The 40,773-nt window shown below is 75.5% G+C and carries 40 protein-coding genes and 2 pseudogenes; 23 read left to right on the top strand and 19 right to left on the bottom strand.

All coding sequences use genetic code 11. From position 1 onward, the window contains the following. The first annotated feature begins 158 nt into the window (after positions 1 to 158). Positions 159 to 1,208, top strand: a complete 1,050-nt coding sequence (locus tag ACRYR9_RS10835; RefSeq protein WP_432495398.1) for an ABC transporter substrate-binding protein — start codon at positions 159 to 161, stop codon at positions 1,206 to 1,208. Between the two features lie 62 nt (positions 1,209 to 1,270). On the opposite strand, the gene ACRYR9_RS10830 is transcribed toward ACRYR9_RS10835, so the two are convergent. The 3 genes from ACRYR9_RS10830 to betT are packed head-to-tail and all read right to left on the bottom strand — an operon-like array spanning position 1,271 to position 6,527. Then, entirely contained in the window at positions 1,271 to 2,857 is a 1,587-nt protein-coding gene (locus ACRYR9_RS10830) for a GMC family oxidoreductase (protein WP_432495400.1), read from the bottom strand. 28 nt (positions 2,858 to 2,885) lie between these two features. Next, positions 2,886 to 4,355: an aldehyde dehydrogenase family protein gene (locus ACRYR9_RS10825; RefSeq protein ID WP_432495402.1), complete on the bottom strand. Its 1,470-nt coding sequence runs from the start codon at positions 4,353 to 4,355 to the stop codon at positions 2,886 to 2,888. Positions 4,356 to 4,382: 27 nt separating this feature from the next. Beyond that, entirely contained in the window at positions 4,383 to 6,527 is a 2,145-nt protein-coding gene (gene betT / locus ACRYR9_RS10820) for a choline BCCT transporter BetT (protein ID WP_432495404.1), read from the bottom strand. A 244-nt stretch (positions 6,528 to 6,771) separates the two neighbouring features. On the opposite strand from betT, the gene treZ reads away from it, so the two are divergent. The 4 genes from treZ to ACRYR9_RS10800 all read left to right on the top strand — a co-directional run bounded on the left by treZ (position 6,772) and on the right by ACRYR9_RS10800 (position 10,419). Beyond that, complete coding sequence (gene treZ, locus ACRYR9_RS10815) at positions 6,772 to 8,529, top strand: malto-oligosyltrehalose trehalohydrolase (protein ID WP_432495474.1); 1,758 nt, start codon at positions 6,772 to 6,774, stop codon at positions 8,527 to 8,529. Further along, the gene (locus ACRYR9_RS10810) at positions 8,526 to 9,191 is read left to right on the top strand and encodes an NUDIX hydrolase N-terminal domain-containing protein (RefSeq protein WP_432495406.1); all 666 of its coding nucleotides are present in this window, start codon (positions 8,526 to 8,528) and stop codon (positions 9,189 to 9,191) included. Before treZ ends, ACRYR9_RS10810 begins: the two co-directional genes overlap by 4 nt. 96 nt (positions 9,192 to 9,287) lie before the next feature. Then, positions 9,288 to 9,842, top strand: coding sequence for a hypothetical protein (locus ACRYR9_RS10805; protein WP_432495408.1), 555 nt, complete (start codon positions 9,288 to 9,290; stop codon positions 9,840 to 9,842). Between the two features lies 1 nt (position 9,843). After that, positions 9,844 to 10,419, top strand: coding sequence for an OmpA family protein (locus ACRYR9_RS10800; protein ID WP_432495410.1), 576 nt, complete (start codon positions 9,844 to 9,846; stop codon positions 10,417 to 10,419). Between the two features lie 15 nt (positions 10,420 to 10,434). On the opposite strand, the gene zapE is transcribed toward ACRYR9_RS10800, so the two are convergent. Continuing rightward, positions 10,435 to 11,520 (bottom strand): cell division protein ZapE, encoded by a 1,086-nt coding sequence (zapE, locus tag ACRYR9_RS10795; protein WP_432495412.1) that lies wholly within the window; start codon positions 11,518 to 11,520, stop codon positions 10,435 to 10,437. A gap of 156 nt (positions 11,521 to 11,676) precedes the next feature. On the opposite strand from zapE, the gene ACRYR9_RS10790 reads away from it, so the two are divergent. The 3 genes and pseudogenes from ACRYR9_RS10790 to ribA all read left to right on the top strand — a co-directional run. Beyond that, positions 11,677 to 12,582 carry a sulfurtransferase gene (locus tag ACRYR9_RS10790; RefSeq protein ID WP_432495414.1) on the top strand — a complete coding sequence of 302 codons (906 nt, stop codon included), beginning with the start codon at positions 11,677 to 11,679 and terminating at the stop codon, positions 12,580 to 12,582. 41 nt (positions 12,583 to 12,623) lie between these two features. Then, positions 12,624 to 13,037, top strand: a complete 414-nt coding sequence (locus tag ACRYR9_RS10785) for a SufE family protein (protein ID WP_432495476.1) — start codon at positions 12,624 to 12,626, stop codon at positions 13,035 to 13,037. A 146-nt stretch (positions 13,038 to 13,183) separates the two neighbouring features. Beyond that, positions 13,184 to 13,783, top strand: a pseudogene (ribA, locus tag ACRYR9_RS10780) (GTP cyclohydrolase II); the annotation flags it as partial. 6 nt (positions 13,784 to 13,789) lie between these two features. On the opposite strand, the gene ACRYR9_RS10775 reads toward ribA, so the two are convergent. The 4 genes from ACRYR9_RS10775 to ACRYR9_RS10760 are packed head-to-tail and all read right to left on the bottom strand — an operon-like array spanning position 13,790 to position 16,924. Further along, complete coding sequence (locus ACRYR9_RS10775; protein WP_432495416.1) at positions 13,790 to 14,080, bottom strand: hypothetical protein; 291 nt, start codon at positions 14,078 to 14,080, stop codon at positions 13,790 to 13,792. Positions 14,081 to 14,139: 59 nt separating this feature from the next. Then, positions 14,140 to 15,312 (bottom strand): AAA family ATPase, encoded by a 1,173-nt coding sequence (locus ACRYR9_RS10770; protein ID WP_432495418.1) that lies wholly within the window; start codon positions 15,310 to 15,312, stop codon positions 14,140 to 14,142. Continuing rightward, a complete protein-coding gene (locus ACRYR9_RS10765; RefSeq protein WP_432495420.1) occupies positions 15,312 to 16,511 on the bottom strand; it encodes an alpha/beta hydrolase in 1,200 nt (399 codons plus the stop codon). The genes ACRYR9_RS10770 and ACRYR9_RS10765 overlap by 1 nt, the downstream gene beginning before the upstream one ends. Continuing rightward, positions 16,508 to 16,924 (bottom strand): DoxX family protein, encoded by a 417-nt coding sequence (locus tag ACRYR9_RS10760; protein WP_432495422.1) that lies wholly within the window; start codon positions 16,922 to 16,924, stop codon positions 16,508 to 16,510. Before ACRYR9_RS10760 ends, ACRYR9_RS10765 begins: the two co-directional genes overlap by 4 nt. Before the next feature lie 60 nt (positions 16,925 to 16,984). On the opposite strand from ACRYR9_RS10760, the gene ACRYR9_RS10755 reads away from it, so the two are divergent. From ACRYR9_RS10755 to ACRYR9_RS10745, 3 genes are all read left to right on the top strand, one after another. Further along, positions 16,985 to 17,539, top strand: coding sequence for a hypothetical protein (locus ACRYR9_RS10755; protein WP_432495424.1), 555 nt, complete (start codon positions 16,985 to 16,987; stop codon positions 17,537 to 17,539). Positions 17,540 to 17,576: 37 nt separating this feature from the next. Beyond that, a complete protein-coding gene (gene msrB, locus ACRYR9_RS10750; protein WP_432495426.1) occupies positions 17,577 to 18,008 on the top strand; it encodes a peptide-methionine (R)-S-oxide reductase MsrB in 432 nt (143 codons plus the stop codon). A gap of 64 nt (positions 18,009 to 18,072) precedes the next feature. Beyond that, positions 18,073 to 18,444 (top strand): hypothetical protein, encoded by a 372-nt coding sequence (locus ACRYR9_RS10745; protein WP_432495428.1) that lies wholly within the window; start codon positions 18,073 to 18,075, stop codon positions 18,442 to 18,444. Between the two features lie 85 nt (positions 18,445 to 18,529). On the opposite strand, the gene hemQ is transcribed toward ACRYR9_RS10745, so the two are convergent. The 3 genes from hemQ to hemE are packed head-to-tail and all read right to left on the bottom strand — an operon-like array spanning position 18,530 to position 21,890. Beyond that, on the bottom strand, positions 18,530 to 19,258 hold the full coding sequence (gene hemQ, locus ACRYR9_RS10740) for a hydrogen peroxide-dependent heme synthase (RefSeq protein ID WP_432495430.1): 729 nt from the start codon (positions 19,256 to 19,258) through the stop codon (positions 18,530 to 18,532). 56 nt (positions 19,259 to 19,314) lie between these two features. Continuing rightward, a complete protein-coding gene (hemG, locus tag ACRYR9_RS10735; RefSeq protein WP_432495432.1) occupies positions 19,315 to 20,721 on the bottom strand; it encodes a protoporphyrinogen oxidase in 1,407 nt (468 codons plus the stop codon). Then, a complete protein-coding gene (gene hemE, locus ACRYR9_RS10730) occupies positions 20,718 to 21,890 on the bottom strand; it encodes a uroporphyrinogen decarboxylase (protein ID WP_432495434.1) in 1,173 nt (390 codons plus the stop codon). Before hemE ends, hemG begins: the two co-directional genes overlap by 4 nt. A gap of 65 nt (positions 21,891 to 21,955) precedes the next feature. On the opposite strand from hemE, the gene ACRYR9_RS10725 reads away from it, so the two are divergent. The 5 genes from ACRYR9_RS10725 (at position 21,956) to ACRYR9_RS10705 (ending at position 26,295) form a co-directional block, all read left to right on the top strand. After that, positions 21,956 to 22,588 (top strand): DUF3000 domain-containing protein, encoded by a 633-nt coding sequence (locus ACRYR9_RS10725; RefSeq protein ID WP_432495436.1) that lies wholly within the window; start codon positions 21,956 to 21,958, stop codon positions 22,586 to 22,588. 127 nt (positions 22,589 to 22,715) lie between these two features. Beyond that, complete coding sequence (locus ACRYR9_RS10720) at positions 22,716 to 23,318, top strand: response regulator transcription factor (protein WP_432495438.1); 603 nt, start codon at positions 22,716 to 22,718, stop codon at positions 23,316 to 23,318. A gap of 58 nt (positions 23,319 to 23,376) precedes the next feature. Then, on the top strand, positions 23,377 to 24,729 hold the full coding sequence (locus tag ACRYR9_RS10715) for an HRDC domain-containing protein (protein ID WP_432495440.1): 1,353 nt from the start codon (positions 23,377 to 23,379) through the stop codon (positions 24,727 to 24,729). 127 nt (positions 24,730 to 24,856) lie between these two features. Next, a complete protein-coding gene (locus tag ACRYR9_RS10710) occupies positions 24,857 to 25,312 on the top strand; it encodes an ATP-binding protein (protein WP_432495442.1) in 456 nt (151 codons plus the stop codon). A gap of 110 nt (positions 25,313 to 25,422) precedes the next feature. Continuing rightward, on the top strand, positions 25,423 to 26,295 hold the full coding sequence (locus ACRYR9_RS10705) for a hypothetical protein (RefSeq protein WP_432495444.1): 873 nt from the start codon (positions 25,423 to 25,425) through the stop codon (positions 26,293 to 26,295). Between the two features lie 33 nt (positions 26,296 to 26,328). Here ACRYR9_RS10705 and dxs read toward each other — a convergent pair whose 3' ends face one another. The 4 genes from dxs to ACRYR9_RS10685 form a co-directional block, all read right to left on the bottom strand. Further along, positions 26,329 to 28,248 carry a 1-deoxy-D-xylulose-5-phosphate synthase gene (dxs, locus tag ACRYR9_RS10700; protein ID WP_432495446.1) on the bottom strand — a complete coding sequence of 640 codons (1,920 nt, stop codon included), beginning with the start codon at positions 28,246 to 28,248 and terminating at the stop codon, positions 26,329 to 26,331. A 188-nt stretch (positions 28,249 to 28,436) separates the two neighbouring features. Then, positions 28,437 to 28,817 (bottom strand): hypothetical protein, encoded by a 381-nt coding sequence (locus ACRYR9_RS10695; protein ID WP_432495448.1) that lies wholly within the window; start codon positions 28,815 to 28,817, stop codon positions 28,437 to 28,439. A 45-nt stretch (positions 28,818 to 28,862) separates the two neighbouring features. Continuing rightward, positions 28,863 to 29,933, bottom strand: a complete 1,071-nt coding sequence (locus ACRYR9_RS10690) for an NAD(P)-dependent alcohol dehydrogenase (RefSeq protein ID WP_432495450.1) — start codon at positions 29,931 to 29,933, stop codon at positions 28,863 to 28,865. Positions 29,934 to 29,994: 61 nt separating this feature from the next. Next, positions 29,995 to 30,987, bottom strand: a complete 993-nt coding sequence (locus ACRYR9_RS10685) for a LacI family DNA-binding transcriptional regulator (RefSeq protein WP_432495452.1) — start codon at positions 30,985 to 30,987, stop codon at positions 29,995 to 29,997. 251 nt (positions 30,988 to 31,238) lie between these two features. Here ACRYR9_RS10685 and ACRYR9_RS10680 point away from each other — a divergent pair, with 251 nt between their 5' ends. The 5 genes from ACRYR9_RS10680 to ACRYR9_RS10660 all read left to right on the top strand — a co-directional run bounded on the left by ACRYR9_RS10680 (position 31,239) and on the right by ACRYR9_RS10660 (position 36,908). After that, positions 31,239 to 32,537 carry an ABC transporter substrate-binding protein gene (locus tag ACRYR9_RS10680; RefSeq protein ID WP_432495454.1) on the top strand — a complete coding sequence of 433 codons (1,299 nt, stop codon included), beginning with the start codon at positions 31,239 to 31,241 and terminating at the stop codon, positions 32,535 to 32,537. Beyond that, positions 32,537 to 33,469, top strand: a complete 933-nt coding sequence (locus tag ACRYR9_RS10675; RefSeq protein WP_432495456.1) for a carbohydrate ABC transporter permease — start codon at positions 32,537 to 32,539, stop codon at positions 33,467 to 33,469. Before ACRYR9_RS10680 ends, ACRYR9_RS10675 begins: the two co-directional genes overlap by 1 nt. Continuing rightward, on the top strand, positions 33,469 to 34,365 hold the full coding sequence (locus ACRYR9_RS10670; protein ID WP_432495458.1) for a carbohydrate ABC transporter permease: 897 nt from the start codon (positions 33,469 to 33,471) through the stop codon (positions 34,363 to 34,365). Before ACRYR9_RS10675 ends, ACRYR9_RS10670 begins: the two co-directional genes overlap by 1 nt. Before the next feature lie 44 nt (positions 34,366 to 34,409). Then, positions 34,410 to 36,467: a beta-galactosidase gene (locus ACRYR9_RS10665; protein WP_432495460.1), complete on the top strand. Its 2,058-nt coding sequence runs from the start codon at positions 34,410 to 34,412 to the stop codon at positions 36,465 to 36,467. 192 nt (positions 36,468 to 36,659) lie between these two features. After that, positions 36,660 to 36,908 carry a hypothetical protein gene (locus ACRYR9_RS10660; RefSeq protein WP_432495462.1) on the top strand — a complete coding sequence of 83 codons (249 nt, stop codon included), beginning with the start codon at positions 36,660 to 36,662 and terminating at the stop codon, positions 36,906 to 36,908. A gap of 195 nt (positions 36,909 to 37,103) precedes the next feature. Here the strand turns inward: ACRYR9_RS10660 and ACRYR9_RS10655 are convergent, their stop codons facing one another. Both ACRYR9_RS10655 and ACRYR9_RS10650 read right to left on the bottom strand, forming a co-directional pair. Continuing rightward, positions 37,104 to 37,583, bottom strand: coding sequence for a GNAT family N-acetyltransferase (locus ACRYR9_RS10655; protein WP_432495464.1), 480 nt, complete (start codon positions 37,581 to 37,583; stop codon positions 37,104 to 37,106). A gap of 89 nt (positions 37,584 to 37,672) precedes the next feature. Further along, positions 37,673 to 39,043, bottom strand: coding sequence for an RNA polymerase sigma factor (locus tag ACRYR9_RS10650; RefSeq protein ID WP_432495466.1), 1,371 nt, complete (start codon positions 39,041 to 39,043; stop codon positions 37,673 to 37,675). A 133-nt stretch (positions 39,044 to 39,176) separates the two neighbouring features. Here ACRYR9_RS10650 and ACRYR9_RS10645 point away from each other — a divergent pair, with 133 nt between their 5' ends. Together ACRYR9_RS10645 and ACRYR9_RS10640 are read left to right on the top strand one after the other, a co-directional pair. Further along, entirely contained in the window at positions 39,177 to 39,644 is a 468-nt protein-coding gene (locus ACRYR9_RS10645) for an acyl-CoA thioesterase (protein WP_432495468.1), read from the top strand. A gap of 193 nt (positions 39,645 to 39,837) precedes the next feature. Continuing rightward, a complete protein-coding gene (locus ACRYR9_RS10640) occupies positions 39,838 to 40,095 on the top strand; it encodes a hypothetical protein (RefSeq protein ID WP_432495470.1) in 258 nt (85 codons plus the stop codon). A 156-nt stretch (positions 40,096 to 40,251) separates the two neighbouring features. On the opposite strand, the gene ACRYR9_RS10635 is transcribed toward ACRYR9_RS10640, so the two are convergent. Beyond that, positions 40,252 to 40,503 (bottom strand): hypothetical protein, encoded by a 252-nt coding sequence (locus tag ACRYR9_RS10635; protein ID WP_432495472.1) that lies wholly within the window; start codon positions 40,501 to 40,503, stop codon positions 40,252 to 40,254. A gap of 74 nt (positions 40,504 to 40,577) precedes the next feature. Then, a pseudogene (locus ACRYR9_RS10630) lies at positions 40,578 to 40,773 on the bottom strand (hypothetical protein); the annotation flags it as partial.

Raw genomic sequence — 40,773 nt, 5'->3', positions numbered from 1 at the left:
CCCCCCCCCCCCCCCCCCCCCCCCCCCCCCCCCCCCCCCCCCCCCCCCCCCCCCCCCCCCCCCCCCCCCCCCCCCCCCCCCCCCCCCCCCCCCCCCCCCCCCGCGTCCACGGCGAGGGCGCCGCGGACGGCAGGTGTGGTGAGGCTATCCTTCCTCGCGTGTCCGCACAGGTCCCCCTCAGCCACCCATCGCGCCGCACCGTCGCCGCCGGCGGTGCCGCGTCCCTCCTCGCCCTGCTGACCGGCTGCGGTGCGGGGAGCAGCAGCTCCCCGGCACCGGCTGCGAGCGCGACCGCCGACGTCGCCCAGGGCGGGTCCGCGTTCCGCACGGCCGACAGCGCGACGGCCGCCCTGGGTTCCGGTGCGCCGGACGGGGAGTTCCCGCGCACGCTCACCCACGCCGCCGGCAGCACGACGATCGAGCGGCGCCCGCAGCGCGTGGTCGTGCTGGACACCGGCGAGCTGGACGCCGTGCTGTCCCTCGGGGTGACGCCGGTGGGGATGGGCACCACCGCCGGGCAGACCGGGCTGCCCTCCCACCTCGCCGAGCAGGTCGACGGGCGGGTCGAGACCGTGGGGCCGCTCGACCAGATCGACCTCGAGGCCGTGGCGGCTCTGCGGCCGGACCTGGTGCTGGGCAGCGCGTTGCGGGTCCAGGAGCTGTACCCGCAGCTGTCGCAGATCGCCCCCACCGTCCTCAGCCACCGCCCGGGGTTCCCGTGGAAGGAGAACCTCCTGCTGGCCGGCGACGCCCTGGGGGTGCGCGGCGAGGCCGAGGCGCTCCTGACGGACTACCAGGAGCGCGCGGACGCGCTGCGGGCGGAACTGGGGGCCACCCCGCCGACGATCTCGCTGGTGCGGTTCATGCCCGGGCGCATCCGGCTGTACGGGGACCTGTCGTTCATCGGCGTCGTGCTGGGCGACGTGGGCCTGCCCCGCCCGGCGGAGCAGGACGTGGACGACCTGGCGGTGGAGGTCTCCGCGGAGACCATCACGCGCGCCGACGGGGACCGGTTGTTCTACACCAGCTACGGGCCGGTGGACGCCACCGAGGAGGCCGCCGTGCTCTCCGGACCCCTGTGGAGCACGATCCCGGCCGTGGCGCAGGGCCGCGCGCAGCGCGTCGACGACGAGACGTGGTTCCTGGGGCTGGGGTACAGCGGCGCGGTACGGGTCCTGGACGACCTGGCCCGGCACCTCACCGCCTGAGCCCCCCGGGTCGCCGGGGGGGGCGTGCCGGGGTGCGGCGTGGCCGCGCCCCGGCACCCGCGTCAGCGCGCGTCCTCCCTGAGCATGTCGGCGCACTTCTCACCGATCGCCATGGTGGTGATGTTGGGGTTGACCGCGCCGAGGAACGGCATGATCGAGCCGTCGGCGACGCGCAGGCCCCGCACGCCCTTGACCCGCAGCCGCGGGTCCACCACGGCCATGCGGTCGTCCTCGGCCCCCATCCGGGCGGTGCACGCCGGGTGGTAGACGGTGTTGTGCGTCTTCTTGACGTAGTCGGCGATCTCGTCGTCGGTCACCACGTCCTTGCCCGGGGCGAGTTCGGCCCCCGCCCACGGCGCCATGGGCTCCTGCTCCACGATGCGCCGGGCCAGGCGGATCCCCTCGGTCATGACCCGCAGGTCGTGGCCCTCGGGGTCGGTGAAGTAGCGGGGGTCGACCCGCGCCCGGTCGCGGAAGTCGCGCGAGCGCAGCTTCACGGTGCCGCGCGACTTCCCCTGGGTGACGTTCGGGGTGAGGCAGAAGCCGTTGTCGGTGGTGGGGTAGCCCCAGCGCACGGTGTTGAGGTCGAACGGCACCGACCCGTAGTGCATCATCAGGTCCGGCACGTCCAGGCCGTCGACCGTGGTGGCGAACAGCCCGATCTCCCACCACTGCGTGGAGGCGGTGACCATGGGCTGCAGCGCGTCCCAGAACACCAGGCCCTCGACGTGGTCGTCGAGGTTCTCCCCCACGCCCGGGGAGTCGACGAGGACGTCGAGGCCGAACTCCCGCAGCTGCTCGCCCTGGCCGATGCCGGAGAGCATGAGCAGCTTGGGGGTGTCGATGGCGCCGGCGGAGACGATCACCTCGCGGCGGGCGCGGACGGTGCCGTGGTGGATGAGGTCCGGGGCCATGTACTCCACGCCGGTGGCGCGGTGGGCGCCGTCGGCGTCCGGCTCGACGACGACCTTCTCCACCCAGTACCCGGTGCGCACCTCCAGGTTGGGGCGCTGCCCCAGGATCGGGTGCAGGTAGGCGTGCGAGCTGGACATGCGGGTGCCGTCCTCGCCGGCGTTGATCTGGAACCAGCCGGCGCCGTTGAGGACGGTGGGGCCCTCGTTGAACCGCACGGTCGGCAGCCCCGCCGCGGCGGCGGCCTCCAGCAGCGCGACGCCGGCCGGGTCCACCGGGGGCACGGTGCGCAGCCGCACCGGGCCGCTGCGGCCGTGGTGGTCACCGGGGCCGTCGTTGTTCTCCAGGCGCTGCACCAGGGGCAGGACGTCCTTCGCGCCCCAGCCGGTGCAGCCCATGGCCTCCCAGGCGTCCAGGCCCTCGGCGGGCGGGTGGAACGCGATGCAGGAGTTGTGCGAGGAGCACCCGCCGAGGACCTTGGCGCGGGCGTGGCGCAGGAAGCTGTTGCCGTTCTCCTGCGGCTCGACGGGGTAGTCCCAGTCGTAGCCGGAGTCCAGCAGGTGCATCCAGTCGGCCAGCTTGAGGATGTTCTCGTCGCCGACGTCGCTGGGGCCGGCCTCCAGCAGGCACACCGTCACCGACGGGTCCTCCGACAGGCGTGCGGCGACCACGCAGCCCGCGGTGCCACCTCCCGCGATGACGTAGTCGAACTCCTCGACCGGGGTCGTCGTGCTCACCGTTCTCCCTCTCCTCCGGCCGACACCGTCAGCCCTTGAACCAGTCGGCCGCGGCCGGCTTCGTGTTGCGCCACACGTGCTGCGTCTCGCGGTACTCCGCCAGCCCGGCCGGGCCGAGCTCGCGGCCGTTGCCGGACATCCGCATCCCGCCCCACTCCGCCTGCGGGACGTAGGGGCCGAAGTCGTTGATCCAGACGGTGCCGTGCCGCAGGGCGCGCGCGACGCGCTCCCCGCGCTCGTCGTCGCCGGTCTGCACCCCGCCGGCCAGGCCGTAGGCGGTGTCGTTGCCCAGTTCCACGGCCTCGGCCTCGGTGCGGAAGCGCTCGACGGTCATGATCGGGCCGAAGGTCTCCTCCTGCACCAGGCGCATCGAACGGTCGCAGCCGTCGAAGATCGTGGGCTCGTAGAAGAAGCCGCGGGCCAGGCCCGGGTCGGAGGGGCGGCGCCCACCGGTGACGAGCCGGGCGCCCTCCTGCAGCCCGAGGCGCACGTAACCCTCGACCTTGTCCCGGTGCACCGCCGAGACCAGCGGCCCGGACTCGGTGCCCTCGTCCAGCCCGTTGCCCAGGCGCACGCGCCGGGCGCGCTCGGCGACGCGGGCCACGAGCTCGTCGGCGATCGACTCCTCCACGATGAGCCGGGTGCCCGCGGAGCAGACCTGGCCGGCGTGCAGGAACACCCCGGTCAGGACGGTGTCGGCGGCGCGCTCGAGGTCGACGTCGGCGAAGACGAGCTGGGGGTTCTTGCCCCCCAGCTCGACCGTCGTGCGCTTGACCGTCTGCGCGGTCGAGCGCAGGATCGCGCGGCCGGTCTCCAGCCCGCCGGTGAAGGAGACCAGGTCGACGGCCGGGTGCTCGGTCAGGACCGGCCCGACCGCGGAACCCGCCCCCAGCACGAGGTTGACGACCCCGTCGGGCACGCCCGCCTCGGCCAGCAGCCGCACCAGGTGCACCGTGGTCAGCGGGGTGACCTCGCTGGGCTTGAGGACGACGGTGTTCCCCGCGGCCAGCGCGGGGGCGACCTTCCAGGACATCTGCAGCAGCGGGTAGTTCCACGGCGCGATGAGGGTGCACACGCCGACCGGGTGGTGCACGACGCGGCTGACGACGTCGTCGCGGCCCACGTCCACGGTGCGGTCGACCTCGACGAGGACCTGCTCGGCGTAGTAGCGGAACACCGCCGCCACGTCGTCGACGTCGATGCGGCTCTCCACCAGCGTCTTGCCGGTGTCCAGGGTCTCGGTGCGGGCGATCTCCTCGCGGTCGCGCTCGAGCAGGTCCGCCACGCGGCGCAGCAGCGCCGAGCGCTCCTCGGCACCGGCGCGCGGCCACGGGCCGGTGTCGAAGGCGCGGCGGGCCGCGAGGACGGCGGCCTCCGCATCGACGGCCGAGGCCTCGTCGACGCTCGTGAAGGCTTCGCCGTCGTAGGGGTTGACGACCTCGCGGCGCCCGCCCTCGGCGGCCGGGCGCCAGGTGGAGTCGATGAACAGCTCGGGCACGGTGGCTCCTCCGGGTCTGCGGGACGGTCAGTTCGCCTGGCGGGTGGAGTCCTGCTGCAGCCGCAGCCACTCCACGTGGCGCTCGTACTGGTCGAGCACGTCGTCGATCAGCTGCGAGTGCGTGTAGCCCATCACGTCGTAGCCCTGCCCGCCCTCGGCGAGGTGCACCTCGAGGCGGGAGTAGGCCTGCTCGCGCTCGTCGCCGGGGCGGCGCCGGTCGTCGCGGGCGAAGACGGGCACGGGCAGCTCGGCCCGGTGGACCCGGTAGCAGAAGGGCTGCACCTGGCCCAGGTCCGCGGCCAGCTGCGCGTAGCGGTCGCCGAACGCGTCGGTGGTCCAGCCGACCTCCGCGTCCACCCCGCGCTCGCGCATCTCGCCGGCGACCTCCCGCAGCGCGGGCACGACGACCTCGTCGAGGTGCTGCTGGGCGGCGTCGCTCGAGGGGTACCCCATCGCCCGGCCCAGGCGCAGGCGCCAGGTGTCGCCGTCGCGGCGCTCGGGCACGCCGGGGCTGCGGCCGGACAGCCGGCCCGGCAGGCTGGAGGCCCGGCTGGCGTCCCGCAGGCCCTCCACGCGCAGCGCCTTGTACAGCCCCACCATGACCAGCAGCATCACGAAGGTGAACGGCAGCCCCATGACGACGGTGGCGCTCTGCAGGGCGGTGACGCCGCCGACCAGCAGCATCCCCACCGTGAGCAGGCCGGTGGCCAGGGCCCAGAAGACGCGCAGCCCGGTGCCGGCGTCGGTGTTCGGCGTCGGCAGCCTGGACGACAGGTTCGCCATCACCAGGGCGCCGGAGTCGGCGGACGTCACGTAGAACAGCAGGCCGATGACGGTCGCCAGGCCGGCCACGAACGTGAACGCCGGGTACTCCATGAGCAGCGTGTAGAACCCCCGCTCCGGCGTGTTCACGGTCAGCTCGCCGAAGTCGGAACCGCCCCGGCGCACCGCGTCGATGGCGCTGTTGCCGAAGATCGAGACCCACATGACGATGTAGGCGAACGGGATGGTCAGGCTGCCCAGCACGAACTGGCGGATGGTGCGCCCACGGGAGATTCGGGCCAGGAACATGCCCACGAACGCCGCCCAGGCGGCCCACCAGGCCCAGAAGAACAGCGTCCAGCCGTTCATCCAGTCCTGCGGGTTCGTCCAGGCGAAGGTCTCCATCGTCAGCGACCCGAACCCGCTGGCGAAGTCGCCGACGTTCATGACCAGGCCGTTGAGGAGCAGGGTGGTGTTCCCGGCGATGAGCACGAAGAGCACGAGACCGGCGGCGAGGAGCACGTTGAGCTGGGAGAGCAGCTTGATCCCCCGGTCCACACCGGTGATGGCGGAGATCGTGGCCAGCACGACCGCGAGGGCGATCAACCCGATCTGGGCGGCCGGGCCCTCGGGGACGCCGAACAGGACGAACAGGCCGAAGTTCAGCTGGACGACGGCGATGCCCAGCGACGTCGCGACCCCGAAGATCGTGCCGAGCATGGCGGCGATGTCGACGCCGTGACCGAGGGCGCCGTGCACGCGCCGGCCGAACACCGGGTACAGCGCCGAGCGGATCGCCAGCGGCAGGTTCATCCGGTAGGAGAAGTACCCCAGGGCCATGCCCATGAGCGCGTACATGCCCCAGCCGGAGATGCCGTAGTGGAACATCGTCCAGACGGTCGCCTCGCGCGCGGCGGCCACCGTGCCGCCCTGGCCGACCGGCGACTGCAGGAACTGCGTCACCGGCTCGGCGACCGCGAAGAACATCAGGTCGGTGCCGATGCCCGCGGCGAACAGCATCGAGACCCAGGCGAAGGTGCTGAACTGCGGGGAGGAGTGCTCCGGGCCGAGCTTGGTGCGCCCGTACCGCGACAGCGCCAGGACCACGACGAAGACGAGCACGACCGTGGCGAACAGGACGTAGTACCAGCCGAACCACTGCCCCACCCAGCCCACGGCGGTGGAGATCGCCGCTGAGGCGGACTCGGGGGCCAGGAGGATCCAGCCCGCCAGCGCCAGCACGGCGATCGCCGCTCCCCAGAAGACCGGCGCCTGCACGTGGGCCTCCCGCCCCGCCGGGGCCGCCCCGGCGCCGCCGGGTGGCCGCGCCGCGGTGGTCCCGCCGGGGGTGGTGCTGCCGGGGGTGGTGCTGTCGGGGCTGCTGCCGGGACTGGTGCCGGGTGTGCTCACGGGTCCTCCTGCTCGTGCCGGTGCCGCGGGTGCGGCACCGCGGCGGCACCGGGGCGGGGCCCGGGCGGGGCGGCGGTCGACGGTGCGGTCGCGGTGCGGTGCGGCTGTCCAGCGGGGTGGTCGACGCCGGACGACGGCACACCTTAGGTGCGGGCCAACGGTTGCTGTCAAACGCGTCAGCACCGCTCCGGAGGCACGGGTCGCCGGGTCGGGCACCGTCCGCCAGGGTGGGACCATGGTGCGGATGCAGCGGTTCGGGGTGTGGGCGCCGACGGCGCAGCGGGTGGATCTGGTGGTCGGCACGGGCGGATCGGCCATGCGGCAGGCGATGCAGCGCAGCGCCTCGCCGCGGGAGGGCTGGTGGAGCGCCGAGGTCGACGGCGCCGGGCACGGCACCCGCTACGCGTTCTCCCTCGACGGCGGCGACGCGCGCCCCGACCCGCGCTCGGGCTGGCAGCCCGAGGGGGTGCACGCGGCCAGCGCCGTGGTCGACCCCGCCACCTTCACCTGGACGGACGACGGCTGGGCCGGTCGTGACGCGCGCGGTGCGGTGTTCTACGAGCTGCACGTGGGCACCTTCACGCCGGAGGGCACCTTCGCCGCGGCGGCCGCGAAGCTGGACCACCTCGTCGAGCTCGGCGTCCAGGTCGTGGAGGTGCTGCCGGTCTCGGCGTGGGACGGGCCGTGGAACTGGGGCTACGACGGCGTCGCCCCCTACGCGGTGCAGCACGAGTACGGCGGTCCGGAGGGGTTCGCCGCGTTCGTGGACGCCTGCCACGGCAAGGGGCTGGCCGTCGCGCTGGACTGCGTCTACAACCACCTCGGGCCCAGCGGCAACTACCTGGCCGAGTTCGGCCCGTACTTCACCGACAAGCACGACACCCCGTGGGGCGCGGCGGTCAACCTCGACGACACCGGCTCGCAGGAGGTGCGCCGCTGGATCTGCGACAACGCGCTGCGCTGGTTCCGCGACTTCCACGTCGACGCGCTGCGCCTGGACGCCGTGCACGCCCTCGTCGACGACTCCCCGACGCACGTGCTCGCACAGCTGGCCGACGAGGTCGCGCAGCTCTCGGACGAGCTGGGCAGGCCGCTGTCCCTGGTGGCCGAGTCCGACCTCAACGACGCGACGATGGTGACCCCCACCGCCGAGGGCGGCACCGGCATGAGCGCCCAGTGGGACGACGACGTGCACCACGCCCTGCACGCGCTGCTGACCGGCGAGCGCCAGGGCTACTACGCCGACTTCGGCTCCCCGGAGGTGCTGAAGACCACGTTCGAGGAGGCGTTCTTCCACGCGGAGCGCTTCTCCAGCTTCCGCGGCGAGGTGTGGGGCAAGAGGGTCGACCGGGACCGCGTGCCCGGCACGGCGTTCCTGGGGTACCTGCAGACCCACGACCAGGTCGGCAACCGCGCCGTCGGCGAGCGCATCGGGCACCTGCTGGGCGAGGCGCGCCTGGCGGCCGGGGCGGCGCTGTACCTGCTGGGGCCGTTCACCCCGATGATCTTCATGGGCGAGGAGTGGAACGCCTCCACGCCGTGGCAGTTCTTCACCTCCTTCCCCGACCCCGAGCTGGGCGAGGCGGTCAGCCGGGGGCGGCGCTCGGAGTTCGGCGAGCACGGCTGGAGCGCGGAGGACGTGCCCGACCCGCAGGACCCGGCGACGAGGGAGCGCTCGGTGCTGCGCTGGGACGAGCTGGGGCGGGAGCAGCACGCGCGGGTGCTGGAGTGGTACCGCACGCTGACGCGCCTGCGCCGCGAGGTCCCCGAGCTGCACGACGCGGACCTGCGGCGGGTGCGCGTGGACGCGGCGGCCGGCTCGCTGGTCCTGCACCGCGGGCCGTACCGGGTGGTCGTGTCGCTGGGCGGGGGCGACGACGTGGAGGTCGGGGGCAGCCCGGTGGAGGTGCTCGCCGCGTTCCCGGCCGGTCCGGCACCGGAGCTGCTCGCCCAGGGCGTGCGCTTCGCCGGTGAGGGCGTGGCCGTGGTGCGGGTGGCGTGAGCGGCGCCGCCGGGGGCGGCGCGCGGGCGGAGGAGGTGCGGCGGGCCGCGGTGCGGCTCGCCGCCCTGGCCCAGGACGGCCTGGTCTACTCCGTCGCCGACGCCACCAAGGACTACGACACGGCCCGCTACCGGCAGATCGCCGAGCTGGCGGCGGGCCTGCTGGCGGCGGTGTCGGACACGCCCGTGGCCGACCTGCGCCTCGTGCTGGGCCGGGACGCCGGGTACGCCACCCCGAAGGTCGACGTGCGCGCCGGCGTGGTCGACGAGCGGGAGCGGCTGCTGATGCTGCGCGAGCGCAGCGACGGGCTGTGGTCGCTGCCCGGGGGCTGGGTGGACCCCGGCGACCGGCCCGGTGAGGCCGCGGCGCGCGAGGTGCTGGAGGAGACCGGGTACCCGGTGGAGCCGGTGAAGCTCGTGGCGGTGTGGGAGCGCGACGTGCGCGGCAAGCAGCCGCCGCTGCCGGTGTCGGTGTTCCACCTGTTCTTCCTGTGCCGGCTCGTGGGCGAGCCGGTGGCCGCGCAGGACCTGGAGACCCTCGAGGTCGGCTGGTTCGGCCTGGACGAGCTGCCGGAGCTGTCGGGCTCGCGGGTCACGCGCGAGGAGCTCGAGCGGGTCCTGGTGCACCACCGCGACCCGTCGCTGCCCACGGAGTGGGACTGAGGGCAGGGCCGAGGACCGTGCCGAGCGGGCGGTCGGGGGGTCGCTCACCCGACCGGCGCTGACTCGTCCGCCCGCGTCCGCCTACCATCGGGGCCCGTGCGCGCCGACACCTCCCCCTCGCTCCTGCTGACCGCGGCCGCGGCCGTCGCGCTGGCCGGTTGCAGCGGCGGGGGCGACGACCCCTCCGAGGCGCAGCCCCGACCCACCGCGGCCACCGGTTCCGCGGACGCGGTCGCCACCGCTCCCGCGGGCCTGCCCGCGGATCCCGTCGCCACCGTGCCGTCGACCCTGCCCGGCGTCACCCTCGAGGTGTACCGGCTCGCCCGCCACGGGGACGCGGTGTCGCTGACGATGGCGGTGCGCAACACGGGCACCGAGCCTCGGTCGGTGTACGGGGCCTTCCGCGACGAGGTCACCGCCACCGACCTCAGCGGGACCAGCCTGTTCGACCCGGTGGGGCTGAAGCGGTACCTGGTGTTCCAGGACGCGGCGGGTGAGTGCCTGTGCAGCGACGTGCCCGTGGCCGAGCTGCAGCCGCAGCAGTCGTACTGGGTGAGCGCCGAGTTCCCCGCACCGCCCGCCGACGTCTCGACGGTCGCGGTGGAGACGCCCTCCGGGAGCCTGCCGGCCGTGCCCCTCACGCGGGCCTGACGTGACCCTCGCGACGGCGGTGGCGGCGCTGCTCCTCGGCACCGCGGTGGTCCAGCCCGCGACGACCGCCGCCCCGGTCGTGCAGGAGTGGGCGGGCGACCCCGATCGACGGGCGGCGGCGCGCGTGGTCGCGGTGCCGGAACGCGTGGTCGCGGTGGAGGCCGGGGTGCGCGACGTGGCGCCGCGCGTCGTCGACGTCGTCCGGCCCGTCGCCGGGGGGACCTCCATCACGCTGGGCACCGACGTGCTGTTCGCGTTCGGTTCCGCGCGGTTGCCTCCCGGGGCCGGCGACCTGCTGGCCGGCGTGGTGGCCCGGCTGCGGCAGGTGGAACCCGCCGCGGTCCTCGTCGAGGGGCACACCGACGGCATCGGCGACGCCGGCGCCAACCAGGTGCTCTCCGAGCAGCGTGCGGCCGCGGTCGCCGCCGCGCTGGCAGCCGACGCGGGCGGGGTGCGGGTGGAGCAGCGCGGCGCCGGCGAGACGCAGCCGCTGCGCCCGGAGACCACCCCCGCCGGCGACGACGACCCGGCGGCGCGCGCGGCGAACCGCCGGGTGACCATCACCCTCGTCCGGTGACGCCCCGGGGGCGGCTCAGGCGAGCGCGGCGCCGTCGCGGGCCAGGGCGGACAGGCGCGAGACGGCGCGCAGGTACTTCTTGCGGTAGCCGCCGTGCAGGAGCTCGTCGGTGAAGACCGCGTCGAAGGGGACGCCGGAGGCGACGACGGGGATGTCGCGGTCGTAGAGGCGGTCGGCGAGCACCACCAGGCGCAGGCCCACCATCTGGTCCGAGACGGTGCCGACCCGGCGCAGGCAGACCGCGGCGGTGTCGCGCACCATCGCGCCGTAGCGGCTGGGGTGCACCCGGGCCAGGTGCGCGAGCACGGCGTCGAAGTCGTCCAGGGTGGCGCCGGGCGTGGCGGCGGCCACGCGCTCGACGGCCGCGTCGTCCAGGGGGGCGGGGGCGGCGGGCAGGCCGCGGTGGCGGTAGTCCTCGCCGTCCACGCGCTGCACGGCGAACTGCCCCGCCAGGGCCTGGATCTCGCGCTGGAAGTCCTGGGCGGCGAAGCGCCCCTCGCCCAGCGCGCCGGGCAGCGTGTTGGAGGTGGCGGCGAGCTTGACGTCGCGGTCGACCAGCTCGCGCATCAGCCGGGACATCAGGACCGTGTCGCCGGGGTCGTCCAGCTCGAACTCGTCGATGCACACCAGGTCGTGCGGGGCCAGGGCGTCGACGGCCTGGCGGAAGCCCAGGGCGCCGACGAGGTTGGTGTACTCCACGAAGGTGCCGTAGGCCGCGGTGCGGCCGCCCTCGGTGACGACCTGGTGGTACAGCGAGGACAGCAGGTGGGTCTTGCCGACTCCGAACCCGCCGTCGAGGTAGACGCCGGGTGCGCCCTGCGGGGCGCTGCGCCGCTTGAACAGCCCGGCCAGCCCGCCGCGCGCCCCGCCGCCGCCGGCCAGGACCCGCTCGCCGAAGCCGCTCATCGCGGCCACGGCCTCGGCCTGGGTGGGCTGGTCGGGGGCGGGCACGTAGCTGGCGAAGCGCACACCGGAGAAGCGCGGCGGCGGCACCAGCTCCGCGACGAGCTGCTGCGGCGGGACCCGGGGGTCGCGCTCGGCCAGGGAGCCCGCCGCGCTGCGCTCCTGGGGCTGCACGGGCGTCTCCTCGGCTCGGCTCACCCGGGCAAGGGTAGTGAGCCGGGCGGCGGCCGGCGTCCGGGGCGTCTGGCAGGATCGCGACGCGGCGGGAACGCGACCGCGCAGCGCGCTGTTGGTGCTGCTGCGGGCGCGCACGCCCGCCGGACGCGAGACGCCCCCACCGCACGGAGGACGACAGTGGCCCTGCCCCACGACGGCGACGAGAAGCTCGCCGCCTACGCCCACCCCGAGAAGCTCGTGACGACCGCCTGGCTGGCCGAGCACCTCGGCGAACCGGGCCTGAAGGTCGTGGAGAGCGACGAGGACGTCCTGCTGTGGGACACCGGGCACGTGCCCGGCTCGGTGAAGGTCGACTGGCACACCGAGCTGAACGACCCGGTCACGCGCGACTACGTCGACGGCGAGGGGTTCGCGGCGCTGATGTCCCGCAAGGGCATCTCCCGCGAGGACACCGTGGTGATCTACGGCGACAAGAACAACTGGTGGGCCGCCTACGCGCTGTGGGTGTTCACCCTGTTCAGCCACCCCGACGTGCGGCTGCTGGACGGCGGGCGCGCCAAGTGGATCGCCGAGGGCCGCGAGACGACCACCGAGGCCCCCGAGCCGGAGCCGGCGCAGTACCCCGTCGTCGAGCGGCAGGACGCCTCGATCCGGGCGTTCAAGGAGGACGTGCTGGCCCACCTGGGCGGCCGGCTCGTCGACGTGCGATCGCCGCAGGAGTACACCGGTGAGCGCACCCACATGCCCGACTACCCCGAGGAGGGGACGGTGCGCGGCGGGCACATCCCCGGCGCCGAGAGCGTGCCGTGGGCGCGCGCGGCCGCCGAGGACGGCACGTTCCGCACCCGCGCGGAGCTGGAGGAGATCTACCAGCGGGAGAAGGGCCTGACCCCCGGCGACGACGTGATCGCCTACTGCCGCATCGGTGAGCGCTCCAGCCACACCTGGTTCGTGCTGACGCACCTGCTGGGCTTCGAGAAGGTCCGCAACTACGACGGCTCGTGGACCGAGTGGGGCAACGCGGTGCGCGTTCCGATCGCCGTCGGCCCGGACAAGGGCGAGGCGCCGGCGGTGCGGCCGTGAGCGAGGACGTCTTCTCCCCCACCGCGGGGCTGCCGCCGGCGATGGCGCAGATCGTCGAGGAGTTCCAGGCGCTGCCCGAGCGCGAGCGGCTGCAGCTGCTGCTGGAGTTCAGCCAGGGCCTGCCGGCGCTGCCGGCGCACCTGGCCGACCACCCCGAGCTCATGGAGCGCGTCGACGAGTGCCAGTCGCCGGTGTTCGTCAACGTCGAGGTGGACGCCTCCTCGGCGGTGCACCTGCACGTGTCCGCACCTCCGGAGGCCCCCACGACGCGCGGTTTCGCCGGGGTGCTGCGCGAGGGCCTGGACGGGCTGCCCGCGGCGCAGGTGCTCGACCTGCCCCCGGACGTGTGCTCGCGCCTGGGCCTGGAGCGCGCGGTCAGCCCGCTGCGCATGCGCGGCATGACGGGGATGCTGGCCCGGGTCAAGCGCCAGGTGCGGGTCGCGACCGCGTCCTGACCCCGGGCACCCGCGATACCCTTGCACGTTCAAGCAGTTGTCCGCCGGCCGGCGGCCGGCACGAGGAGACGCACGTGACCGAGGTCCAGGAGTCCGGCAGCGCCACCGTGCCGGGGCAGCACGCGGCCCTGCCGCCGCAGCACCCCGCGCTGCCGGTGGTGCGCGTCTCCGAGGCGAACCTGCCCACCACCCACGGCACCTTCCGGGCGGTGGCCTACCGGCAGGCCGACGGCGTCGAGCACCTCGCGCTGGTCGCCGGTGAGGTCGGCGACGGGCACGGCGTCCTGGTGCGGCTGCACTCCGAGTGCCTCACCGGCGACGTCCTGGGCTCGCTGCGCTGCGACTGCGGCCCCCAGCTGCACGCCGCGCTCGCGGCGATCACCGAGCGCGGGCGCGGTGTGGTGCTGTACCTGCGCGGGCAGGAGGGCCGCGGCATCGGCCTGGCCGAGAAGATCGCCGCCTACGCGCTGCAGGAGCGCGGCCGCGACACCGTGGAGGCCAACCTCGACCTCGGCCTGCCGGTGGACTCGCGCGACTACACCGGCGCAGCCGCCGTGCTGCGCGACCTGGGCGTGCGGGACGTCGAGCTCCTGACGCACAACCCCGTCAAGGTCGAGGCGCTGCGCGGGCACGGGGTGCCGGTGCTGGCGCGCCGGGACCTGCCGGTGGCCCAGACGCCGGACAACGTGCGCTACCTGCGCACCAAGCGCGACCGGATGGGGCACCGCCTGCCGGGCGTGTCCTGAGGCGGCTCAGGGCCCGTCCGCGGGCAGCGCGGCGAACCAGTCCGCGTAGCCGGTGGTGCGCGCCATCCGCCCGGTGAGGTCGGGCTCCGAGCCGGACCACCACACCGGCCCGCGCTCCCCCAGCGCCTCCTTGGTCGTCTGCACGCGCTCGCGGGCGGCGGCCGCGCCGTCGCGGTCCCCGGCGCGCAGCGCCACGCCCTTGGCGCGCCGCGCCGCCATCAGCTCCGCCACCAGCTCTCGGCGGCGCTCCTCGGGCAGGGCCGGGTCGGCGCGCCGCCACAGGCGCCCGCGCACCACCAGGTAGCGCCCGTCCGGGGTGACCGGCGGCCCGTCCTCCCCGGCTCCCGCGCTCGTGCTCAGCGGCTGTCCGTGCCGCGCTGCGAGAGCAGGCGCGGGGCCACGAGCCGGTCGGCGACCAGGCCCGTCACCAGCGAGTACACCGCCTTGTGCGCCACGTCGACGACCTGCTCGCGCACCGGCCACGTGTGCGGGGGCGCTCCCGCGCCCGAGACGTTCTCCGCCGTCTGGTCGAAGGCCAGGCGCACCGCCGTGTGCGTGAGGGAAGCCCGCGGCCCCCGCATCCCCAGCGCCGACCACGCACCGCGCAGCGCACCCAGCGTCGCACCGGTGCCCCAGTGCATCGCGTGGTTCGCCAGCCACGGCCGCTCGTCGTCGCCGACCGGGCGGCCCAGCAGCCCCAGCAGCGCCCGCGCCGGCACGTACGAGTCGGGCCGGTGCGTCACGGCCTGCTCGAGCTTCTCCCCGGCCGTCATCGCGGCCACCCCCACCAGGCCGGCCAGCGCACCGCGCCCGGCCGCCGCCAGCAGCAGCGCCCCGCGCCCCGGTCCAGCCACCCCGTCCACCACGTGCGCCCCGCTCTCCTCGTCCGCTCCCGCCGCGGGCACCGGGCGGCGCCCGCCGAACATGCTGGTGCACGCCCGCCTCCCCGGCGAGGCGGCGACCTCGTGCACCACCGCGAACCCCTCCGCGCGCAACGCCGCGGCGCTCAGCAGCGAGCGCCGGTGCGCGTGGCGGGCCAGCACCTGCTCGGGCACCTGCTCGTCCAGCGGGCGGCCCCGGTCGCGCTCCAGCAGCGCCGGCAGCGGCAGGTGCGGCATCAGCACCGCCTCGGCGGGCAGGCCCGCGGCGGCGGCGGTGCGCAGGTGCTCCACCCGTTCGGCGCGGCGCAGGTGGGTGGCGTCGGCGAGGTAACCCGCGCCCAGGCCCGCCAGCGCCTGGCAGCGGCGCCGGGCGCGGCGCACCGCCGCCGGCGAGTACGCCTGCAGCTCCCGCACCGGGCGCCCCGCGGCGACGTCGGCGCCGCGCAGCTCGCGGCGCAGGTCGTCCAGGCTCACCACGGGCAGCGCCGACCGGGTGCGCCGCAGCAGGGAGCGGCGCAGCGTCGTCTTGCCGCTGCCGGCGGCGCCCACGAGCACCAGCACCACCGGCGCGCACTCCCCGCCCCCGTCCGCGGCGCGCCCGGCGCAGGCGGTGCACGCGCACCCGGGCACCGCGGGGGCCGAGGGCATCAGCGCGCCGGCGGGGCGGGCTCCGCGGCCGCGGCGAGGTGGGCGCGCAGGAACCGGCGCACCTCTCCCTCCCACCCCGCCGGGTCCACGTTCCACTCCTTGGTGTGCCGCGCCGTGCCGCTGCGCACGAACGTCACCAGGTCGGGGCGCGCCGCGGCGAGACGCGCCGACGGCCCCGAGGGCACGTAGTCGTCGGCGTCCGAGTGCAGCAGCAGCAGCGGCAGGTTCAGCTCCTGGGCGCGGCCGACCCAGTCCATGCGGCGCAGGTCCACCGGCCCGTCCACGCCGACCAGCCGCCGGCCCAGCGGGTGCCCCAGCAGGCCCAGCCCGTAGCGCCCCAGCCGCACCGGCAACCGGTGGCGGCGGGCCTGGTGGTCCAGCACGTCGTACCAGTCCAGCACGGGACCGTCCAGGACGACGGCTGCGACGTGCTGCGCCAGCGGTGAGCGGGCCAGCAGCTGCAGCACGATCGCCCCGCCCATGGACCACCCGACCAGGACCAGCCGGCGCGCGCCGTGCTCCGAGGCGTACCGGCAGGCGGCCTCCACGTCGTGCCACTCGGTGTCACCCAGCCCGTAGCGCCGCGCCGGGGACGGCGGGCCGTCGGCGTCGTTGCGGTAGGCGGGCACCAGGCACGTCAGCCCCAGCTCGTGCAGCGGCGGCAGCGCCCGCAGCGCCTCCTCCCTGGTGGCGCCGCGCCCGTGCACCAGCACCGCCCAGGTGCCGTCGTCCTGCGCCCCCGCCGGAGCCGGCACCCGCCAGCACGGCAGCTCCCCCACCTCCGAGCGCACCACGACGTCCTCGTGCGCCAGGCCCAACGCGCCGCGCGGGGTGCCGGCGAAGAAGTACTGGTTCCAGCGCGCCGCACCCGGGCGGGGCGTGCCGGCGTCCACGCCCAGCAGTTCGCGGGTGACGCGCTCACCGGTGGCCTCCAGCACGTCCCCGACGCGGAAGTGGCCGCGCCCGCCGTCGGTCCACACGCCGTAGCGGCCGGGCACGACGGTGTCGGCGGTGACGCCCAGCACGACGCGGTGCGGGCCCACCTGCAGCACCTCCACGTCGTCGGGCTTGTGCCGGGCGGGGGTGACCACGGCGCGGGCGAAGGCGGTCGCGACGGCCGTGACGGCGGCCGCCGTGCCCGCGGCGAGCACCGCGCCGGAGGCCGCGGCGCCCAGCACGGCGCGCCGGTGGCCGTTCACGCGCGGCCCCCGCGCGCCACCCGCAGCGCCGCGCGCACCAGCGGCACCTGCAGCGGCAGCCGGCCCAGGGTGGCGGCGCGGCGCAGCGCGCCGGCGCGGCCGCGGGCGTGCCGGGCGTCCAGCGCCATCCGCCCGTTCGCCGGCCACACCACCAGCAGGAACCCGGCGCCCGCCCAGCCGGCTGCCCGGCGGGTGGCGGGGACGCTCAGCCCGGCGGCCAGGGCCAGTTCCGCCACCCCGGAGACGGTCGTCCAGGCGCGGGCCGGGCCGGGCAGCGAGCGCGGCACGATCGCGTCGAAGAGCTCAGGGCGGCGCAGGTGCGCCAACCCGGCGACGCCGAACAGCACCGCCAGCGGCGCCCACCGCACCTCGCCCGCCGGCACCGCCGGTGCCGCACCTCGCGCCTGGACCACGGGGCGATCCTGCCGCAGCCGCACGGGCCCGCGCACGGGGCCCCCGGTAGCGTGAGCGGGGTGAGCCACCCCGCCGTGCCGCCCGCCGACCCGTCCGCAGAGCACGCCCCGCAGGAGGGGGCGGACGCCCCGTGGACCGCCGTGGTCCTCACCGAGGAGGCGCTGGGCCAGATCGACGCGGGCAACATCGCCGCCCTGCACGAGGACGAGGACGTGCGCCACGTCGTGGTGGTGCCCGTCGACACCGAGCGCAACCTGCTGGCGGACGTGCTCGACCACCTCAGCCTCGGTGAGCTGCGCGCCGCGCTGGACGAGGTGCGCGCCGGGCGGCCCGACCCCGAGCGGGCCCGCGTCGACGCCGAGACGGCGCTGGCGCGCTCCCTGGAGCAGCTGCGCGCGCTGGGCCTGCACGCCGAGGGCCGCACGAGCGGCGACGACCCGGTCCCCGTGGTGCGCGAGCTGCTGAGCAGCCTTCCCGGCGCGCGCGAACTGGTCGTCGTCACCCGCCCGCACGCCGTGGAGGACACCTTCCACACCGACTGGGCCTCCCGCGCCCGAGACACCCTCGGGGTGCCGGTGCTGCACCTGTACGCCGGCACCCAGCGGCTCGGCTGAGCGGAACACCCCCCGCGGCGGGCCGGTTGCACCGGGCATGAGCACCCCGGAGACGACCGCGAAGAAGTACGCCGTCACCAAGACCGACGAGCAGTGGCGCGAGGAGCTGTCCCCGCAGGAGTACGCCGTCCTGCGCCAGGCCGGCACCGAGCGGCCGTTCACGAGCGAGTACGAGGACGACCCCACCGAAGGCGTGTACGCCTGCCGCGCGTGCGGTGCGGAGCTGTTCACCAGCACCACGAAGTTCGCCTCGCACTGCGGCTGGCCGTCGTTCTACGACCCGAAGGACTCCGACGCGGTGGAGCTGATCGAGGACCGCTCGCTGGGGATGGTGCGCACCGAGGTGCGCTGCGCCACGTGCGGTTCGCACCTGGGCCACGTGTTCGAGGGCGAGGGCTTCCCCACGCCCACGGACCAGCGCTTCTGCATCAACGGGATCAGCCTCACGTTGCGCCCCACCGCCTCCTGAGGCGCGGGCGGTCCCCGGTGCGCTGCGGGTGCGGCGAACCGGGGTCGCGGGCAGAGTGGAGCCCATGAGCGAGCCGTACTCCCAGACCGCCCAGCCGCGCGATCCTCAGCCGACCGACCCGCAGCTGGACCCGCTGGACGACCCGGACCTGCGCGCGCAGGACGCCTCGATCGACGGCGACGGGAACGACGGCGACGAGCTGGGTGCGCTGCGCACCGACACCCTCATCGCGGACGACGACGACGACACCTACGACACGGGTCGCCAGGTGAGCCACGCCACCGAGGAGCTCATGAGCGACGACGTCGACGCGGACAACGAGACGATCGACGAGCGGGTGACGCAGGAGGAGCCGGACGAGTCCGGCGGCGCGGGGCACGCCGGGGTGGCCGACCACGTGGCCGCCGCCGACGCGGAGGACCCCGAGCGCCTCTGAGGTCCCGCACGACGCGCGAGAGCCGCCGCCCCGGCAGGGGACGGCGGCTCTCGCGCGTGGCGGGCTCTTGCGGGGCGTGGAGCCGTCAGGGCAGGGCGGCCACGAGCTCGGCCAGCGGCACGCGCGGGCCGGTGTAGAAAGGGACCTCCTCGCGCACGTGGCGGCGGGCCTCGGTGTTCCGCAGCTCGCGCATGAGGTCGACGATGCGGTGCAGCTCGTCGGCCTCGAAGGCCAGCACCCACTCGTAGTCGCCCAGCGCGAACGCGGAGACGGTGTTGGCCCGCACGTCGCCGTAGGAGCGGGCGGCCAGGCCGTGGTCGCGCAGCATGGTGCGCCGCTCCTCCTCCGGCAGCAGGTACCAGTCGTAGGAGCGCACGAACGGGTACACGCACAGGTAGCCGCGGGGTTCCTCACCGGCCATGAACGCCGGGATGTGGCCGCGGTTGAACTCCGCGGGGCGGTGCAGCGCGACGACCGACCACACCGGGGTCAGGTGGCGGCCCAGGCGGGTGCCGCGCAGGCGGCGGTAGGCCTCCTGGACGAGCTCGACGGTGTCGGCGTACCACCAGACCATGACGTCGGCGTCGGCGCGCAGGCCGGCGACGTCGTAGGTGCCGCGCACGGTCAGGCCCTTGCCGGTGAGCTCGTCGAGCAGCGCCTGCACCTCGGCGGTCAGCTCGGCGCGGTCGGCGTCGCCGAGGGTGTCGCGCACCGCGAACACCGACCACATGGCGTAGGCGATGGTGTTGTTGATCTCCTCGGCGCTGGTGCGCGCGGCGGCCGGTGCCGCGGCGCTGGGGGTCTGCTGGCTCATGCCCCCATCGTCCACCCGTCCCGCGACGGCCCCGGCGGCGGGCCGGGTGACCGTCGTCACGCCGCTGCGGCGGTGAGGACCTCGTCGGCGGCGCGGGTGGCGGCGGCCACGCACGCCGGCACGCCCACCCCGTCCAGCACGGAACCGGCCAGCGCGAGCCCGCCGGCGGCGGCGACCGCGGCGCGAACCCGCTCGACCCGCTCGACGTGGCCCACGGCGTACTGCGGCAGGCCGTCGACCCAGCGCACCACCGCCGAGCCCACCGGGTGCAGCTCGCGGCCCAGCAGGGCCGAGGCGTCGGCGCCGGCCCAGCGGAGCACGTCGGCGTCGTCGGCGTCGAGGGCCTCGCGCTCGCCGGCGCGGCCGAGGGAGACGCGCAGCACGCGCACGTCCGGGCGCTGGGCGGCCACCCAGTCCCACTTGTTCGCGGACAGGGTCAGCGCCTTCACGCGCAGGCCCGCGGCAGCCGCCTCCACGGGGGGCACCAGGACGCCCGAGCCGGTCAGCCCGGCCAGCTCGGTGGTGGGCACGGCGAGCGCCGCGATGACCATGCTCGCGGTCTGCACGGCGGCCAGTTCTGCGGCGGCGGCGGGCACGGCGGTGCGCAGCAGCGCGGCGGCGGCGGGGGCGGGCACGGCGAGGACGACGGCGTCGGCGGTGCGGGTGCCGCCGGGGGTGCTCACGCGCCAGCCGCCGGCCGGGTCGCGCTGCAGGGCGGTGACGGGGGTGCCGGTGCGCACGGCGACGCCTGCGGCGCTCAGCACGGCGGTCAGCGCCTCGGGCAGGCGGGCCACTCCCCCGGCGACGCCGGCGAAGACGGGGCCTGCCGCGGCGGGCCGGGCCGCGGCGGCGGCGCGCACCGCGGCCAGCAGGGAGCCGCCGCGGCGGGCGCTCTCCCACAGTGCCGGGACGGTGGCGCGCAGGGAGAGCCGGTCGGCGTGGCCGGCGTAGACGCCGCCGAGGAGGGGCTCGACGAGGCGGTCGACGACCTCGCGGCCGACGCGGGCGGCGACGTGCTCGGCGACGGCGACGTCGTGCTCCAGCGGTTCGGCGGGCAGGTCCTCCTCGGCGCGCACCCGCTCGACGGCGGCGGGGTCGAGCAGACCGGCGACCTGCTCGGCGGAGCCGGGCACGCCCATGACGGTTCCGGCGGGCAGGCGGTGCAGGGCGCCGTGCGAGCGCACGGCGGCCGCGGCGGTCGCCGGGTGCACGAGGTCGTCGCCGAGGCCGGCGGCGCGGATCAGCTCGACCGCTTCGGGGCGGCGGGCGAGGACGGACTCCGCGCCGAGGTCGACGACGACGCCGCCGACCTCGGCGCGCTGCAGGACCCCGCCGGTGCGCTGCGAGGCCTCCAGGACCTCCACGTCGGCGCCGCGGTGCAGCAGGCGGTGCGCGGCGGCCAGGCCGCTGACGCCGCCGCCGACGACCACGACGCGCGGGCGCGGGCCGGCCGCGGCGCTCACTCGCCGCCGTCCCGGGCGTCGCCGTCCGGCACGTCACCCTCGGCGCCGCGCCAGGCGTGCACCTCGTCGACGACGCGGGCCAGCACGCCCGGGTCGGCCGAGGGCGGCACCCCGTGGCCGAGGTTGAACACGTGCCCGGCGCCGGCGCGCTCACCGGCGGCCAGCACGCGGCGCACCTCGCCGCGCAGCACCTGCCAGGGCGCGGACAGCAGGGCGGGGTCGAGGTTGCCCTGCACGGCGACGGGCCGGCCGGCGCCGGCGCGCCCGCGCGCGGCGCCGACGTCCAGCGGCACCCGGAAGTCCACGCCGAGGACGTCCACGCCGCCGTCGACGGCGGCCATCGCACCGAGCAGCTCGCCGGTGCCGGTGCCGAAGTGGGTGCGCGGCACGCCCAGGTCGGCCACGGCGCGCAGCGCGGCGGCGGAGTGCGGCACCACGTGCCGCTCGTAGTCGGCCAGGGACAGCGAGCCCACCCAGGAGTCGAACAGCTGCACCGCGGAGGCGCCGGCGAGGACCTGCGCGCGCAGGAACGCACCGGTGATCTGCGCCAGGCGCGCGGCGAGGTCGTGCCACAGCTGCGGGTCGGCGTGCATGAGCGCCTTGGTGCGCAGCAGGTCCCGGGAGGGACCGCCCTCGACGAGGTAGCTGGCCAGGGTGAAGGGGGCGCCGGCGAAGCCGATGAGGGGGGTGCCGGTGGCGCGCAGCTGCTGCACGCTCAGGCGCACGGCCTCGGTGACGTGCTCGAGGCGGTCGGGGGTCAGCTCCGGCACGCGCTCGAGGTCGGCGCGGGTGCGCACCGGCTCGGCGATGACGGGGCCGGTGCCGGCCACGATCTCCACCCCGACGCCGGCGGCCTCCAGGGGCACCACGATGTCGGAGTAGAAGATCGCGGCGTCCACGCCGTAGCGGCGCACCGGCTGCAGGGTGATCTCGGCGACCAGTTCGGGGTTCCGGCAGGACTGCAGCATCGTGGTGCCCTCGCGCACGGCGCGGTACTCCGGCAGGGAGCGCCCGGCCTGGCGCATGAACCACACGGGGGTGCGCTGCGGGCGCAGGCCGCGGGCGACGTCGCCGCGCGCCACCCGCAGGTAGGGGGCGTCGCGCAGGTGCTCCTCGTGCGGTGCCCCCGGGGCGGGGGCGGTGGCGGGGGCGTCAGCGGGTCCAGGCACGCGCCCGATCGTCGCACGGCGCGGCGCCCCCACCGCCGCGGCCCGCGTCCCTAGTCTCACCACCCGTGACGCTCTCCCGAGTGCCCGGCGCGACCCGTGACGGCACGGGTCCCGACGCCTTCGAGCGCGCCGTGCGGGCGCTGCGCGAGGTGCGGCTGCGCCCGGACGTGGCGCTGAGCGAGGTGCCGGCGCCGGCGCGGATCGCTCCGCACGCGGTGGCGCTGGCCGGGGACGTCGTGGTCGACGGCGAGGAGCTGGCCACGGGCCGCTTCATCCTGCTGCACGACCCGTCGGCCCCGCCGGAGTGGGAGGGCACCTTCCGCGTCGTGACGTACGCGCGCGCCGACCTGGAACCCGAGTTCGGCGCGGACCCGATGCTGGGGCAGGTCGGGTGGAGCTGGCTGGAGGACGGGCTGCGCGAGCACGGTGCGCGCGCGACCGGGGTGGGCGGGACCGTCACGCGGGTGCTCTCGGAGGGGTACGGGGCGCTGGCGGAGCGGCCGCCGTCGGTGGACGTGGAGCTGCGCGCCTCCTGGACTCCGCTGCCGGACGAGGGCCCGGCGGGTGGCCGGGCCGGCGAGGCACCGCCGTTCGACGTGGCCGCGCACCTGCTCGCCTGGGGCGTGCTGCTGTGCACGGTGGCCGGGCTGCCGCCGCTGCCGGAGGGCGTCACGGCGCTGCCGCGCGCCCAGCGCTGAGGCCCTCGCACGCCTGCGGTGCACCGCCCGCGCACCAGCCGTCAAGTCCGCGCTGTTTCGAGCCGATCACCTCCTCAGTGAGGCGTGCCGCAGGAGGCGGGCGCCCAGTTCCTTCAGGAGGACGACGGTGACTGCGCTCGTCGAACGCCCTGGGATGGCCGTCCCGTCCCGCCTCGGCCGCTTCGCCGCTCTCGTCGCGGTCGCCGACCCCGTGGTGCGCGAGTCCGTGACCCGGACGCTGCGCATGCTGGGCGCGGTGAACGTCGAGCACGCCGGCAGCGTGGCCCAGGCCCGCGCCATGGCCCGCACCGGCCCGCGCGCGCTGTTCATCGCCGACGCCGGCCTGCCCGACGGCTCCGGGGCCCAGCTGGTCTCGGAGCTGCGCGCGGCGGGCTGGAACCGCTGCGTGGTGCTGTCCAGCAACGCGGACCCGTTCGCGGTGCGCGGCGCGGTGGCCGCGGGCGTGCGCTGCTACCTGGTGACCACCCGCCCGGAGGGCACCGGCTTCGAGGGCCGCACCGGCGAGTCCGGCGTGGACAGCCTGTCCGAGCGCGAGGTCGAGGTGCTCCAGCACGTCGCCGACGGCCGTTCCAACAAGGACACCGGCGCACTGCTGGGTCTGTCGGCGCTGACGGTGAAGAGCCACCTGGCGCGCATCGCCCGCAAGCTGGGCACCGGCGACCGTGCCGAGATGGTCGCCATCACCCTGCGGGCCGGCGTGATCCAGTGAGGTGAGCCGGCGGCGCCCCACCGCACGCGCCCCGACCGGCGGCACGTACGGTGGGCGCGTGCCGGTCGGGAGGGGAGAACCAGGGACCCAGCCGCCGGCGGAGGTGGGCGCGGACGCCGCGCCCGAGGCCCCCGCCGTCGAGCTGCCGCTGCTCGACGCCCCGGCGCAGGGCCTGCCGCCCGTCGTGACCGACGAGGCCGCCCTGGCCCGGGTGGTGGCCGCGATGGCCGCCGGCACCGGCCCGGTGGCCGTGGACGCCGAGCGCGCCTCGGGGTACCGGTACGGCCAGCGCGCCTTCCTGGTGCAGCTGCGCCGCGCCGGCGCGGGCACCGCCCTGATCGACCCCACCGCCCTGCCGGACCTGTCCGCGCTGGGCGAGGCGCTGGCGGGGGCGGAGTGGGTGCTGCACGCCGCCACCCAGGACCTGCCGTGCCTGGCGGAGCTGGGGATGCGGCCGGTCACCCTGTTCGACACCGAGCTGGGCTCGCGCCTGGCGGGACTGCCCCGGGTGGGCCTGGGCGCGGTGGTCGAGGAGCTGCTGGGCCTGCGGCTGGCGAAGGAGCACTCGGCGGTGGACTGGTCCACCCGTCCGCTGCCGGAGCCGTGGCTGACGTACGCGGCGCTGGACGTGGAGGTCCTCGTCCAGGTCCGCGACGCGCTGGCCGGGCGCCTGGCGGAGCAGGGCAAGCTGGAGTGGGCCCGCGAGGAGTTCGCCGCGATCGCCGACGCGCCGCCGCCGGTGCCGCCCGCCGAGCCGTGGCGCCGCGTGTCCGGCCTGCACGCGGTGCGCTCGCGCCGGCAGCTGGCCGTGGTGCGCGAGCTGTGGCTGGCCCGCGACGCGGAGGCGCGCCGCCGCGACACCTCCCCGGGCCGGTTGCTGCCGGACTCCGCGATCGTCGCCGCCGCGCGCGCGATGCCCCGTTCCGCGCAGGCCCTGGCCGCCACGGGCGGGTTCACGGGGCGCGCCTCGCGCACCCGGCTGGAGCTGTGGGCGGCGGCGGTGGCCCGCGGACTGGCGCTGCCGGACGCCGAGCTGCCCCAGCACGCGGTGCGCGGGGACGCTCCCCCGCCGCCGCGCACGTGGGCGGCCAAGCACCCCGAGGCCGCGGCCCGGCTGGCCGCCGCGCGGGCCGCGGTGACCGCGATCGCCGACCGGCACGCCGTCCCCGTGGAGAACCTGCTGCAGCCGGACGCGCTGCGGCGCCTGGCCTGGCAGCCGCCGCGCCCGCTGGACGCGGTGGCCGTCGCCGGGGCGCTGCGCGAGCGGGGCGCGCGCCGGTGGCAGGTGGAGCTGGTCGCCGCGGCGGTGACCACCGCCCTGGTGGAGGCCGAGGCGGCGGTCGCGGAGGCCGCGCGGGCCGAGGCGGCCGCCGGCGAGGAACCGCCGGCGCCGGCCGGTCAGGACGGCTGAACGCCCGCTGGGCGGGACGTGCGTCTCGCTCGCTGGACACGCTCACCTTGCCGCTGCCGGGAGGCTGCGGAACCCTGGACCGAACGGTGACGACGACGCCACCGGTCCCGAGGGGTGGAGGTGGGCGGTGGAGCGCCTCACGCTGGACGAGCAGCTGTCCGCAGCGTCCATGGCACGGCACTGGGTGTGCGAGAGGTGCCCCAGCGAGCACCTGCCGGAGGCGCGGCGCTGGATCGCGGAGCTGCTGACCAGTGAGCTGGTCTCCAACGCGCTGGAGCACGGCAGCGGGCCCGTGGTGCTGACGATGACGCACGACGAGGAGGGCATCGTGGTGGGCATCTCCGACGGGGACGCCAGGGTGCCGGCGCTGCGCACGCAGCAGCCCGGGGCCACGGAGGGGCGCGGCATCGCCCTGGTGGACGCCCTGTCCACGGCGTGGGGCGTCTACCGCAACCAGCAGCCCGACCCCGCAGCGGCGGGCGGTGTGGACGTGCGGGTCAGCTGGCCGCAGCCCGACGAGGACGACACCCGCTCGGGCGCCGCCACGGGCAAGACCGTCTGGTTCCACCTGGCGACCCGCTGAGCGCGCTGCGTCAGCCGGGGCCCCCGGTGGGAGGCGCCGGCTGACCCGTTCGGCGCAACGGGGCCCGCGCCGGCGCGGCGCGCCGGGCGCCGTGGCCTACGGTCGCGGGCGTGAGCCACGGTCAGCCGCCACCCGTCCGGGCGTTCCTGCGGCGCTGCGTGCTGGCGGTCAGCGTGCTCGACGAGGTGGACGTGGACCCCGACGACACCGGGGTGCACCTGCCCGGCTGCGCCCCGCTGGCGTGGTCGCAGGTGGCCGCGGCGGCGGGCCCGCTGCCCGGTGACGCCGCTGCGCTGCCCGGCTCCGCCCCGGGTGCCGAGCCGGGCGGCGCGGCGCGGCTGCGGGTGCGCCAGCTGCTGCTGGCGCACCGGGAGCTGCACCGCTCCCGCGCGCGGCGGGTGGCGCTGGCCGTCCCCCGCGGGGCTGACCGGCACCCCGGGCCCGGGTGGGTGGCCGCGCCGGTGCTCGGGGGGGCGCTGGACCTGGGGCCGGGCGTCGTCGTGGCCCACGACGGGCGCGAACGCACCCTGCCGGCGCCGGCGGCGTCGGCGCACGCCACCGGTGCGGACGCAGGGCTGGACCCGGGACAGCGCGAGCACCTGGAGGCGATGGGTGCCCTGGCCGCGCAGCGGCTCCGGCGAGACTCCGGTGCCCGCGGCGGCGGGGTCCTGCGCCCGGTGGGCGGCTGCGACGTGCCGACGCTGCTGGCGGCGGCGAGCCTGCGCGAGCACCTGGTCGCCGCGCCGGACGGTGCGCCGGGCCCCGTGCTGCGCGCGGTGGCGGTGCCCGACCGCACCCGCGGCTGGTTCGACCTGGCGCGGGTGGACCCGGCGTTCGTGGTGGCGGCGTGGGCGGTGACGGACCCGGCGGACCGGGGCCTGCGCCGGCCCGTGCTGGTCACGCGCGAGGAGGTCGCACCGGCCCCCACCGCGCCGGACCTGCGCGACGCCGCCGGCCTGGCGCGGGCGGTGCTGGAGCTGTAGCCCGCGGCGGGCGGGCCGGACGGTGGTGCCGCGTCAGGCCGTGGTGCCCGGCGCGCTGGGGGCGGGGGTGTCGGCGCGGGCGCTGCGGGCCACGGACTCCACGATGGTGCGGGCCACCGCCTGCGGCGCCAGGCCCACCTCGTCCAGGATCGCCTCGCGCGAGCCGTGGTCCAGGAAGCGCTGCGGCAGGGCGAAGGTGAGCACGGGGGTGCTCACGGACCGGCTGCGCAGCTCCTGCCCGAGCGCCCAGCCCAGCCCGCCGACCTCGCCGCCGTCCTCCATGACCGCGACGTGCTGGTGGCTGGCGGCCAGCTCCACCAGGGCGTCCTCGACCGGGACCACCCAGCGCGGGTCCACCACGCTCACCCCGACGCCGTGGGCGCGCAGGCGGGCGGCGACGTCGAGGGCGCGCGGCACCAGGGAGCCGACCGCGACGAGCAGCACGTCGTCGCCGTGCGCCCACTGCGGGCCCTCCAGGACGTCCACGGCCCCGGTGCGGGCGATGGCCGGCAGGTCCGCGGGCACCTTGCCCTTGCTGAAGCGCAGCACGGTGGGGGCGTCCTGCACGGCGACGGCCTCGCGCAGCTCCTCGCGCAGCGTGGTGGCGTCGCGGGGCGCGGCCAGGCGCAGGCCCGGCACGATCCGGCAGATGCTCATGTCCCACATGCCGTGGTGGCTGGCGCCGTCGGGACCGGTGACGCCGGCGCGGTCCAGGACGAACGTGACGCCCGCCCGGTGCAGCGCGACGTCGAGGAGCACCTGGTCGAAGGCGCGGTTGAGGAAGGTGGCGTAGACGGCGACGACGGGGTGCAGGCCGCCGGCGGCCATGCCGGCGGCCGAGGTGACGGCGTGCTGCTCGGCGATGCCGACGTCGAAGACCCGCTCGGGGTGGGCGCGCGCGAACGGCTCCAGCCCCACGGGCAGGCGCATGGCCGCGGTGATGCCCACGACGTCGCGGCGGGCCTCGCCGAGGGCGGCCATCTCGTCGGCGAACACGCTGGTCCAGGAGGAGCCGGAGCTGGCCTGGGCCTCGCCGGTCTCGGGGTCGATGACGCCGACGGCGTGGAAGTGGTCGGCGCTGTCGTCCAGGGCGGGCTTGTAGCCGCGGCCCTTCTGCGTGATGGCGTGCACGATGACGGGCCCGCCGTAGGAACGGGCGCGGCGCAGGGCGTGCTCGACGGCCTCGACGTCGTGCCCGTCGACGGGGCCGACGTACTTCAGGCCCAGGTCCTCGAACAGCCCCTGCGGGGCGACGATGTCCTTGATGCCCTTCTTCATGCCGTGCAGGGTCTCGTAGGCCAGCCGGCCGGGGGCGCCGCCGCGGCGCAGCGACTGCTTGCCCCAGTCGAGCAGCTTCTCGTACTCGCGGGTGGTGCGCAGGGTCGCCAGGTGCGAGGCCATGCCGCCGATGGTGGGGGCGTAGGAGCGCTCGTTGTCGTTGACGACGACGATCACGGGCCGCTCGGAGCCGGCGATGTTGTTCAGCGCCTCCCAGGCCATGCCGCCGGTCAGGGCGCCGTCGCCGATGACGGCCACGACGTGCCGGTCGCGCTCGCCGCGCAGCTCGAAGGCCTTGGCCAGCCCGTCGGCCCAGGACAGCGAGGTGGAGGCGTGGGAGTTCTCCACCACGTCGTGCTCGCTCTCGGCGCGCGAGGGGTAGCCGGACAGCCCGCCGGCCTCGCGCAGGTGGGCGAAGTCCTGCCGGCCGGTCAGCAGCTTGTGCACGTAGCTCTGGTGGCCGGTGTCGTACACGAGGCGGTCGTGCGGGGAGTCGAACACCCGGTGCAGGGCGATGGTCAGCTCGACCACGCCGAGGTTGGGCCCCAGGTGCCCGCCGGTGCGGCTGACGGCTGCGACGAGGAAGTCGCGCACCTCGGCAGCGAGCTGCGGCAGCTGCTCCGGGGGCAGGTGCTTGAGGTCCTCCGGCCCCTTGATGTTCTCGAGCAGCCCCATGCGGGGTGGCCTCCTGTACGCGCGTGCAGTGCGGTGGGCGGTGCTGTCCGGGTCGTTCCCCGGGGTGTCGTCGTCCGGGCGAGTGTAGGAGCCGCGTGCGACGTCAGCGCGCCCGACCGCACCCGCTCGGCGCACCGGCACAGGACCCGCACACGAACGCGCGCGGGCCGCGCACCGGCACGGTGGTGTCACAGCCGCGGCACGCTCTGCTCGCCGCGCAGGGACCGCTGCAGCAGGTCGACCGCGCGGGCCACCCGCCGCAGCCGCAGGTCCTCGCGCTCCAGGACGTCGAAGACGCGCGGGGCGACCTCCGGCGGCAGGTGCGCGGACAGGTCCGCACGGGCCGAGGAGGTGGCCCGGCGCACCGCCTCGCGCTGGGCGTCGACGTGGTGGCCGACCAGCCAGGCCAGCAGCAGCGGGTGGTGGCGCAGCGGCGGGTACCCGCGGTACTCCGGCGGCGCCTGGTCCAGCAGCCACGCCGACGCGGCGAGCCGCCACTCCCCCGCCCCGGGCGGCGGCACCTCCTGGGGCCAGCCCGGCGGGCCGTGCCGGCGCTCACGCGGTCCCACCGGCGCCCCCCAGGATCGAACGTGCGTTCGATCCTAGCCCGGCCCTCAGACGGCCGGCAGCGTCGAGGTGTCGATGACGAACCGGTAGCGCACGTCGGAGGCCACGACGCGCTCCCACGCCTCGTTGACCTGCTCGGCGCTGATGACCTCGACCTGCGCGGCGATGCCGTGCTCGGCGCAGAAGTCCAGCATCTCCTGGGTCTCGGCGATGCCGCCGATGTTGGAGCCGGCCAGGCTGCGGCGCGCGGGGATCAGCGAGAAGGCGCGCACCGACATGGGGTTCTCCGGCGCCCCCACCTCGACGAGGGTGCCGTTGCGGCGCAGCAGGCCCATGTGCGCGTCCAGGTCCAGGTTCGCCGAGACGGTGTTGATGATCAGGTCGAAGGTGCCGGCGAGCTGCCGGAACGTGTCGGGGTCGCTGGTGGCGTGGTAGGCGCTCGCCCCCAGCCGCAGGCCGTCCTCCTGCTTCTTCAGCGACTGCGACAGGACGGTGACCTCGCAGCCCTTGGCGGCGGCGATCTGCACCGCCATGTGGCCCAGGCCGCCCAGGCCGATGACGGCGACCTTGGTGCCGGGCCCGGCGCCCCAGTGGTTCAGCGGCGAGTACGTGGTGATGCCCGCGCACAGCAGCGGGGCCGCCACGTCCAGCTCCAGGCCGTCCGGGATGCGCAGCACGAAGTGCTCGTCGACGACGATCTGCTGGGAGTACCCGCCGGCGGTGGGCCGCCCGTCGGCGGGGTCGGTGCCGCCGTAGGTGCCGACCATGCCGGCGACCGTGCCGTTGCCCGTGCAGTACTGCTCCTCGCCGTCGCGGCAGGCCTCGCACTCGCGGCAGGAGCCCACCATGCAGCCGACGCCGACGCGGTCTCCGACCGCGTGCTTCGTCACCTCGGGGCCGACCTCGGCGACGACGCCGGCGATCTCGTGGCCGACGACGATCGGCCAGGCGACCGGGCCCCACTCGCCGCGGGCGGTGTGGATGTCGGAGTGGCAGATGCCGGCGTAGCGGATCTCGATGCGCACGTCGCGCGGGCCGACGTCGCGCCGCTCGATCGTGGTGGGCGCCAGGGGGCCGGTGGCGGACGGTGCGGCGTAGGCGCTGACGGTGGTGGTCACGGTCCCTCTTCCTGCGTGCGGGATGGAGGTCCGAGTCCAGCACGCCGGCGGCCCGCGCGCCTCACGGGGGCGGCGCGGTGCTGGCGCGGTCCACGAGGGGCGCGGACAGCAGCCGCACCTCCGGCGGGCGGGGCCCGTCCACGCGCTCCAGCAGCATCTCCACGGCGGCCCGGCCGATCTCGCCGGTGGGCACGTCCAGGCCGGTCAGGGGGTGCGTCGCGACCCCGGGGGCGCTGATGCTCACCAGCGAGAGGTCGTCCGGCACCCGAAGACCCTCCTCGGCCAGGGCCGCCAGCAGGTGGGGCAGGGCCGCCTCGTTGTGCACGAGCAGCGCGGTGGGGTCCGGCAGCTGCCGGCGCAGCGCGGCCAGGCAGGAGCGGGCCCCGGCCGGTGTCGCCTCGCAGGGCTCGCTCGCGGTCGCCGCACCGGCCCGGTCCGCCGCGGCGAGGAACCCCTCGCGCAGCCGGTCGGCGTACCCGGCGCGGCGGCGCACCGACGAGGGCGTGGCCCCGACCAGGCCGATGCGGCGGTGCCCCAGCGCGCTCAGGTGCGCCACGGCGCTGCGGGCCGCACCGGCGAAGTCGAAGTCCACGCAGGCCAGGCCCCGGGGCTCGCGCGGCACGCCGACGAGCACGGTCGGGCGGCCGAGGCGGGCCAGCACCCGCACGCGCGGGTCGTCGCTGCCGATGTCCAGCACGACGAGGCCGTCGACGAGCGAGGCCGACGTGACCCGTTCCAGGCCGGCGGTCTCCTCCTGCGTCAGCAGCAGGACGTCGTGATCGTGCGTGCGCGCCGTGGTGACGACGGCGCGCACGAACTGCATGACGACGCCGAGGTCGGCGCCCTGGTGCAGCGGCATCACGAGCGCGATCGCCCCCGTGCGGCGCGAGGCCAGCGCCCGGGCGCCGGCGTGCGGTCGGTAGCCCAGCTCGCCGATGGCCTTCTCGACGCGCGCACGGGTGGCCGCGGAGATGGCGCGCTTGCCGCTGAGCACGTAGGAGACGGTGCTGGCGGAGACACCGGCGGCACCGGCGACGTCGGCGATGGTGGCCACGCGGGTCCCCCTGTTCGCGCCGGTTCCGCAGCAGCCGTGCCGGCGGAGGGGCGGATCGTCGAAGCGCTTCTCCGAGGAAGCTACGCGTACCGCCCCTGGACAGGCAAGGACCGCTTGACGAGCGGTCCTGGGGAACGTACCTGCGCGGGGGAATCCTTGACAGGCGGGGGCACTACCTCGAAGCTCTAGCCTCGGCGCTGTCGAAGCGCTTCGCCAGCCAGCCGCTGGACACCCACGTCGAAGGAGATGTGATGAAGCGCAGGACGATCGCCAGCCTCGCAGCGGGGGCACTGGCCCTGTCCCTGACGGCCTGCTCGTCCGGGGAGCCCGGTGGCGGGACGGCCGCCGACGGCCCGATCACGCTGGAGTACTGGGCGTGGGGCACGGCGCAGGACGGGATGGTCGAGGCCTGGAACGCCTCCCACCCGGACGTGCAGGTCCGCAAGACCGACGCGGGCGGGTCCACCGACTCCAGCGCCAAGCTCCTGACGGCGACACGGGCCGGCAACGCCCCGGACGTGGCCGTCGTGCAGTACGACACCCTCCCGGCGATGATCGTCGGCGGCGTGGCGCAGGACGTCTCCGACCACGTCGACGGGGTCGCCGAGGAGTTCACCGACGGCGTGTGGAGCCAGGTGGAGTTCGACGGCGCCGTCTACGGCATCCCGCAGGACGTCGGCCCGCAAGCCATGGTCTACAACGCTGCGCGGTTCGCCGAGCTGGGCATCAGCGTGCCCACGACGTGGGAGGAGTTCCGCACCGTCGCCGAGCAGGTGCGTGCGAAGGACCCCGAGTCCACCCTGGCGACCTTCGCCCCCGGGGAGTTCGGGGCGTTCGCCGCCATGGCGCAGCAAGCCGGTTCGCAGTGGTGGACCGTGGACGGCGACGCGTGGCAGGTGAGCATCGACGACGAGACCTCGCGCGAGGTCGCGGCCTACTGGGAGGACCTCGTCGACCGCGGAGTCGTGGACGCCGAGCCGCTGCTGACCCCTGAGTGGAACGCGAAGCTGGCCGCCGGGAAGGTCCTGTCCTGGCCCTCGGCGCTGTGGGCCAACGGCGTCATCAACGGCGTGGTGCCCGAGCAGGCCGGGCAGTGGGCGCTGGCCCCCTTCCCGCAGTGGGAACCCGGGAACTCCGCGGTCTCCTTCCAGGGCGGGTCGGCGGTCGTGGTGACCACCTCCTCCGAGCACCCGGAGGAGGCGGCCGAGTTCGCGGCGTGGATCAACACCAGCGAGGAGGGCTCGGCTGCGCAGATCAGCGCGGGGCAGTACCCGGCCTCGCTGTCCGGGCAGGAGCTCACCCTCCAGAGCGATCCCCCGGTGCAGTCGCCGCAGCAGGCCGACTACTGGGAGGTCGCCCGGCGCATCGCGAGCGACACCGTCCCCGAGGTGAGCTGGGGCCCGAACGTCAACGTCGCCAACAGCGCCTTCCAGGACGCCTTCAACGACGCGGTGACCAACGGCACCTCGTTCACCGAGGCCCTCGCCGCGACCCAGGAGGCCGTGGTGGCGGACATGGAGAAGTCCGGCTTCACGGTCAGCGAGGGCTGATGAGCACCGCCGCAGCCCGGGACGCGGCGGCGCCCGCCCGACGGCGCCGCAGCCCGGCGCCGTACCTGTTCATGGCCCCTGGGCTGGTCCTGTTCACCGCCTTCCTGCTGATCCCCATCGGGTACGCGGTGTACCTCAGCCTCCGGGGCCTGCGGGTCAGCGGGCCCGGGCCGCTCGGCCGCCGGGAGGAGACGTTCGTCGGCCTGGACAACTACGCCGCCGCGCTGACCAGCAGCGACTTCCTGGAGGGCTTCGGGCGGCTGACGGTGTACGGGATCATCGCGGTGCCGATGACGCTGGGGCTGGCGCTGCTGTTCGCGCTGCTGCTGGACGCCACGACCACGCGGGCCAAGCGGTTCTCCCGCACGGCCATCTTCATCCCCTACGCGGTGCCGGGGGTGATCGCCTCGCTGCTGTGGGGGTTCCTGTACCTGCCGACCACGAGCCCCTTCAGCGACGTGACGCGGGCCCTGGGCCTGGGGGAGATCCCCTTCCTGTCCGGAGCACCGCTGTACGGGTCGGTCGCCAACATCGCGGTGTGGGGCGGCGTCGGCTTCAACATGATCATCATCTACACGTCGTTGCGCGGCATCCCCGCCGAGATCCAGGAGGCCGCCCGCATCGACGGTGCCTCCGAACTGCAGCTCGCCCTGCGCGTGAAGGTGCCCCTGGTGGTGCCGGCACTGGTCCTGACCGGCCTGTTCGCCCTCATCGGCACGCTGCAGGTGTACGGGGAGCCGACGACGCTGCGCCCCATGACGACGTCCATCTCCCAGACCTGGGTGCCCCTCATGACGATCTACCGCGACGCCTTCACCCGCGACGACCTCCCCCTGGCGGCGGCGGCGTCCGTGCTGCTGGCCGTGGGCACCCTCCTGGTGTCCGTGGTCCTGCTGCGCCTGACCCAGCGGCGTGCGTTCGGGGAGGCCTGATGGCCACCCTGCACGCGCCTGAGGCTCCCCGGCCCACCGCCCCCCGGGCGCTGACCCCGCACCGGGGGCGGGGCACGAGGGTCGTGCCCACGCTGGTGCTGCTGCTGGGTGCGGTGTACTGCCTGGTACCGGTCGCCTGGGTGCTCATCGCCTCGACGAAGTCGCCGGGGGAGCTGTTCTCCACCTTCACCTTCGCCCCGGGCACCGGGTTGCTGCAGAACCTGCGGGACCTCTTCGCCTACGGCGACGGCCAGTTCCTGGTCTGGGGGCTGAACAGCCTGGTGTTCGCCGGTGCCGGCGCCGTCCTGTCGACGCTGGTGTCCACCGCGTTCGGGTACGCGCTGGCCAAGTACGAGTTCCCGGGCCGCGACGCCGTCTTCTACGCCGTCCTGGGCGGCGTGCTGCTGCCCGGCATCACCCTGGCGATCCCGCAGTACCTGCTCATGACGAAGATCGGGCTGGCCGGGAGCTACTGGTCGGTGCTCCTGCCCTCGATCATCTCCCCGTTCGGCATCTACCTCTCGCGCGTGTACGCGTCCGCGGCGGTGCCCACCGAGACGCTCGAAGCCGCCCGCATCGACGGTGCGGGTGAGTGGCGGACCTTCACCGCGATCGCCGTTCCGATGCTCGTGCCCGGCATGGTGACGGTGTTCATGCTGCAGTTCGTCGGCATCTGGAACAACTTCCTGCTGCCCTTCGTGATGCTGTCGGACGAGCGCAGGTACCCGCTCACCGTGGGCCTGTACACGCTGCTGGCGAAGGGATCGGGCGAGCCGGCCCTGTACTCGCTGGCCGTCGTCGGCGCGGCCGCCTCCATCGTCCCGCTCATCGCTCTGCTCCTGCTGCTGCAGCGCTTCTGGCGCCTGGACCTCATCAGCGGCGGCCTGAAGGGCTGAGCCCTGCACCCCGTTCCCCGTCCTGACCCGTTCTGGAGAAACCCTTGCCCTCCCCCGCACGCCGCCTCAGCACCGACCGCCTCCTGTTCGGCGGCGACTACAACCCGGAGCAGTGGCCGCCGGAGGTGTGGGCCGAGGACGTCGCGCTGATGCAGCGGGCCGGGGTGAACGCCGCCACGATCGGCGTCTTCTCGTGGGCCGAACTGGAGCCCGAGGAGGGCGTGTACGAGTTCGGCTGGCTGGACCGCGTGTTCCGGACCCTGCACGACGGCGGCATCGGCGTCGTGCTGGCCACGCCGACGGCGTCCCCACCGCCGTGGTTCACCCGCGCCCACCCCGACGCGATGCCCGTCGGCCCGGACGGGGTGCGCCTGAGCCACGGCAGCCGCGACACGTACGCGGTCAGCGCACCCGCGTACCGCAGCGCCGCCCGCACGATCGCGCAGCGGCTGGCCGAGCGGTACGGCGAGCACCCCGCGCTGCTGGCGTGGCACGTGCACAACGAGTACGGCACGCTCGACTGGGGCGAGCACGCCGCGGCGGCGTTCCGCCGGTGGCTGCAGCGGCGCTACGGCTCGCTGACCGAGCTCAACCGGGCCTGGTACACGGCGTTCTGGTCGCAGCGGTACTCCTCCTGGGAGGACGTCCTGCCGCCGAGGGCGACGCAGTACATCGCCAACCCCGCGCACGCCCTGGACTTCAAGCGGTTCAGCTCCGACGAGATGCTGGACGCGATGCGCGAGCAGCGCGACGTGATCCGCGCGGCGGGCTCGACGGCCCCGGTGACGACGAACTTCATGCTGCCCACCTGGAACCACCTGGAGCAGTGGAGCTGGTCGGCGGAGCTGGACCTGGTGTCGGTGGACCACTACCTGGACACGGTCGGCCCGGACGGCGAGGCGCACGCCGCCTACGGTGCGGACCTGACGCGCTCCTTCGCCGGGGGCGGCCCGTGGCTGCTCATGGAGCAGAGCTCCACCAGTTCCACGGTGCCGGGGCGCCGGGCGCACAAGGCGCCGGACCGCGTCCTGCGCAACTCCCTGTCGTACGTGGCGCGCGGTTCGCAGGGGGCGTTGTTCTTCCAGTGGCGCGCACCGGCCGCCGGCTCGGAGGCCTGGCACGGCGGCATCGTCCCGCACGCCGGGGCGGGTTCCCGCTCGTTCCGGGGCTTCGAGGAGCTCGGCCGCGTCCTGGCCTCGATCGCCGAGGTGGCCGAACCGCCGGCCGACGGGCCGGTGGTCGAGGCGGACGTCGCCGTCCTCTGGCACGCGGAGGGCTGGTGGGCCACCGACACCAGCCAGCTGCCCAGCGACCTGCTCGACTACTCCACGGCCGTGCGCGCCGCCCACCGGGCGCTGTGGCAGGCCGGGTACGCGGTGGACTTCGCCGCCCCCGACGCGGACCTGTCCCGCTACCGCCTGGTCCTGGTGCCCAGCCTGTTCCCCGTCACGGACGAGGCGGTGCGCCGCCTGGGCGAGCACGTCACCGGCGGCGGGCACCTGGCGGTGTGGCCGTTCACCGGGTACGCCGACGCGGACCTGCACGTGGTCCCCGGCGGGTACCCCGGCCGGTTGCGCCACCTGCTGGGCCTGCGCGTGGAGGAGCTGCACCCCCTGGCGGCCGACGAGGAGGTGCAGCTGCACCAGGACGGCGAGGCGTCGCTGCGGGGCCGGGTGTGGAGCGAGCTCGTCGTGCCGGAAGGTGCCGAGGTGCTCGCCGCGTACGGCGGTGGCGAGCTGGCCGGTGAGGCGGCGCTGACCCGCCACCGCGTCGGCGGGGGCGTGGCGCACTACGTCTCCACGTTCCTGCAGGAGGACTCGCTGCGGCGGTGGCTGACCTCCGTGTGCGAGCAGGCCGGGGCGCGGCCGGTGCTGGACGGTCCCCTGCCCGAGCGCGTCGAGGTGGTCCGGCGGCGCGGTGCCGCGGGCGACCACCTGTTCGTGCTGAACCACTCGCACCAGGCGGTGCGGGTGACGGGCCCGGGCACGGACCTGCTGACGTCCGCCGGCGCGGAGCAGGGCCTGCGCGTGGAGGCCCTGGGGTGCGCGGTGCTGCGGACCGCTGCGCGCGACGGCTGGGCGGTCGAGCGACTGGACTCCTGAGCGGACGGCACGCCGGCCGGGAACCGTCGGGCGCCGCAGGGTTTCGGGCGGGTGAACTCCTGGGGCACGGTCCTCGACGGGGTTCCCCCGCGGGCTGCGAGGGCGCACTCTGGGAGGTGCTGTCCAGCAGGGTGCAGCCGCCGGGTGCCGTCCGTGGCGCTCGGCAGGGGTTCCTGTCCGAAGGAGGCCGGCGTGATCGAACCGCGCATCGTGCAGCGCCTGCGGGACGCTGCTGAGGACCACCGCGTGCACCCGGAGGCGCCGGTGCACCTGACCGTGCGGCTGGCCGACGGCCGCAGCGTGACCGGCACGCCCCTGGCCGTGGAGGACGGCGCCGTGTGGCTGCGGACGGTCCAGGACGAGGACGGCGCCGCCGTGGAGCTGGACTCCGTGCTGGACCTGCGCGTCGACGAGCACGACCAGACGGTGGCGGAGCACTAGCCGGCCACGGGGACGGCCGCGGCGCGGTGTGGAGCGAGTCCACCCTCGCCCGCCGGCTGGCGGCCGCCCGAGGGCGGCCGCGCGGTCCTCACGTGCCCGGCCGGGCCGTGCGGAGATCGTGGAACCACGCGTCCCAGGCGGGCAGCAGCAGATCGGTCAGCACCTCGTACCCGCCGGCCCCTGGGGTGGGCGCCGTCACCGGCGCGCACCTGCAGGCGCCATGTCGTACGTGATGACCGGGTTGCGCCGGGCGAGGCGGTCGTACAGCGCCTGGGCGGGGTTCGCCTCACCGGTCGTCCAGCGCACCGTGCTCCAACCGTGCCGTGTCGCCAGGGCGGCCAGGTGCTCCAGCAACGCGCCGGCACCCCCGCGGCCCCGCTGCCCCTCCTCGACGAACAGGTCGTCGAGCCAGCAGCCGGTGGAGCCGGCCAGGGGCCGCTCGAACAGCCGGTAGTGCGCCAGCCCGACGGGCTCCGCCCGCTCACCGGCGCGCAGCAGCAGGCACCTCGTCTGCGCGCCCGGGTCCTCGATCCACGACCAGACCCGGGCCAGGTGCCCGGCGCCGAGGTCCTCCCCGGCGACGGCCCCGTAGGCGCGGTACAGCCGTTCCCACGCGGCCCGGTCCTCGGCACGGGCAGGGGTCACGGCCCAGGGCGTGGTGTTCGAGGTGCTCACCGGGTCAGCCTCTCAACCCCGGGCGGGCGCGGCGGGCTTCGAACGTCGTCCGGGGGATCCGGCGTGGACGGGTGCGGCCCCGGCGCCGATCAGTCCAGGTAGTCGCGCAGCACCTGGCTGCGCGAGGGGTGGCGCAGCTTGGACATCGTCTTGGACTCGATCTGGCGGATCCGCTCACGCGTGACGCCGTAGACCTTGCCGATCTCGTCCAGCGTCTTCGGCCGCCCGTCGGTCAGCCCGAAGCGCATCGAGACCACGCCCGCCTCGCGCTCGGAGAGGGTGTCCAGCACCGAGTGCAGCTGCTCCTGCAGCAGCGTGAAGCTGACCGCGTCGAGAGCGACCACGGCCTGCGAGTCCTGGATGAGGTCACCGAGCTCAGAGCTCCCGTCCTCACCGAGGGGGGTGTGCAGCGAGATCGGCTCGCGGCCGTGCTTCTGGACCTCCACGACCTTCTCCGCGGTCATGTCGAGCTCCTTGGCGAGCTCCTCCGGAGTGGCCTCACGGCCCAGGTCGCTCAGGAACTGGCGCTGCACCCGGGCGAGGCGGTTCATCACCTCCACCACGTGCACCGGGATGCGGATGGTGCGGGCCTGGTCGGCCATCGCGCGGGTGATGGCCTGGCGGATCCACCACGTCGCGTAGGTGGAGAACTTGAAGCCCTTGGTGTAGTCGAACTTCTCCACCGCGCGGATCAGGCCCAGGTTGCCCTCCTGGATCAGGTCCAGGAAGAGCATGCCGCGGCCGGTGTAGCGCTTGGCCAGGGACACGACCAGGCGCAGGTTCGCCTCGAGCAGGTGGTTCTTGGCCCGGCGGCCGTCCTCGGCGATCCACCACAGCTCCCGCTCGGAGGCCCGGTCCCTCGTGCTCCCCGAGTGCAGGTGGTGCTCGGCGAACAGACCGGCCTCGATGCGCTGGGCGAGCTCGACCTCCTGGAGGGCGGTGAGCAGGGCGACCTTGCCGATGAGCTTGAGGTAGTCCTTGACCGGGTCCCCGCTGGCGCCGGCAGTGGTCAACTGCGCAGCGGGTGCACCTTCACCGTCGTCGTCCTCGCCGTCGGTGACGATGACCACTGCACTGCCCTGTTCGAGGCTGCTGTCGGCCGCAGCGGCCAGGGCCTCACCACGCGGCTCGTCCAGCACCTGCGTCGTCGGGGTCGGCCTCGTGCTCGGCGGCGTCGCGCGCGCCGCGACCGCTCCCGAGGCGTTCGCCGTCGTGCGGACGGCGCGACCGACGACGGGCGCACCTGCTGCACTCTCAGGAACCGTCACGATCACGCCGGCGTCGCTGAAGGCCCGCAGCACCGCCTTCACGCGCTTGAGCGGCAGCTGAGCGTCCTCGCACGCGCTGCGCACGTCGTGCGCGTCCACGAAACCGTCGGCACTCCCCTGCCGCAGCAGCTGCTGGAGCGGGTCCCGGCCGAGTTCCGCCGGCAGGGAGGGGGAGGTCGAGGGAGAGTGCACGCACTGCCTTTCGTCGAAGGGCTCACATGCACCCTGTGTTTCAGGCTGCAACGTGGACGGACGGTCAGGTATTCCCCGCCGCGCCGCACGACGTCCCTGCCCACCGACGCCCGGAGCCGGGCAGACTGCGCCCGTGAGCACCGTCGAAGACCTGCGGCCCCCGCACGCCGTGCCGGTCCCCACCCCGCTGCGCTGGTCGGACGTGGACGCCTTCGGGCACGTGAACAACACCGCCTTCCTGCGCTTCTTCGAGGACGCCCGCTTCACCGCGTTCCCCGCCGCGGGCGTGGGCACCGACGGGCGGATATCGACCCGTGCGCTGCTCGCGGTGCGCCACGAGGTGGAGTACCGCTCTCCGCTGATCTACGGCCGCCACCGGCTCACGATCCACGTCTGGGCGACCCGGTTGGGCAGCAGCAGCGTCGACGTGGCCTACCAGGCGGTCGCGCAGGAGGGCGATCAGGCGCTGGTGGCAGCAGTCGCCCGCAGCCGCATGGTCATGGTGGACGTCCCCTCCGGACGCCCCCGGCCCACGAGCGAGGACGAGCGCGCGCAGTTCACCGCCCACCTGGGCGCACCGGTGCAGTTCCGCGGCTGGTGACACCCGTGGCCCGCGGCGCTCCCGCGAGCGGCGCACGGACCCCCTCGACACGAGACCGCGGCCCGACCACCGGCCCGCTCCGGCGCTCGCCCGGCCTCGAAGCGCCCGAGGAGCCGGGACGGCCGGGGCCGACAGTTGAGATCCAGGTGCTGCTGCGGTCGCCGCCCACTGCGGAGCACGACAGGCTGTCGCCATGAGCCAGCACACCGAACTGCGCATGCGCGTGGGCCGCGAGACCGGGCACACCCTCCACCTGCGCCGCGGGGACGAGCCTTCCGACCTGGACGACTTCCTCGGCTCGGTGGCCACTCCGGAACTGGCGATGAAGATCGCCGAGGCGTGGAACGCCTACTGGGCGGAGCCGGACCCCGGTGAGGTGGGGATGGGCCGGGTCGATGAGGTCAAGGCGGAGGCAGCCGAGCGCGCGCAGCAGAGTGGTGTCGCCGGTTGAGGCGCCGTGCCGAGGTCGACGCCGGCGCCCGCCCCGGCACCACTGGTGACGCGGCTCGACCGCGGGCCGGAGGTGCCCCCAGCCGAGGATCCGCGGGTGCCGCGGGGTCCGGCGGCGGTCGGGCTCACCCCCCGACCGCGGACCCGGAGGCCCGGCTCAGGAGATCTTCACGCCCGCCGCCCGCATCCGCTTCTTGGCGCGCTGCGTGGATTCCTTGAAGGCCCGCTGCACCTTCACACCACGGCGCCGGAAACCGAGCAGGTCCATCGCGGCTTCGAGCACCTGGGCGTCCTGCGCCTTCACCCCGAGCCGGCCGTAGGCCAGGGCCACGGCCGCGTCGACCGCCTCCACCGGTGTCTGGTCCACGTTGGGGTGGGTTCCGCCGAGGCCGGCGGTGAAGGCGTTCACCGAACCCTCGGCGTCGGAAACGCTCCCCAGTCCCGGGGGCAGTTCGGCAGCGGCAGGGCTCTCGGGTTCGGTTTCTAGAGCAGTTTCGATTTGCGGTGCAGCCGTAGCCTCCGCCGCACCGGCTTCTTCTCGAGCGGCGCGCTCGGCTTCTTCTCGAGCGGCGCGCTCGGCTTCTTCTCGAGCGGCGCGCTCGGCTTCTTCTCGAGCGGCGCGCTCGGCTTCTTCTCGAGCGGCGCGCTCGGCTTCTTCTCGAGCGGCGCGCTCGGCTTC

The organism is Kineococcus auxinigenes (assembly GCF_050871525.1).
Taxonomy (GTDB): domain Bacteria; phylum Actinomycetota; class Actinomycetes; order Actinomycetales; family Kineococcaceae; genus Kineococcus.
The sequence above is the reverse complement of the archived record's forward strand: the minus strand, read 5'-3'. Positions and strand labels throughout refer to the sequence as shown.

Coding starts and splice junctions, on each gene's coding strand:
- msrB (WP_432495426.1), top strand. CDS start 17,577: ATGAGCACCCCGGAGACGACCGCGAAGAAGTACGCCGTCACCAAGACC.
- ACRYR9_RS10670 (WP_432495458.1), top strand. CDS start 33,469: ATGGCCACCCTGCACGCGCCTGAGGCTCCCCGGCCCACCGCCCCCCGG.
- treZ (WP_432495474.1), top strand. CDS start 6,772: ATGCAGCGGTTCGGGGTGTGGGCGCCGACGGCGCAGCGGGTGGATCTG.
- hemQ (WP_432495430.1), bottom strand. CDS start 19,258: ATGAGCCAGCAGACCCCCAGCGCCGCGGCACCGGCCGCCGCGCGCACC.
- ACRYR9_RS10640 (WP_432495470.1), top strand. CDS start 39,838: ATGAGCCAGCACACCGAACTGCGCATGCGCGTGGGCCGCGAGACCGGG.
- ACRYR9_RS10675 (WP_432495456.1), top strand. CDS start 32,537: ATGAGCACCGCCGCAGCCCGGGACGCGGCGGCGCCCGCCCGACGGCGC.
- dxs (WP_432495446.1), bottom strand. CDS start 28,248: ATGGGGCTGCTCGAGAACATCAAGGGGCCGGAGGACCTCAAGCACCTG.
- ACRYR9_RS10770 (WP_432495418.1), bottom strand. CDS start 15,312: ATGCCCTCGGCCCCCGCGGTGCCCGGGTGCGCGTGCACCGCCTGCGCC.
- ACRYR9_RS10745 (WP_432495428.1), top strand. CDS start 18,073: ATGAGCGAGCCGTACTCCCAGACCGCCCAGCCGCGCGATCCTCAGCCG.
- ACRYR9_RS10785 (WP_432495476.1), top strand. CDS start 12,624: ATGGCGCAGATCGTCGAGGAGTTCCAGGCGCTGCCCGAGCGCGAGCGG.
- ACRYR9_RS10680 (WP_432495454.1), top strand. CDS start 31,239: ATGAAGCGCAGGACGATCGCCAGCCTCGCAGCGGGGGCACTGGCCCTG.